A 56,404-nucleotide genomic window follows, 5' to 3' on the forward strand; every position below is an offset into this window, starting at 1 on the left:
GCCCATGATCCACTCGGTCAGCCCCTGCCCGATCACCGGGATTGCACCGAACAGGGAGATGATCACCTTGGCGCCCCAGAAGGACATCTGGCCCCAGGGCAGCACGTAACCCATGAAGGCCTCGGCCATCAGCACCAGGTAGATCAGCATGCCGAGGATCCACACCAGCTCGCGCGGCTTCTGGTAGCTGCCGTACATCAGGCCGCGGAACATGTGCAGGTAGACCACGATGAAGAACAGCGAGGCGCCGGTGCTGTGCATGTACCGGATCAGCCAGCCCCATTCCACATCGCGCATGATGTACTCGACCGAGGCGAAGGCCTCGGCCGCGCTGGTCTTGTAGTTCATCGTCAGGAAGATGCCGGTGACGATCTGGTTGACCAGGACCAGCAGGGCCAGCGAGCCCATGTAGTACCAGAAGTTGAAATTCTTCGGCGCGTAGTACTCGCTCATGTGCTTGCGGTACATGGGCATCAGGCCCGGCGCACGCGCATTGAGCCAATCGAAGGCGCCGGTCGCGGCGCGGGTGATCACGTTCGACATCAGGCAGCCCCTTCCGGATCGACGCCGATGATGATGGTGTTGTCATCCTGGTAATGGTGCGGCGGCACCAGCAGGTTGGTTGGCGCCGGCACGCCCTGGAACACCCGTCCGGACATGTCGAAGCGCGACTTGTGGCAAGGGCAGAAGTAGCCGCCCTTCCACTCCGGATCAAACGGCTCGGGCCGGATCTCGGCGACGATTTCCGGCGAACAGCCCAAGTGCGTGCACAGCCCGACCAGCACCGAGATCTCCGGCTTGATCGAGCGCAGCTCCGGGTTGCCCTTGAGCACGTAGGCCGGCTGCTGGTCCTCGTTCTCGCTGTTGGGGTCGCGCAGGCGGCCATCCAGGCTGGGCAGGGCGTCGAGGATCGCCTTGGAGCGCTTGACCACCCAGATCGGTTGTCCGCGCCATTCCAGCACCAGGCGCTGGCCTTCCTGCAATCCGGTGATGTCCGCAGTGACCGGGGCACCGGCCAGCTTGGCACGGGTGCTGGGATTCCAGGACTTGATGAACGGGACAGCCAGGAAGCCTGCACCCACGGCACCGACAACTGCGGTGGTGGCCGTCAGGAACCGGCGGCGCCCCGCATCCACGGGCATTGTGACCTCGTCATTGGCCATCCGTAACTCCGCTGGGACATCTTGAGGTAGCTGCATGGCTGCCTGGGCGGCCCCTGTAAGCGGGGCTCACCCTTGAGCGCACGGCCGAGTCTAACTGAATAAAATTTTTCACCACAACAATCCCTTTTCGATCAATGGGTTGCAGATCGATGGGAGGGTCGTTTCCGGTATTGCAGTGCAGCATCGGTTCAGCGAGCACCGATTGCCCCGACGCTGGCGCGGTAGCGCTCGGCCAGCACCCCCACGCGCTGCACGTAGCGCTGGGTTTCGGCGTAGGGTGGCACGCCGCCATTGCGGTCCACGGCGCCTTCGCCGGCGTTGTAGCCGGCTGCGGCCAGGGTCAGGTCGCCTTGGTAGCGCTTGAGCAGAAATGCCAGGTACTGCACGCCACCGCGGATGTTCTGGGCCGCGTCATAGGCATCGGCCACGCCGAAGCGGCGCGCGGTGGCCGGCATCAGCTGCATCAGGCCCATCGCCCCGGCGCGGGACAGCGCGACCGGGTTGTACGAGGATTCGGCATGGATGATGGCGCGGACGATGGCTTCCTCGACGCCGAATTCGCGCGCGGCCGCGGCAATTTCGCTTCCGTAGGCCAGCGTGTTCAGGCGCACCGCGCCGAAGTTCAGCTTGGGATTTCCGCACGCGAAGCAGGTCTGGAGATAGCTGTACTTGATGGTGCGCACGCTGGCCACGTCCATGCCGCGCGGCCGTACGCTGGTGTAGTTGCGCACCCCGTCCTTGATGAAGGAATAGACCTGGCCACTGACCACCCGCCGTGGCGGTGATGCGACCGGCCCGGGCGTGGGCAAGGCAACTGCGGCGGCCGGGGAGACCACGCTGGTGGGACGCTTTTCGGCCACCGCCACGGTCTGCGGCGGAGCCGCCGCTGCCGGTGCGAGCGGCGGGTGGGCCGGGCGGCGGCTGGGGGCAGGCCTGTAGCGGCTCACCACCGAACAGCTGGCGCCTGGCAGGCGCTTGCTGACATAGGCGGTGACGGCATCGGCGCCCACGCACTTGTACAGCGTGCCGGCGCTGGCCGGCAGCGCGACCAGCGTTGCGGCGAACATCCCCAGTCGCAGCAGCCCCTTCATTGGCGCCCAGTGTCCCAGCTTGTCAATGGCTTAACAAGCAAGCCCCGGGATGCTCGCGGGTCCGGCAGACCCCGCCCCTGCGCCTGACGGACCGGCTAAACTGGTCGACCCCTTCCCGCCCACCCGACTGGATTAAGCGCCATGACCGGGACGCCAGATACCATCACGCCCGCCCCGGGCGAGCTCCCCGTTGTGCCCCTGCCCGTGGCGGGCCAAGCGCCCGGCCAGGCCCGTGGCAAGCCCGGCGCAGGCTTGCCTGCGCGCGGAAAGCTCTACATCAAGACCCACGGTTGCCAGATGAACGAGTACGACTCGGCCAAGATGGCCGACGTGCTGGCCGCCAGCGACGGGCTGGAGCTGACCGACAACCCCGAAGAGGCCGACGTGGTCCTGGTCAATACCTGCTCGATCCGCGAGAAGGCACAGGAAAAGGTCTTCAGCCAGCTCGGCCGCTGGCGCGTGCTCAAGGAAAGCAGGCTCAAGGGCCAGGGCCGTGAGGTGATCATCGGCGTCGGCGGTTGCGTGGCTTCGCAGGAAGGTGAGGCCATCATCAAGCGCGCCCCGTATGTGGACCTGGTGTTTGGCCCGCAGACCCTGCACCGGCTGCCCGAGCTGATCCGCGCCCGGCGTGAACAGAACAGGCCGCAGGTGGACATCAGCTTCCCGGAGATCGAGAAGTTCGACCGCCTGCCCGAACCGCGTGCCGAAGGCCCGTCTGCGTTCGTGTCGATCATGGAAGGCTGCAGCAAGTACTGCAGCTTCTGCGTGGTGCCCTACACCCGCGGCACCGAGGTCAGCCGGCCGTTCGAGGACGTGCTGGTGGAAGTGGCGCAACTGGCTGCCCAGGGTGTGCGCGAGATCAACCTGCTCGGCCAGAACGTCAACGCCTATCGCGGTCCCATCGCGCCGGCCGAAGCTGCGGATGCGGAAGGCGAGTTCGCCGACCTGGGCATGCTGATCCGCACCATCGCCCAGATCCAGGGCGTGGGCCGGATCCGCTTCACCACCTCGCACCCGCTGGAATTTTCCGACTCGCTGATCGATGCCTACCGCGACGTGCCGCAGCTGGCCCACTACCTGCATCTGCCGGTCCAGTCCGGCAGCGACCGCATCCTCAGCGCGATGAAGCGCGGCTACACCGCGCTGGAGTTCAAGTCCAGGATCCGCAAGCTGCGCAGCGTCCGGCCGGACATCTCGATCAGCTCGGACTTCATCGTCGGCTTCCCCGGCGAGACCGATGCGGACTTTGACAAGACCATGAAGCTGATCCAGGACGTGGGCTTTGACCAGAGCTTTTCCTTCATCTACTCGCGCCGCCCGGGCACGCCGGCGGCAGACCTGCCCGACCACACCCCCGCCGCGGTCAAGCATGCCCGCCTGGAACGCCTGCAGGCCCACATCAACGCCCATGCCGCCGGCATCTCGCAGCGGATGGTCGGCAGCGTGCAGACCGTGCTGGTCGAAGGCCCTTCGCGCAAGAATCCCGACGAGCTGACCGGCAAGACCGAGAACATGCGCTCGGTGAACTTCCCCGGATCCAAACGCATGATCGGTCAGTTCGTGGACGTGCTGATCACCCAGGCCCTGACCAACTCGCTGCGCGGCCGGCTGGCCGTGGCCGGCGATGCGCCCGCCGCATGAGCCTGCGCATCAGCCGCGACACCCGCCTGTGCATGTCGCTGTCGGGGCGGCCGGGCAACTTCGGCACGCGCTTCCAGAATCGCTGCTGGCTGGCAGCGGGCTGGCCACCGACACCGAGGTGGCCCTGCGCAGCAGCGGCGGCATGGCCAAGGCTGATCGCGCGCGCCACCGCCGATGCGCTGGCCTGAATCCCGTTCGGCGCCGACACGGCCCGTTGCCGATCGGCGCGCTACCCTCCAGCGTCTATGACCACCTCCCCCCATCACGATTTCACCCTGGATCCCTACGACACCGAGCAGCTGGCCAATCTGGCTGGGCCGTTCGACGCGCACCTGCGCCAGATCGAACTGAAACTTGGCGTGGAGATCTCCAACCGCGGCAACATCTTCCGCGTCCAAGGCCCCGCCCGGGCCGTGGCGGCCACCGAGCAGCTGCTGCGTGCGCTGTACGAGGAGGCGGCCAGCGAAGTGTTCGATGCCGATGCGATCCACCTGCGCCTGAACGAGGCCAACATCGAGCACCTGGCCGGCGATGGCTATGCGCCGCAGGAGGTGGCGATCAAGGTCAAGCGCGGCACCGTGCGCGGCCGCGGCCCCAACCAGTCCGCGTACCTGCACGCGATCGCCACGCACGACATCAACTTCGGCATCGGCCCGGCCGGGACCGGCAAGACCTTCCTGGCCGTGGCCATGGCCGTGGAAGCGTTGAACGAAGCACGCGTGCAGCGCCTGATCCTGGTGCGCCCGGCAGTGGAAGCAGGCGAAAAACTGGGCTTTCTGCCCGGCGACCTGAGCCAGAAGGTCGACCCGTACCTGCGCCCGCTCTACGACGCGCTCTACGAGATGCTGGGCGTGGAGAAGGTCGCCAAGCTGCTGGAGAAGAACGTCATCGAGATCGCGCCGTTGGCCTACATGCGCGGGCGCACGCTCAACGATGCCTTCGTGATCCTGGACGAGGCGCAGAACACCACCGTGGAGCAGATGAAGATGTTCCTGACCCGGATCGGCTTTGGCAGCACCGCGGTGGTCACCGGCGACATGAGCCAGACCGACCTGCCCAAGCACATCCGCTCGGGCCTGACCGACGCGCTGGAGGTCTTGCGCGGCGTGGACGGGATTTCCTTCAGCTTCTTCGGCGCCCGCGACGTGGTCCGCCATCCGCTGGTGGCGCGCATCGTGCGGGCCTACGATGCGCGCGATGACCAGGCCGCCGATGCCAAGCCGGCGTAAGCTGGGTTCGACATGACCCAGGGTCCCATCCATCTGCAGGTCGCGGTGAGCTATGCGCTGCCGCGGGTCGGGCTGCCGGCGGCGGTGAGTTTCCGCAAGTGGGTGGCGGCCGCGCTCAAGGGCCGGATCCGCGAGGCGGACCTGGCCATCCGCTTGGTCGATGCCAAGGAAGGCCGCGCGCTCAACCGCCATTACCGCGGCAAGGACGATGCGACCAACGTGCTGTCCTTCCCCGGCCAGCTGGACCAGACGATCAAGCTGCCCAGGGGGGTGACCATGCCGCTGCTGGGCGATCTGGTGATCTGCGCGCCGGTGGTCGCGCGCGAGGCCAGGGACCAGGACAAGGCGCTGGCTGCACATTACGCGCACCTGACCGTGCACGGCACCCTGCATCTGCTGGGTTGGGACCACGCCGACGACAAGGAGGCCGAGGCGATGGAACAACTGGAGCGCCAGATCCTTTCCGAGCTGGGCATCGACGATCCCTACGCGGCCGAGCGGCCGGCATGAGGCAGATGTTGCGCGCAGCGGCAGGCATCGCCGCATCGGCCTGCATCGCAACGGCCGCTGCGCAGGCGCCGGCCGAGGCGAACAAGGCCACCGCCAAGGGCGCTGCGCCGAGCGCGCCGCCGGATCTGGCCGCGCTGATCGAATGCCGCAAGGAGGTGCCCGATTTCCTGGCCCTGCAGCCAGCCGTGCGCGACCCGCTCAAGGCCGTGGCCCTGGGCTGGAAGCCGCTGCCGCAGGCCAACCCGTTCATGACCGAATTCGCGCTGCTCGAGCCGATCAGCGTGTTTGGCCACGCCAGCTCGCACATCGCCTTTTCCGGGGACAGCATCATGGCGATCCTGGACCTGCCCGACCCGCGCCCGCTGGCCCACCGGCTGGACCTGGAAACCGGCATCGACACGCCGGCAAAAGCCATCTTCGGCAAGCAGTTGCGCCAGACCGAGCAGACCGATCCGGCCAGCGGCCAGACCCTGATCCAGGCCATCATCCTCAACGTGTCCAACGTGGCCAGCCACCCGGGCAAGACCCTGGTCGGCTGCAGCTACAACCTGGACACCGAAGATCCCGCGCCGGCGCCCACCGCGTCTGCCACCACGGCCGCCACCGCGCCCTGATCCCCTGGCAGAGCCTGCGAAAACGTTCTGCTAGACTGCCGGCCACGCCCGCGATCGCCGGGTGCCGCTCACCGCCCGATGTCAGAAGACGACAGTACAACCGCGTCGGAACTGCCCGAGAAACGCCGCAGCTGGTTGGAACGCCTGAGCCATGCGTTCTCCGGTGAGCCCGAATCGCGCGAAGACCTGCTCGCGCTGCTGCGCGACGCCCAGCACAACGGGCTGCTCGAACCGGACACGCTCAAGATGATGGAAGGAGCCATGTCGGTGGCCGAGCTCACCGTGGGTGATGTCATGATCTCGCGATCGCAGATGGTCTCGCTGCCGGCGGACACCCCGTTCCTGGAGCTGATGCGGCAGGTGGTCGAATCGGGCCATTCGCGCTTTCCGGTGCATGGCGAGAACAAGGACGAGATCCTGGGCATTTTGCTGGCCAAGGACCTGCTGCGCGGGGTGGTCGCTGACCAGGGCCCGGGCACGGTGCGCGAACTGCTGCGTCCGGCGGTGCTGATCCCGGAATCGAAGAAGCTCAACGTCCTGCTCAAGGAGTTCCGTCTCTCGCGCAACCACATGGCGCTGGTGGTGGACGAATATGGCGGCGTGGCCGGCCTTGTCACCATCGAGGACGTGCTGGAGCAGATCGTCGGCGAGATCGACGACGAGCACGACGAGGCCGACGACGAAGCCAACCTGATCGCCGCCCAGGCCGATGGCCAGTACGTGGTCGATGCACTGACGCCGATCGAGGATTTCAACGCGCGTTTCGGCGCCGACTTTCCGGATGACGAATACGACACCGTCGGCGGCCTGGTGACCGATGCGATGGGGCACCTGCCCGAGACCGGCGAGGAGCTGACCCTGGGGCGCTTCGCCTTCCGCGTGGCGCGTGCCGATGGACGCCGGGTGCATGCCTTCCATGTCGGCGTGCTGTCCGACAGCTGATGCCGCGCCTGTCCTGCCTGCTGGCGCGCGCCGGGTGCGCGCTGCTGCTCTCGCTGCTCGCCTGCGCGGCCACCGCCGCGCCGCGCATCGGGGTGATGACCATGCAGCCGGGCCAGGTGTTCTTCGAGCGCTTCGGCCATGACGCGATCGTGGTGGCCGATCCGGACTCCGGCCAGGCGACCTCGTACAACTTCGGCTTCTTCGATCCGGACGAGCCTGATTTCATGGGCCGCTTCATCGACGGCAAGATGCTGTATTACCTGGTCGCCCTGCCCGTGCAACAGGACCTGGAAAGCTATCGCGCCGAAGGCCGCGGCGTGTCGATCCAATGGCTGGACCTGACCGCACCGCAGGCGCAGGCGCTGGCCGATGCGCTGGCCTTGCGCGCGCGCCCGGAAAACGCACGCTATCCCTACGACTACTTCACCAACAACTGCGCCACCCAGGTCCGCGATGCGCTCGACGCGGCATTGGGCGGCACGCTGAAGAAGCAGCTGGCCGGCCGCTCGCGCGGCAACACCTATCGCAGCGAATCGGTGCGCCTGGCCTCGCCGGCGTGGTGGATGTGGATCGGTTTCGATCTGGGCTTCGGCCCGTATGCCGACCAGCAGCTCTCGCGCTGGGAGGAATCCTTCGTGCCGATGCGCCTGGCCGAGGCACTGGCGGAGGTGGACAACACCCAGGGCCGCCCGCTGGTCCAGCAGACCCAGCAACTCTTGCCGCACCGCATCGCACCGGAGCCGCCAGAGACCGCGCGCCGGTGGTGGCCGTGGCTGCTGGCCGGCATGGGGATCGCCCTGGCCCTGGTGTGGATCGGTGCGCGCCGGCGGCGGGTGGTCGCAGCCGTGGCGCTGCTGTTCTGGATCGTGTGCACACTGGCTGGCGCGCTGATGCTGTTCATCTGGTTCGGCACCAGCCACATCGCCGGCTGGGCCAACCGCAACCTGTTGCTGCTCGATCCGCTGTGCGTGCTGCTGCTGCCGGCCGCGGTGCGGGCGCTGCGCGGACGGACGCTGAAGGCCTGGTCACGCTGGCTGCTGCGCGGCGTGGCGGCGCTGGCGCTGCTGGCGTGGATGCTGCACTGGTTCCCGTTCAACGTGCAGGCCAACATGGCCTGGGTCGCGCTGCTGGTGCCGGTGCATCTGGCGCTTGCATACGTATTCACCGTGCAGCGCAGCTTGTCGCGCTGATCATCGCGGGTGAGCATGTCGGTCACTTCCGGCTGGAGCTCTCCCGCATGCTGGGTCTGCTCACTGCTGTCTTCCTGATCTGTACGCCGCTGGCTGCGCGTGCTGCGCCGTTGCGCGTCGATTCGCCAGGTAAGGTGCTGTCGGTGGAGCTGGAGACCGATCCGCACGGGCGCCCGAGCTATCGGGTGTTGCGCAACGCAAGCCGGTCATTGCGTCCTCGCGGCTGGGTTTCATGATGGCCGATGTCACCGACGCGCAGCCACGCACGCTGCAGGCCAGGCTGGATTTCCTGACGCCCGGCAGGCGCTACACCGCGCAGATCTATCGCGATGCCGACGATGCGCACTGGGCCAGCAACCCCGAAGCGGTGACGATCCAGTCGCGCCAGGTCACCAGCGCCGACACGCTGACCCTGAAACTGGCCCCCGGCGGCGGCCAGGCGATCCGCTTCGTCGCGCACTAAACGGTGAACACCGCGCCGGCCCTGACCCAGCCTGCAAGACAACCATCGCTGTTGCGCCCTCCCTTTGCGCAGCAGGGGAAGTTGGGAAGCGTGCTGTTGAGCCCTCCCTTGCGCAGCAGGGGAGGGTTGGGAGGGGTGCTGTTGCTGCTGCTTCGGGCAAGCGCGTACAAGCAACCCCTCCCCCGGCCCTCCCCTTCGCAAAGGCGCGAAAGGGAGGGGGCAAAAGCGGGCGGAAAGTGGTTTGCTGGTCACACGCGCCATTGCCCGCGAGCAGCGCTGCTGGCGCCCCGGGAAACCTGCCCTCAGAATCAAGCGCTCGCTCCTGAATGCCGAGCCCCGCATGCCGACGACCGCGCGCCTGACCCTTGTCCTGCTGTCCGTGTTCGCGGTCGCTGCCGGCGCTGCCCCGCCGGCCGCCGCCGAAAGGCGGCCCTACCGCAGCAGCCAGCAGATCCTGGAGGCCTCGCCGGCCAGCCACTGGCGCATGCTCGACCCGGATCGCACGCTGTACCTGGAATTGGCCAGCGGCCGGGTGGTGATCGAACTGGCGCCGCAGTTCGCGCCCGAGCACGTGGCCAACATCACGACCCTCGCCCGCGAGCATTTCTGGGACGGCACCAGCATCTACCGCGCGCAGGACAACTTCGTGGTCCAGTTCGGCGATGCCGATGGCGAGGACCCGGCCAAGGCCAAGCCGCTGGGCACGGCCAGGACCCACCTGCCGGCCGAGTTTCATCGCAGCGCGAAGGGACTGGATTTCCAGAAGATCCCCGACAGCGACGGCTGGGCCCCGCAGGTCGGCTTCGTCGACGGCTTCCCGGCCGCGCGCGATGGCGCCCATGGCAAGGCCTGGCTGGCTCACTGCTATGGCACGCTGGGCGCGGGCCGCAACAACGCCGATGACAGCAGCATCGGCGCCGAGCTGTACGTGACCATCGGCCAGTCGCCGCGCCAGCTGGACGACAACATCACCGTGGTCGGTCGCGTGGTCAAGGGCATGGAACTGCTGAGCACGATCAGGCGCGGCCCGGACCCGATGGGCTTCTACCCAGATCCTGCGCTGCGCACACCGATCCGCTCGATTCGCCTGGCCAGCGAGCTGCCGGTGGCCGAGCGCACCCCGCTGGAACTGCTGCGGACCGACAGCCAGACCTTCCGCGATGTGGCCGAGTCCAAGCGCAACCGCGTGGATGATTTCTACAAGCGTCCGGCCGGGCACATCGACCTGTGCAACGTGCCGCTGCCGGTGCGCACCCCGACCGCTGGCTGAGCCTGCGGTCGCCTTGCGCCGGCGCCGCTCAGCCAGCAGCATCGTGCAATGCACATCGGCGGCCATACCAATGTGCACGAGCCAAGAACAGGCCAGGCCGGCTCAGCCCGCCTTCAGCACCACCTTCATCGCCTTCTCGCGTGCGGCGTTGCTGAACACCTCGTAGGCCTGGATCACATCGTCGAGCGCGAAGCGGTGGGTCACCAGCTGTTCGGGCTTCACCTTGCCCGAGGCCACCGTCTGCAGCAGCATCGGCGTACTGTGGGTACAGACCAGGCCGGTGGTCAGGGTGATGTTCTTGATCCACAGCTTTTCCAGGTGCAGTTCCACCGGCTTGCCGTGGACGCCGACATTGGCGATGTGCCCGCCCGGGGCGATGATCGACTGGCAGGTGTCGAACGTGGCCGGGATGCCGACCGCCTCGACCGCCACGTCCACGCCCTTGCCGCCGGTCAGGGCCATCACCGCCTCGACGGCCTTGCCGTCACTGGCATCGACGGTGTCGGTGGCACCGAACCTGCGCGAAACCTCCAGCCGCGCCGGGTCGGTATCGACCATGATGATGCGCGAGGGCGAATAGAACTGCGCGGTCAGCAGCACCGCCATGCCGATCGGGCCGGCGCCGACGATGGCCACCGTGTCGCTGGGCTGCACCTGACCGTAGAGCACGCCGATCTCGAAGCCGGTGGGCAGGATGTCGCTGAGCATCACCAGCGCTTCCGGGTCCACGCCTTCGGGCGCCGGATAGAGGCTGTTGTCCGCATGCGGGATGCGCACGTATTCGGCCTGGGTGCCATCGATCAGGTGACCCAGGATCCAGCCGCCGTCGGTGCAGTGCGCGTAGAGCCGTTTCTTGCAGTATTCGCAGCGGCCGCATGAGGTGATGCAGGAGATCAGCACCCGGTCGCCCTTCTTGAAATTGCCCACCGCCTCGCCGACTTCCTCGATCACGCCCACCCCCTCATGGCCGAGGGTGCGTCCGGCTTCGACCTCCGGCACGTCGCCCTTGAGGATATGCAGGTCGGTGCCGCAGATGGTGGTGTGGGTGATGCGGACGATCGCGTCGGTGGACTTGAGCAGCGCAGGCTTTGCCTTTTCGGCCCATTCCTTCTTGCCGGGGCCCCGATAGATCAACGCTTTCATGGACCTTCTCCTATGAATGTCTTATCGAGTATAGCCAGGCCGGTGCAAACGCCATTGACGCAAATCAATGGCCGGCGCCCCACCCGGGGGCCGCGCTACCGGGGCTGTCGCCTCCGACCTTCCATCGCCAGCCCGATCCGCGCCAGCAGCGGCCAGAGCGCACTGCAACGGAGACAATGCACCCTCAACCGGACAACCGATCACGACACCGCTTCGGCGGCGACGAAGCCGCCGGTCTGGCGCTGCCACAGGCGCGCGTACAGGCCGCCGCGGGCGACCAGTTCGGCATGGGTGCCGGTTTCCACGATCCGGCCGGCATCCATCACCACCAGCCGGTCCATGCGCGCGATGGTCGAAAGCCGGTGGGCGATGGCGATCACCGTCTTGCCCTGCATCAAGGTATCCAGGCTGTCCTGGATGGCAGCCTCCACTTCCGAATCCAGCGCCGAGGTGGCCTCGTCCAGCAGCAGGATCGGCGCGTCCTTGAGCAGCACCCGGGCGATGGCGATGCGCTGGCGCTGGCCGCCGGACAGCTTGACCCCGCGTTCGCCCACGTGCGCGTCCAGGCCGGTGCGGCCCTCGCCGTCGACCAGGGTCCGGATGAAATCCTCGGCCCGGGCCTGGGCGATGGCCGCGGCGATCTGCTCGGGCGTGGCGTCGGGGCGGCCGTAGCGCAGGTTGTCCAGGATCGAGCGGTGCAGCAGCGAGGTGTCCTGGGTGACCACGCCGATCTGGCTGCGCAGGCTGGTCTGGGTCACCCCGGCGATGTCCTGGCCGTCGATCAGGATGCGCCCGGCCTCCAGGTCGTACAGCCGCAGCAGCACGTTGACCAGGGTGGACTTGCCGGCGCCGGAGGGGCCGACCAGGCCGATCTTCTCGCCCGGGCGCACCTCCAGATCCAGCCCGGCAATCACCCCGCCGCGCTTGCCGTAATGGAAATGAATGCCTTCGAAGCGCACCGCGCCGCGGGTGACCTGCAGCGGCCTGGCGCCTGGCGCATCGGTCACCGTGTGCGGCCTGGCGACCGTCTGCATGCCGTCCTGGACCGTGCCGATGTCCTCGAACAGGCCGTTGACCACCCACATGATCCAGCCGGACATGTTCTCGATGCGGATCACCAGCCCGGTGGACAGGGCGATGGCGCCGATCGTGATCGAGCCACGCTGCCACAGCCACAGGCCCAGGCCGGCGGTGGCGGCGATCATCAGGCCGTTGAGCACGGCGATGGTGACGTCCATGGACGTGGTCAGGCGGGTCATGCGCCGGACCTTGTCCAGGTTCTCGCGCACCGCCTGGGCCACGTAATCGTCCTCGCGCCGCTCGTGCGGGAACAGTTTGAGCGTGGTGATGTTGGTGTAGCCGTCCACCACCCGGCCCATCAACTGCGACTTGGACTCCGAGGCGCGCCAGGAACGCTCCTTCACCCGCGGCACGAACACCGCCAGGGTGGCGATGTAGGCCAGCAGCCAGCCGGTCAGCGGCAGCATCAGGCGCCAGTCGGCCTGGGCGAACAGGAACAGTGCGCTGCCGGTGTAGACGGCCACGTACCACAGCGCATCGACCAGCTGCACCGCCGATTCGCGCAGCGACGCGCCGGTCTGCATGATCCGGTTGGCGATCCGCCCGGCGTAGTCGTTCTGGAAGAAGGACAGGCTCTGGCGCACCACGTGGCGGTGCTGCTGCCAGCGGATGCGCGCGGTCAGCGCCGGAGTCACGGCCTGGTGCATCAGCAGGTCGCCCAGCGCCATCAGCAGCGGGCGCAGGACGATCGCCACCGCCGCCATCCCCAGCAGCTGCGGGCCGTGCCGGTCGAAGAAGCCGGCCGCCGCCTCGGCCTTGGCCAGGTCCACCAGCTTGCCGAGGAAACCGAACAGCGCCACTTCCACCAGCGCCACCGCAAAGCCGACCACGAACATCGAGGCCAGCACCCAGCGCCCGCGCCGCAGGTAGTGGGCGTAGAAGCGCAGCAGGTTGTCCGGCGGGGTCCTGTGGTCGGGACGATCGAACACATCGATCAGGTTTTCGAACCAGCGGAAGATCATCGGGATGCTGCGTGCGGCGGGCTTGGGCAGTATCTCATTGCCGCGTCGGCGTCCTGTTTCGATGGACCATGACTTGCAGCGCGCCACTGCGGGTGAGATCGGCATTTCATCTGCCCTGGCACGGCAGCGCCGCCAGTACCGTAGCCCGGAGATAACGGAACATGGTGAAAGTGGTGGATTCAAGTCCAGGGCAAGGCGCAAGCCGCCGCCAAGGCTGGCCGCCTTGGCAAGGCTTGCAACGCCGCCCTGGGCTTGAAGACGCGCTTTCACGTTTCGATATCTTCGGGTTGCGGTACTAGGCTGCCACGCCCCCCCAGGACCCCGTCATGGCCCGCACCCGCCCCGCACCGCCCGCCCCGCCTGCCGCGACCGAGCTGTTGGCCGCCAACGCCAGCACGCCGCCGGGCATCCGGGTCGGCATCGGCGGCTGGGTCTACCCGCCGTGGCGCGGCACCTTCTATCCGCCCGGGCTGGCGCAGCGGCTGGAACTGGAATATGCCAGCAGCCACCTCAGCGCGATCGAGATCAACGGCACCTATTACCGCACCCAGCCGCCGGCGACCTATGCCAAATGGCGTGATGCCACGCCGGAGGGCTTCGTGTTCTCGGCCAAGGCACCCAGGCGCATCACCCAGGCGCGCAGGCTGGCCGGCACCGGCGCGCAGGTGGAGGATTTCATCGGCGGCATCGCCACGCTGGGCGACAAGCTGGGGCCGCTGGTGTGGCAATTCGACGCCGGGCGCAGGCTCGATGGCGAGGATTTTGCCGCCTTCCTCGACCTGCTGCCGAAAAAGGCCGGATCACGCCCGCTGCGCCACGTGCTGGACGTGCGCGATGAAGCCTTCATCACCCCCGACTTGCTGGCGCTGGCGCGCAGCCACGGCATGGGCACGGTGTTTTCCGAATCGGAGCGGTATCCCTCGTTCGCCGACATCACCAGCGACTTTGTCTACGCCCGGCTGATGGCCAGCCGCAGCAGCGAGCCCTGCGGCTACCCGGCCGCCGAACTCGACGCCTGGGCCCGACGCGCCAGGATCTGGCAGGCCGGCGGTGATCCGCAGGAACTGCCGCATGTGGACACCACCCCGGCACCGAAACAGCCGCGCGAGGTGTTCGTGTTCTTCATCGCTGCAGCCAAGGAACGCAATCCGGCCGCGGCGATGGCGCTGCTGCAACGCCTGCGAGGCGAGCCCCGGCCCAGCCCGGCGCACGGGGATCTGGCCGCCGTGCAGCGGCGATAATGCGCGCAATGAATGCCCCGGTCCCTGCCAAAGCCCATCTCCAGGTTCATGTCTGCGTGCTGCTGTGGGGCTTCACCGCCATCCTGGGCAAGCTGATCACCCTGCCTGCCCTGCCGCTGGTGTGGTGGCGCATGCTGCTCGTGGTGCTCGCCCTGGCCCTGCTGCCTGCGGTGTGGCGCGGCCTGGGGGCGATGCGCGCACGCCGGCGCTGGGCCTATGCCGGGATCGGCGCGCTGGTGTCCCTGCACTGGCTGACCTTCTACGGCGCGATCAAGCTGGCCAACGCCTCGGTGGCCGCGACCTGCATCGCGCTGTCGCCGGCATTCACCGCCCTGATCGAACCGTGGCTGGCCAGGCGCCCCTTCGACCTGCGCGAGCTGCTGTTCGGCCTGGCCACCCTGCCCGGGGTGGCGCTGGTGGTGGGCGGCGTGCCGCACGCGATGCGCGCCGGGGTCGCGGTCGGCGCGCTGTCGGCACTGCTGGTGGCGGTGTTCGGCTCGCTCAACAAGCGCATGGTCGAAGGCGGCCAGCCGCTGACCGTCACCGCCCTGGAACTGGGCGCCGGCACCGTGCTGCTGACCGCGCTGGCGCCGCTGATGGCGCTGGTCCCCGGCTTCGGCGGCAGCCTGCTGGTGATGCCCGGCCTGCACGACGGTGCGCTGCTGCTGGTGCTGGCGCTGGCCTGCACCCTGCTGCCCTTTGCCATGGCCTTGGCCGCGCTGCGCCATGTCAGCGCCTATGGCATGCAGCTGGCGACCAACCTGGAGCCGGTCTACGCGATCGTGCTGGCGATGCTGCTGCTGGGGGAGCAGCGCCAGCTCACCGGACAGTTCTACCTCGGCGTGGCGATCATCCTGCTGGCGGTGTTCGCCCAACCCCTGTTCGCCCGGCGCAGGCCAGTGGTGCATCCGGAACTGCTGGCCACGTCCGAAGCCAAGGGCGTGGCGGACTGATCCTCCCGACCGGGGCTCGTGGAGCCACCGCGCGGACAACGTGGGCGGCCCTTGGAGCCGCCAGCCCGGCACGGTCGCGATCGCGGATGCATGCAAGGAAGGTGATCGGCAAAGCCAAGCGCGCCGACGCGCAGCCGCCAATGCAAAGCATTCCCTCGCGTGGGGGATTGGCGGGTCAAGACCCGCCCTACGCTGACCCGACGGAAGATGTCCCTGTTACCAGTGCTGCATGTCCGGCAGCAGGCCGCGCAGCTCGGCGTCGGTCAGGTTACGCCAGCGGCCGGGCTTGAGCGGCCCCAGCCGGATGTTGTCAATGCGTACCCGGCGCAGCTGGGTGACGCGGTAGCCGAAAGCCGCCGACATCAGCCGGATCTGCCGGTTCAGGCCCTGGGTCAGGGTGATCCGGAAACCGAACCTGGCCAGGCGCGAGGTGCGGCACGGCAGGGTCATCTGGTCGTGGATGCGCACGCCCCTGGCCATGCCGCGCAGGAACTCCTCGGTGACCGGGCGGTTGACCTCCACCAGGTATTCCTTTTCGTGGCGGTTTTCGGCGCGCAGGATCTGGTTGACGATCTCGCCGTTGCTGGTCAGCAGGATCAACCCTTCCGAGTCCTTGTCCAGCCGGCCAACCGGGAAGATGCGCTGCTCGTGGCCGACGAAGTCGACGATGTTGCCCTTGACCGTGCGCTCGGTGGTGCAGGTGATGCCCACCGGCTTGTTGAGCATGATGTACACGTGGCGCCGGCCGCCGGTCCTGACCGTGGCCCGTGCGCGCAGCGGCTGGCCATCGATCAGGACCACGTCGCCTTCGCCGACCACCGCGCCGGTGCCGGCCGGATGGCCGTTGACGCTGACCCGGCGCTCGCCGATCAGGCGGTCGGCCTCACGGCGCGAACAGAACCCGGTCTGGGCGATGTGCTTGTTGAGGCGGGTGGTTTCGGTCATCACGCCATTATCGGGCAGGCCAAGCGGCGCGCACGAAAGCGCCGCGCCGCGCTTTGGGCCTCTTCTCCCCGCGCGCGCCATGCCGGCAGGTCTGTGCCCAGGAGCGCAACCTCTCCCCCATGCGGCGCCGCTTCACGACGGCTTTGGCGGGCCCTTGCGGTGCGGCTTGGCCGGGGCCTTGGGCGCGGACTTGAAGCTGCGCGGGCGCGCGTCGGTGCGCGCGGCGGCCGGCTTGAACTTGCGCGGCGCCTGCTCGCCGGCATCCTCGCCCAGCTTGTGGATGCGCAGCTGCTGGCCGGACACCCAGACCTTCTTCAGGTGCATCAGCAGCTCGCGCGGCATGCCTTCGGGCAGGTCCAGCACCGAATGGTCCTCCTGGATATCGATGCGGCCGATGTAGCGGCTTTCCAGTCCGGCCTCGTTGGCGATGGCGCCGACGATGTTGGCCGGCTTGACGCCGTGGGCGTGGCCGACCTCGATGCGGTAGCGCTCCATGCCGACCTCGGCCTCGCCGGCCGGCGCGGACGGTGCCCGGCGCGCACGCTCGGCGGCGGCCGGCAACGACGCGTCTGCGGGCTGCGGCGCACTGCGCGGCCCACGCTCGGCGCGCGGGTGCTCGCTGCGCTGGGCACGCGCCGGGGCCGCGCCGAACGGGCCGCTGCGCTCGCCTTCGTAGCGCGCACGGTCGGCACGCGGGTTGCGCTCGCCGAGGGCCTCGGCGCTGCTGCGCGCCTGGCTACGTTCTGCCGACAGCAGCAGCGGCGTATCGCCCTGCAGCAGGCGCGCCAGCGCGGCGGCGATGTCCACCGCCGGCACGTTGTGCTCGCGCTCGTAACCTTCGATCAGCGCGCGGTACTGGCCCGCCTCGCCGCTGGCCAGGGTGTCGGTGATCCGGGCCAGGAACCTGGCCACGCGCCGGTCGTTGACGTCCTCCACGCTGGGCAGCTGCATTTCGGTGATCGGCTGGCGGGTGGCCCGCTCGATCGCGCGCAGCATCGACTTCTCGCGCGGGGTCACGAACAGGATCGCGTCGCCGGCGCGGCCGGCGCGGCCGGTGCGGCCGATGCGGTGCACGTAGCTTTCGGTGTCGTAGGGAATGTCGTAGTTCAGCACGTGGCTCACCCGCTCCACGTCCAGGCCGCGCGCGGCCACGTCGGTGGCCACCAGGATGTCCAGCTTGCCGTCCTTGAGCTGGGCGATGGTCTTTTCGCGCGCGGCCTGCTGCATGTCGCCGTTGATCGCGGCCGCGGCCAGGCCGCGGGCCTGCAGCTTCTGGGCCAGTTCTTCGGTGGCCGCCTTGGTGCGCACGAAGATGATCATGCCGTCGAACGGTTCGGCTTCCAGGATCCGGGTCAGCGCGTCGAGCTTGTGCAGGCCCGAGACGAACCAGTAGCGCTGGGTGATGTTGGCCGAGGTCGTGGTCCTGGCCGCGATGTTCACCTCGACCGGATCCTTCAGGTAGGTCTGGGCGATGCGGCGGATGGCCGGCGGCATGGTCGCCGAGAACAACGCCACCTGGCGCGTTTCCGGGGTCTTCTTCAGCACCGTCTCGACATCGTCGATGAAGCCCATGCGCAGCATTTCGTCGGCTTCGTCCAGGACCAGGGTGGCAAGGCCGGACAGGTCCAGCGAGCCGCGCTCGAGGTGGTCGATCACCCGGCCGGGCGTCCCGACCACCACGTGCACGCCGCGTTTGAGCGCCTGCAGCTGCGGCGCGTAGGCCTGGCCGCCGTAGATCGGCAGCACATGGAACCCGGGGATCGAGGCGGCGTACTTCTGGAAGGCCTCGGCGACCTGGATGGCCAGCTCGCGGGTCGGCGCCAGGACCAGCGCCTGCGGCTTGCCGGCGGCCAGGTCCAGGTTGGAGAGCACCGGCAAGGCGAAGGCCGCGGTCTTGCCGGTCCCGGTCTGCGCGGTGCCCAGCACGTCGCGTCCGGCCAGCAGCGCCGGGATGGTCGCGGCCTGGATCGGCGATGGCGATTCGTAGCCGACGGTGGCCAGGGCGGCCATGACCGGCGCGGACAGGCCAAGGGCGGAGAACGGCACCGCGGCTGCGGCGTTTTCGGAAGACATGATGCAACTCGGACAGCGTCTGTGGCCGCCTATTGTGCGCCCTGGCGGCCTGTCCTGCCCAAAACGGCGCGCAAAAGCGCAGGCCTGGCGCAGCCGGCGGTTCAGTCCGGCGCCACCCCGGTGCCAGGCGCCCTCGGCTGGCAAGGGCGCTCCACGACAGCGTCATCGGCGCCAGTCTGCGCCAGCGCCTGCCGGAGCAGATCGAGCGCTTTGCCTGCGAGCAGGACGCGCGATACTTCCCCCTTTCCAGCTGCGCGACGTTCCATGCAGATCCTCCAATTCGATCTCGACGGCGAGTACGTCGAACTCCACATCCTGCTCAAGCTGTGCGGCCTGGCCGACAGCGGCGGCATGGGCAAGCAGATCGTCGCCAGCGGCGTGGTCCTGGTGGACGGCGCGCAGGAACTGCGCAAGACCGCCAAGATCCGCGCCGGCCAGGTGGTGCGCATCGAGGACCAGATCGAGATCCAGGTGCTGGCGCGTAGGAGCACACCGCAGGGGTGCGATGGGGCTTTGCCGACGAAGCCTCTCGCGGCCATGCCCCCGAAGCGGGAATAAAGGTTTCCCCTACGCCCAGGGCGCGGAAACGTCGATCACCCCGTAGGAGCGGGCGGAGAAGGGCCTGATCGCCCCGCAAGGCAGCCACGGTCCCGGAGGCAGAAGCGAGGGCGCCATGCAGCGGTCATGCCGTTCTGCCAAGCTCTGCGCAGTCCTTCTGCTACCCCATTGACCGCATGCGCCTGCCCACGTTCCGCGCCGCATGGCTGGCCAGCCTGTTGTTGCTGTCCGCCTGCGCCACCGATCACCCCGCTTCCGCCACCGCCTCCAGCACCCATGCCACCGCCGCGCCGGCGCCGGTCCTGCTGATTTCCATCGATGGCATGGGCGCAGGCTATCTCGGTCGCGGCGATACGCCACGCCTGGATGCGCTGGCCGCCGGCGGCGTCCGCGCGCAGTGGATGAATCCGTCCTACCCGGCGGTGACCTTTCCCAACCACTACACGCTGGTGACCGGGCTACGTCCGGACCGTCACGGAATTGTCCACAACTCCATGCGCGACCCGGAACTGGGCCTGTTCAGGCTCTCCGACGCCAAGGCCACCGGTGACAGCCGCTGGTGGGACCAGGCCACGCCGATCTGGGTCACTGCCGAGCAGCATGGGCGCAGGACCGCGATCTGGGCCTGGCCCGGCAGCGGCGCGCCGATCCAGGGCGTGCGCCCCAGCCAGTACCGGCTGTTCGACGGCCAGATCCCCTTCTCCACGCGCGCGGCCGAAGTGGCCGGCTGGCTGACCGGCCCGCTCGCGCAACGCCCGGCCCTGGCCGCGCTGTACGTGGAAGACGTGGACGAACAAGGCCATGGTTTCGGCCCGGGTTCGCCGCAGGTGCGCGCCGCGCTGCAGCAGGTCGACGCGGTGCTCGGCAGCCTGTTCGACACGCTCCAGGCCCACGGCCAGCTGGAACGCACCAACATCGTGATCGTCTCCGACCACGGCATGGCCCAGGTCATGCCCGGGCAGGTGATCGCCGTGGAGGACATGGTCAGCGTGGAGGAAGCGGCGATCGTCTCGGCCGGCCAGGTGATCGGGGTGTCACCCAATCTGGGGTTCGAAGCGGTCCTCGACCAGCGCCTGCCAGGCCGCCACGACCACTACGCCTGCTGGCGCAAGGGCGAGCTGCCGGCCCGCTGGCACTACGGCAGCAACGCGCGGATCCCGCCGATCGTGTGCCAGATGGACGAAGGCTGGGACGCCCTGCCGGCCGCGCACGCGGCGCAGCGGCGCCAGCTGGGCCAGGTCCGCGGCTCGCACGGCTACGATCCGGCGTTGGCCTCGATGCAGGCAAGCTTCATCGCCCACGGCCCGGCCTTCCGGCCCGGCACCGTGTTGCCGGCGTTCGACAACGTGGACGTCTACCCGCTGCTGGCGCACCTGCTGCAGCTGCCGCCGGAGCCGAACCAGGGCACCCTGGCAACGCTGCAGCCAGGCTTGAAGGAACCGGTCGCCGCGCCCTGAGCAGGGGCGGACATCGATGTCCGAAAACGGCTAGTCCGGCCCGCGGCGCGGTGCTAGCCTGCGCCGCATGCCCGCTGCCTGCCTGCCCGACCACCGCACCTGCGAACAGGCCCGCCTGAGCCGCGACGCGCGCTTCGACGGGCTGTTTTTCACCGCGGTGTCCAGCACCGGCATCTACTGCCGCCCGGTCTGCCCGGCGTCCCCAGCCAAAGCGGGCAACGTCACCTACTACGCCGCAGCTGCGGCCGCCGAAGCGGCCGGCTTTCGCCCGTGCCTGCGCTGCCGGCCGGAACTGGCCCCCGACGCTGGCACCTGGCGTCGCGGCGATGAGGTGCTCGCCCGCGCCCTGAAGCTGATCGACACCGGCCTGCTGGCCGAGCAGCCGTTGTCCGCGCTGGCCGGGCGCCTGGCGGTGGGCGAACGCCAGCTGCGGCGCCTGTTCGCCCAGCGCCTGGGCACCTCGCCGATCGGCGTGCATGGCACCCGCCGGCTGCTGTTCGCCAAGCAGCTGCTGACCGAAACCGGCCTGCCGATCACCGAGGTGGCCCTGGCCGCCGGATTCGGCAGCCTGCGTCGCTTCAACACGGTGTTCAAGGACAGCTACCGGATGGCGCCGCGCCAGCTGCGCAAGGCCGAGCCGCGCCAGAGCGCCGGCGACACCCTGGTGCTGCGCCTGGGCTACCGGCCGCCGTACGACTTCGGCGCGATGCTCGACTTCCTGCGCGGGCGGGCACTGCCGGGCGTGGAGCATGTCGATGCGACCTCCTATGCCCGCGTGGTCGGCCCGGCTGCCTCGCCCGGCTGGCTGCGGGTCAGCGCCTGGCCCGGCGGCGAACATGCGCTGCGCCTTCAGCTGCGCAACATCGCCGCGAGCGGGCTGCTGGCCGTGGTCCAGCGCCTGCGCCGGATGTTCGACCTGGATGCCGACCCACGCGCCATCGCCGACGCGCTGAATGACGATCCGCGCCTGCGCCCGCTGCTGGGCAAGCGGCCTGGCCTGCGCATTCCCAGCGGCTGGGACGGCTTTGAAATCGCGATCCGCGCGGTGATCGGCCAGCAGGTCAGCGTGGCCGCCGCGCGCACGCTCACCGCGCGCCTGGCCCGGGCCTTCGGCGAACCGCTCGCCGGCCCGCTGCACAGCCAGATGCACACCCATCTGTTCCCCACCCCGCAGGCGCTGGCCGAGGCCGACCTGGCCGCGATCGGCCTGACCAGGGCGCGCGCGGCCACGCTGCGCACGGTGGCCCGGGCGGTGCTGGAGGGACGGGTCGATTTCGATGCCGGCACTGCCCTGGACACCTTCGTCGAGCGCTGGACCGCCCTGCCCGGCATCGGCCCCTGGACCGCCCACTACCTGGCGCTGCGCGGGCTCGGTCATCCCGATGCCTTTCCCGCCGAAGACCTGGTGTTGCAAAGAGCGCTGGCCAACGACGGCACGCGCCTGCGCGCCGGCCAGCTGCGGCAGCACGCGCAGGCCTGGCGTCCCTGGCGCGGCTACGCCGTGCTGCATCTGTGGAAGGACGCCATGCCGGCCGCCTCATCCCCATCGCCCACCGCCTCCAGGGAGGCCTTGCCATGACCATCTTCGAACGCAGCGTGCCCAGTCCGGTCGGCCCGCTGCGCGTGGCCGCCAGCGACGCCGGCCTGCACGCCATCCAGTTCCCCGGCAACAGCCATCCGGTGAAGCAGCGCACCCCGTGGCAGCCCGGCGAGCATCCGCTGCTGCGCCAGACCCAGGCGCAGCTGGATGCGTATTTTGCCGGACGCCTGCAGGTGTTCGACCTGCCCCTGGCACCGCACGGCACCGCGTTCCAGTGCCAGGTGTGGCAGGCACTGGCGCAGATCCCGTTCGGCCAGACCTGGAGCTACCTGCAGCTGGCCCGGCGCGTGGGCCGCCCGGCCGCCACGCGCGCGGTCGGTGCGGCCAACGGGCGCAATCCGCTGCCGATCGTGCTGCCCTGCCACCGGGTGATCGGCGCCAGCGGCGCGCTGACCGGTTTCGGCGGCGGACTGCCGACCAAGGCCTTCCTGCTGACCCTCGAAGGCGCGCTGCCGCGGCAGGCCGGGGCCGGCGCGCTTTTCGCCCAAGACGCGGCGGCCTGGTCATGATCGCGCGGTGCGAGGTCCTCGCATCCGATTGCCTGCGCGACCCCCCGTCTGTCACCACTGGAGGCGTTCTGCGTCGTGGTTGCGCCGATGGCCGCGGCCACGGCTGCAATTCGGGCGCCCTCCCTGCCAAGTCGCAGGCCGTAAAAAAACGCGGCGCCCGGATGCGGCGCCGCGTTCGGTCGGTCCAGCGTTGGCAGGCAGATCAGCCGGCCTTGGCGACCGTCTTCTTGGCCACGACCTTCTTGGCCGGCGCCTTGGTCACCGACCTGCTGGTCACCGGCGCGGCGACGCCCGCAACCGAAGCGTGCTTGCGCACGTTGCCGTAGCTGGAGTTGTAGCGCTTGCCCTTGGCGGTTTTGCGATCACCCTTGCCCATGTTCGTCATTCCTCGATGTTGGTGGCCCGCCCGTTTTGCGGGTGCGCTGCCGGCAGGTCGCCCGCGCGCAGGACCGCAGAGGCTATCACAGCGGCCCGGCCGGCCGGCAACGGCCGATGCGCGCAGCTGGGGCCGTGCACGTGGCCATGGTTCAGACGCAGGTTCAGCACGTGGGCCAGCCCGACCAGGGTGCCGCCGAAGGTCATCGCCAGCGCATGCGGGACCACGCTGTGGTGCAGCGGCGGATACAGCACCGCCGTCCACAGCACCACCAGCCCGGTCAGCAGCATGCCCAGCGCGCGCAGTGCCCGGTGCCGGCGATAGCTGCTGGCCAGGCTGAACAGGCCAAGCAATGTCGCGAACACCACGAAGGCCTGCTCGACCCCTTCGCCCAGCCAGCCCGACAGGCCCAGCGCCGGCAGCAGCGCGATCAGCAGCGGCAGCACCGCGCAATGCGCCGCGCACACCAGCGAGCCAGTGGCGCCGACGTGGTCGAGCCAGGCGCGCAAGCGGGAGGGAGGCGAGGACGGCATGGGCAACAATGACTTTCGGGAGGGGACTTGACCGTTGTTGGATATATTATAACGTTTTGCGGCAACTGTCTTTCCCCCCCAACGCCGGACGCCCCCACTCATGGAATCCCCCGCTCATCACCTCGCCGGCCCGGCCGTCCGGGCGCGCACGTCGCTTGCCGCCGCCCTGGTCCTGGCCCTGGGCGCCTTCACCGCCCAGGCCCAGGACGCGCCCGCCGCCAACGTTCCTCCGGACAGCGATCCGCGCCATCCCGATCAGGCCGAAGATCCGCACGTCAGGGACCTGGACGCGGTCAGGGTCAGCGCCAGCCTGTTCGGCAGCACCGCCGACCAGCTCAGCCGCCCGGTCGAAGTGCTCTCCGGGGAGAAGCTCGATGAAGTCCGCGCCGCCAGCCTGGGCGAGACCGTGGCCGGCCTGCCCGGCGTGCAGAGCTCCAACTTCGGCCCCGGCGTGGGCCGGCCGATCATCCGCGGCATGGACGGCCCGCGCGTGGCGGTGATGTCCAATGGCCTGTCCAGCGCCGATGTGTCCACCGTCAGCCAGGACCACGCGCCGGCGATCGAGCCGTTCCTGGCCGATCAGATCGAGGTGCTCAAGGGGCCGTCCACCCTGCTCTACGGCAGCGGCGCCATCGGTGGCGCGGTCAACGTGGTCGATGGCCGCATCGCCGAAACCCCGATCGAAGGGGTCACCGGCCGCGCCGAGACCCGGATCGATGTCGGCGACAAGGACGGCCAGACCAGCATGGCGCGCTTGGACGCCGGCAATGGCGGCCTGTCGATCCATGCCGACGGCGTGTACCGCAATGCAAACGACTACGACACACCGCGCGGCAGGCAGCCCAATTCGTTCATCGATACCAAGTCCGGCGCGTTCGGCGCCTCGCTGGCCGGTGACTGGGGCTTCATCGGCGTGTCGGTGGCGCGTTTCAACGACCGCTACGGCAACCCGGGCGAACCGGGCGATCCGGCCGCGGGCGAGCCGGGCGTGCACCTGGAGATGCACCAGGACCGCTTCGAGATGAAGGGCGGCCTGAACGAGCCGTGGGGCCAAGGCAGCGGCCTGCGCTACAGCTTCGGCCACACCCGCTATGACCACACCGAATACGAAGGCAGCCAGGCCGGCACCATGTTCAAGAAGAACGCCAACGAGGGCCGAGTGGAAGCCACCTTCGCCGCCGCCAACGGCTGGAAAACCGCAGTCGGCCTGCAGGGCAACGATTCGACCTTCCAGGCCATCGGCGAGGAAGCCTTCGTGCCGCGCACCGAGACCACATCGGTCGGCGTGTTTGCGGTGGCGCAGAACGCGTGGGGCCGGTTTTCCACCGACCTGGGCGCGCGCGTGGACCGGGTCCGCTACGACACCGACACCGGCCTGTCGCCGGATTTCACGCCACTGAGCCTGTCGACCAGCTTCGGCTTCAGGCTCGACGAGCACTGGCGCCTGACCGCCAACCTGGACCACGCCCAACGCGCTCCGGCCGAAGAGGAGCTGTTCGCCGATGGCCCGCACATCGCCACCCTGGCCTATGAAATCGGCGGCGCCGGGCTGGACAAGGAAAAGGCCAACCAGGCCGAGCTGGGCCTGAGCTACCGCAATGACCGGGTCGATGCGAAGGTCTCGGCGTACTACAACCGCTATGACAAGTTCATCTACCTGGCCGACACCGGCGCGCAGTGGTCTTTCGAGGAGCAAGGCCGGTCCCTGCCGATCCGCCAGTGGACCCAGGGCGATGCGGTCTTCCACGGCTTCGAGGGCGAGGCCACCTGGCACCTGGCCGACAGCGACAGCACCGGCGCCTGGGACCTGCATGTGTTCGGCGACACCGTGCGCGCCCGCCTGAAGGACGGCGGCAACCTGCCGCGCATCGCCCCGGGCCGCTTTGGTGGCGAACTGCGCTGGCAAGCCAGCGCCTGGCGCGCCTCGCTCGGCGCCACCCGCTACATGCGGCAGGACAAGGTGGCGACGGACGAAACCGAGACGGCCGGCTACACGCTGGTCGATGCGCACCTGGCCTATCACCTCGATGCCGGCCCGACCTCGTGGGAGGTGTTCCTGGATGGCAGCAACCTGGCCGACCAGGACGCGCGCGTGCATACCTCCTTCCTCAAGGACAGGGTGATGCTGCCGGGGCGCAGCGCGAGCTTCGGCGTGCGGATGTTCTTCTGATTCAAATCGAAGGTGCGCCCCAGGTTGCGGCGGTGTGCATGCCCCGCGTTCGCCGCTGCACTGGGCGTCAGCCTGCTTGTTCATGTGCGGCCCTTGCTGCAACCAGGCGTTGCCGCCAAGGCGCCTCGGGCCGTGGCGCTGACAAAGGACGCGGCCCTGTGCAGTGTCGAAACCTCACTGGCGCAGGGGCTGGCGCATGACAAAGCGCAATTTTCATGTCGCGATGCATTCGGCCGACAACCTCGAAAGGCAACAGGCATACCCGAACAAACGCGTCCCGGTGTTCACCTCCACGTCAAACCAACAATGGGCGAGCAAAAGCGCTGCGGCACCCTGGCGCATTGGCGGCGCTGGTGGTCCACATGCCAGCGTTCACGCGCCCGGGCTGCATCTGCGCGTTCGCGGCTTCAAGCGCTGGGCTCACATGGCCATCATGTCCTCCTGCCCGCATGGCTTATCCCTTGGCAGGTCTGTGCCAACTGCTGGGCGTGAGGCGCATGGACGACGGTGAACTGCAGGTCCACGGCAACTGGACCGCATCAACCGGGGTCGAGAACCGCGCCACCACGTATTTCGGCAATGCGCACTACCGGCTGCGGCACCTCGACGGTGCATGGCAGATCGCGAAGAAAAAAACTGTCATCCTCAACGACATGATCCATGAAGTCGTCGACTTCTATCACCTCTGACGTCCCTGCCGAAAAAGGTCTTCCAGTGAACAATCAACCAGCGTCCCGCCCGATAGTGGGCATCACCATCGGCGACCCGTGTGGCATCGGCCCGGAAGTGATCGCCAAGGCGTGGGCCGACGAAAAGCTCCACCAGACCTGCAACCCGGTGCTGATCGGCAGCGTGGAGGTGATGGGCGATGCGGTGAGGATCGCAGGCCTGCACGCCCAGGTGCGCGCGGTGCCACGCGCCAGCCAGGTGACCCACAGCCACACGATCGATGTGATCGAACCGGTGGAGTTCGACATGGCCTGGGTTCGCTACGGGCAGGATGTGGAGCGTGCCGGCTGGGCCAGCGGTGCCTGGCTGGACCATGCCGACCGGCTGGCACGGCAGGGAGCGCTGGCCGCATCGGTCATGGGGCCGATCAGTTCGGGCTCGATGAAGATGGCGGGAACGCTCGGCAGCATCGCAACCAACCGTGACGCCGGCGCATATCTTCTGCTGCACTCCGGCCCGCTGACGATCGCCCACCTGAGCGACCACGTGCCGTTGGCGTCGGTGTCCTCGCTCATCACCACCGAGGCCGTTCTGACGTTGCTGCGTTCGCTCGATGACTGGATGAAGCAAGCGGGCTTGCAGTCGCGGCGCATCGCCGTGGCCGGTTTCAATCCCCATGCCGAAGGCCGCGAGGAAAGGGAGCAGATCGACCCGGCCATTGCCATTGCCAGAAGCGAAGGCCTGGATGTGGCCGGGCCGATCAGTCCGGACTCGGTGTTCCGCCACTGCATCGAGGGCCGCTACGACGTGGTGGTGGCCATGTACCACGACCAGGGCCACATCGCCATGAAGACCTGGGGCTTTTCCGGCAACAGTGTTGCCATGATCGGGCCGCCCTACATCCACATGACCGTCGCACACGGGGTGGCGCACGAGATCGCAGGCCTGGGCAAGGCCGATCACACCATGATCCTCAACGCCATCCTCAATGCAGCGACCCTGGCATCGGGCCAGGGTTTCTACGACTGATCCACTGGCAGTTGCAGCGCTTCAATCGAGGCTGCACAGCAGCGCCTTCTCACTGCACCTGCGCGCACCGCGCGCACAGGCCATGCACTTCCAGCGTCTGCGCCTGCGGCTGGAAGCCCAGCGCCTTGGCCCGCGCTTCCAGCTGGCCGACCACGGCGTGGTCTTCCAGCTCGACGGCCGAATGGCAGCGGTCGCAGATCAGGAACGGCACCGAATGGGTGGCGCTGTTGGGGTGGTGGCAGGCCACGAACGCATTGACCGATTCGAGCTTGTGCACAAAGCCATTGGCCATCAGGAAATCCAGCGCGCGGTACACCGTCGGCGGTGCGTCGGCGCCCACGCCCTTGGAAGCACGGACCAGATCCAGCAGCTCGTAGGCCTTGACCGGCTTGCCCGCCTCGGCGATCAGCCTCAGCACGCGCGTGCGGATCGGCGTCAGTCGCAGGCCGCGTTCGGCGCAGGCGTGTTCGACCGCGTGCACGAACGCATCGGCGCCGTGCACGTGGTGGTCAGGCGCGATGCAGGCAAGCTTGCTGGACATGGGCGTGCTCCTGGAATCAGGCCGCGTTGGCGGCCTTGATGAGTGCGGCGTCGATGCGTTTCAAGGCTTGCTCGCGCCCGGCCAGGTACACGGTCTGGGCGATGTCCGGGCTGACCTGGGTGCCGGTGATGGCCACGCGCAGCGGCTGGGCGACCTTGCCCATGCCCAGCTCCAGCGCAGCGGCGGCAGCGTGCAGGGCCTCGGAGACGCTGTCCACGGTCCACTGGCTCGATGCCGCCAGCAGCTCGCGCGCCTTGGCCAGCGGCGCGACCGCGGCCGGCTTGAGATGCTTGGCCACGGCGGCAGCGTCGTACTCGGTCAGCGGCTGGTACCAGACCAGGGCCTTTTCGGCCATTTCCTTCAGGGTCTGCACGCGCTCGCGCAGGGCCAGGACCACCTCGGCCGGCGCCGGGCCGGCGGACAGGTCGGCGCCAAGCCCTTCCAGCTGGTAGACCAGATGCGGGGCGATGGTGGCCGGGTCGTCGGTCTTCAGATAGTGCTGGTTGACCCAGCCCAGCTTGGCCATGTCGATGCGCGCGGCCTTGGAGTTGACGTTCCTGACGTCGAACAGTTCGATCAGTTCGGCGCGCGAAAACAGCTCCTGGTCACCATGCGACCAGCCCAGCCGCGCCAGGTAATTGATCAGCGCATGCGGCAGGTAGCCGGCCTGCCTGTATTGCATGACATCGGCCGCGCCGGTGCGCTTGGACAGCTTGGCGCCGTGCTCGTCCAGGATCATCGGCATGTGCGCGAACTTCGGGACCGGCGCGCCCAGTGCTTCATAGATGTTGATCTGGCGCGGGGTGTTGTTGATGTGGTCGTCGCCGCGGATCACCTCGGTGATGGCCATGTCCCAATCGTCCACCACCACCGCGAAGTTGTAGGTGGGATGACCGTCCGGGCGCAGGATCACCATGTCGTCCAGTTCGCTGTTGGCGATCTCGATCCGGCCCTTGATCAGGTCATCGAACACCACCGTGCCAGCGATCGGATTCTTGAACCGGATCACGCGGTTGGGATCATCGCGATACGGCAGCTGCTGCTCGCGCGCGGCGCCGTTGTAGCGCGGTTTTTCATGCCGGGCCATGGCCGCCTCGCGCATGGCGTCCAGCTCCTGGCGCGTTTCATAGGCGTAGTAGGCCTTGCCGGCGGCCACCAGTTGCGCTGCCACTTCGCGGTAGCGGGCCAGGCGCTGGGTCTGGTAGATCGGGCCTTCGTCGTAGTCCAGGCCCAGCCAGTCCATCGCCGCGATGATCGCGTCGATCGCGCCCTGGGTGCTGCGCTCGCGGTCGGTATCCTCGATCCGCAGCACGAACTGCCCGCCGCGATGACGCGCCTCCAGCCAGCAGTACAGCGCAGTGCGCGCGCCACCGATGTGCAGGTAGCCGGTGGGACTGGGGGCAAAACGGGTACGGCAGGTCATGGATGGCCCGACAAGCAAGAAGATGGAAGCGGCCGATTTTACCCGTTGCGGCCAGGCCGGGCCGCGAGCCGGCCAACCAGCCAGGTCCGCACGACACGCCGGCCACGGCCCCGGCGCCCGCTATCATTTGCCCATGACCACGCTGTTCATCTCCGACCTGCATCTGGACGCCACGCGCCCGGCCATCACCGCCCTGTTCCTGGAATTCCTTCGGCACCAGGCCATCCACGCCCAGGCGCTGTACATCCTGGGTGACCTGTTCGAGGCCTGGGTCGGCGATGACGATCCGTCCGAGCTGGCCGCCGAGGTCGCCGCGGGCATCCGCGCGGTCAGCGATGCCGGCGTGCCGGTGTCGTTCATCCGCGGCAACCGCGACTTCCTGCTGGGCACCGACTATGCCCGGCGCTGCGGCATGCGGACCCTGCCCGACCCGGCCGTGGTGATGCTGTACGGCACCCCGACCCTGATCGGCCACGGCGATGCGCTGTGCACCTCGGATACGGCCTATCAGGCGGTGCGCGCGCAGACCCGCGACCCGGCCTGGCAGGCGCACATGCTGGCCCAGCCGCTGGCTGCGCGCATCGCCTTTGCCGCGCAGGCGCGCGCCGCCAGCGCCGCGCACCAGGGCGGGCTGAAGGCCGACAACGCCAGGTTCGAAACGCTCACCGATGTGACCCCGGCCGAAGTGGAGGCCACCTTCGTGCGCTACGGCATCGACCGCATGATCCACGGCCACACCCATCGCCCGGCGGTGCATGAACTCACCGCCGGCGGGAGGGCCTGCACGCGCATCGTGCTGGGCGACTGGTACGAGCAGGGCTCGGTGTTGCGGGTGACGCCGGAAGGCTTCGAGCTGCAGGCGTTGCCGCTGGCCTGAACACGGAAAGGCGCTGGGTCCCCGCTTACGCGGGGATGACGATAGGAAAATCACGGAGAAGTCTCGAGCAGATCGCACCAGTCCGTCATTCCCGCGCACGCGGGAACCCAGTGCCTCTGGCTTCACCTGCTTGATGCCGCAGCGCCTCCCGCAGAGCAGCCAATCGGCTATTGAAAACCACGGAGATGACGGCTGGAAAGCTAAACCGTCTGCGACCGTGGCGGCGGTTCGAGTTCGGCCAACGCATCCAGTTCTTCCTGCTCGAAGCCGGCGCGCAGCCGCGCTTCGGCATTGAACGGGCCGCGCAGGTACGGGCCGGCATACTCGCCCAGCAGCTGCAGGAATCGGGACCGCGGCTCGATGCCTGCGCGCGCGCAGTACCAGCGGTACCAGCGCGAACCGGCGGCCACGTGAGCCACTTCCTCGCGCAGGATCAGCTCCAGGACCTCCACGGTCTGCACATCGCCCAGCGCGGTGAGCCTGTCGATCATCGCCGGGGTCACATCCAGGCCGCGCGCCTCCAGCACCCGCGGCACCAGCGCCATGCGCGCCAGGCCGTCGTGCGCGGTCCTCTGGCACATGTCCCACAGGCCGTTGTGCGCGTTGAAGTCGCCGTAGTGGTAACCCAGCGCCTGCAGCCGCGTGCGCAGCAGCACGAAGTGGCGCGACTCGTCGTGCGCGCAGCTGATCCAGTCGGCCTGGTACGGCGCCGGTGCATCGCGAAAGCGATAGACCGCATCCCAGGCCAGGTCGATCGCGTTGAGCTCGATGTGGGCGATGGCATGGATGAAGGCCGCGCGCCCTTCCACGCTGCCCAGGCCGCGCTTGGGCAGCGCGCGCGGGTGAACCAGATGCGGCCTGTCCGGGCGGCCGGGCATGCGGATCGGCTCCGGCGGCGGCGCATCTGCCGGCACGGCCAGCTGGCCACGCGCGAACGCGGCCGCGTAGTGCTGGGTCAGGGCGACTTTTTCTGCCGGATCGGTGGCAGCCAGACACTGGCGCGCGGCCTGGTACACCGAGGTCATGGCGTCAGCCTGCGTGCGCGCCGTTCAGACCGCGCGGCGGATGCGCTTGGCCTCGTCCGAGCGCGACTGCTGGATGCGCTCGAAATAGCCCGGGTCGATGCCGGTCACGTAGTGGCCGTCGAAGCAGGAGGAATCGAAATGCTCCAGGTTGCGGTTGCCTTCGCGCACGGCCGCCTTGAGGTCCTCCAGGTCCTGGTAGATCAGCCAGTCCACGCCGAGGAACTGCTCGATCTGCTCCACGCTGCGGCCATGTGCGACCAGCTCGTCCACCGCCGGCATGTCGATGCCGTAGATGTTGGGATGGCGCACCGGCGGCGCGGCACTGGCCAGGTAGACCTTGCGCGCGCCGGCATCGCGGGCCATCTGCACGATCTGCTGGCTGGTGGTGCCGCGCACGATCGAGTCGTCCACCAGCAGCACCACGCGGTTGCGGAACTCCAGGTTGATCGGATTGAGCTTGCGGCGCACCGATTTCACCCGCTCGCCCTGGCCGGGCATGATGAAGGTGCGGCCGACGTAGCGGTTCTTGATGAAGCCTTCGCGGTACTTCACGCCCAGGGTGTTGGAGATCTCCAGCGCCGCATCGCGCGAGGTGTCCGGGATCGGGATGATCGTGTCGATGTCGTGGTCCGGACGCAGGCGCAGGATCTTCTCGCCCAGCTTGATGCCCATGCGCATGCGCGCCTTGTGCACCGAGACGTTGTCGATCATCGAGTCGGGACGGGCAAAGTACACGTATTCGAAGATGCACGGCGCGTGCTGCTGCGGCTCGGCGCAGGCCTGGGCGAACAGCTCGCCGCGGGCGGTGATCACGATGCCCTCGCCCGGGGCCACGTCGCGCAGGCGGGTGAAGCCCAGGATGTCCAGCGCCGCCGATTCGGAGGCCACGATGTATTCGGTGCCTTCGTTGTGCTCGCGCTTGCCCAGCACCAGCGGACGGATCCCGTGCGGGTCGCGGAAGGCCACCAGGCCCAGCCCCAGGACCACGCTGACCACCGCGTAGCCGCCCTTGCAGCGGCGGTGGACGCCGGCCACCGCGCGCAGCGCGGTCTCTGGCGAGAGCGTGCGCTGGGTGTCCAGCTCGTGGGCGAAGATGTTGAGCAGGACCTCGCTGTCCGAGTCGGTGTTGATGTTGCGCCGGTCCTGGGCGAACACGTCCTGGCGCAGCGCCTCGGCATTGATCAGGTTGCCGTTGTGGGCCAGGGCGATGCCGTAAGGGGAGTTGACGTAGAACGGCTGGGCCTCGTCCATGCCTTCCGAACCGGCGGTCGGATAGCGGCAGTGGGCGATGCCCACGCGCCCTTCCAGCACGCTCATGGCCTTGGGGCTGAACACATCGCGGACCAGGCCGTTGTCCTTGTGCAGGCGCAGGCGGGTGCCGTCGGCGGTGGCAATGCCCGCGGCATCCTGGCCCCGGTGCTGCAGGACCGTCAGGCCGTCATAGAGCTGGCCGGCGACATTCTGGTTGCCGACGATTCCGACGATGCCGCACATGGCGTTTCTCCGCTGTTTTGCTGGGTGTTACGTGGCTTCAGAGCGGTCGCTCCTGGCCTGATGGGGTTGCCACGACCCGCGCCGGGTCGCTTTCATCGGGGTGCACCCTGGCCGGGTCGCCCTGTGGCGCGGCCGGGTCGCTCAGGGGCTTGGGCAGACCGCTGGAGGTCTGTCCGCGTGCCCTGCCCAGTGCCTCGGACACCGTCTGTCCGAGTTGCGGCAGCTGCGCGGCTACCTGCTGGAAATCGTCGCTTAGGGCGCCATTATCGCCTGACAAGGGCAGCTTGTTGAGCTCCATGTTGCGCAGCCGGTCCATGTTCATGTCCGGCATCTGCGGCATGGACGGCACCTGCGGCATGGAGACCTCAGGCAGCTGGGCCCGCATCCAGGCTGCGCCGGGTTCCAGCACCGGCAGCACGCGCGAGGTGTGCCAGCTGCTTTCTCCGGTCAGCGGGGTGAAGGACATCAGCAATACCAGCACGCAGGCGAAGAACCCGCCGCGCACCAGCCCCAGGCCGCCGCCGGCCAGCCGGTCCACGCCGGACAGGCGCGTGTTGCGCACCGAGGCCTTGATGACCATGCCGATCAGCGCCACCACCAGCATCACCCCGACGAAGGTCAGCGCGTAGCCGCCCAGGTAGTCGGTCATGCCGGGGCGGCCGTTACCGGCGAACCTGGCCGCCGCATCGCCGCCGAACATGAAGGCCGCCCAGCCGGCCAGCAGCCAGGACAGGGTGCCAACGAGGATCCCAACGAAGCCGCGCAGCAGCCCCAGCAGGGTGGACACCACGATCACCGTGCCCAGGACCAGGTCGATCATGCGCGGCTCCGCGCGCGGTGCCGGGCGGGTGCGGGATTGACTTCAGGCATCGTGGACATGGGTGTTCTCCTTTCCCTGGACGAACGCTCGGTTTACGGATGCGGGCGCACGATCCCGGTCAGGCCATTGCGCGCGGCCACCTGGGCCTTGAGCTGGTCGGCCTCGGCGCGGGTGGACACCGGCCCTACCCGGACCCGGAACAGGCGGCCACTGTCGGTGTTCACCGGCTCGACGAACGAACTGAAGCCGTTGCCGCGCAGCTTGTCGCGCAGCGCGTTGGCGTCGGTTTCCTTGCCGAACGCGCCCACCTGCAGGGCAAAGCCCACCCCGGTCGCAGCCGGCTCGGGCACCGCCGCCACCGGCGGCCTGGCCGGTTCGGCGGCCGGCTTGGGCGCAGCCGGGGTCGAAGGGGGCGCGGCACCTTCAGGCTTGGCCGGCGCCGGCGCGGCCGGCGGCGCCTGCGAGGCCAGTTGCGCAGCGTCGGGATTGGGCGCGCTGGCCGCAGGCGCGGCCGGGGTCGGCGTGGCGGCGCTGGCCGGCGCCTCGGCCGTGGCGTCCAGGGAAATCACCTCGGCCTTCACGTCGCTGCGCACCTTGAGCGCGGCGATGCGGGCGATCTCGGCCTGCGACCGGGCGGCATACGGCCCCACGCGCACCCGCCAGGCCGGCTTGCCACCGATGGTCGCCTCCTGGCGGAAGGCATCCAGTCCGGACTGGCGCAGGCGGTCGATCACGATGTCGGCATCAGCCGCACTGGCATAGGCACCAAAGGTCACCGCGTAGTCGCCGCCGGCGGTGGCCAGCGGCAGGCCCTGGGCGTTGGTTTGCGGCTTGGCCGCCTCGGCCGGGGTCAGGGTTTCGGTGGCCGGCTTGGGCTGGCCTGGCTGGGCCGGCTGGCTGGGCATGCCGGTGGCGCCGTTGGCGCCGGGCTGGCCGGGCGTGACCAGCGGCAGTTCGCGGGTCTCGAACTGGCCCGCAGGCGCATCCGGCACGTCGGTGGACACGTCGGTGACACCGCTATCGCTGGCCGGGCCCTTGACCAGCATCGGCAGGAAGATGACGGCCAGCGCCAGAAGGACGATGGCGCCGATGATGCGGTTTCTCAAAGCGGTATCCATCGTCGTGGGCGACGGTGTGAGATGAAGAAGTTGCAAATTATAAGCGCGGCCGCCGCCCTGCTCTCCTCATCGGGCTGAATCCAGCACCGCCAGCGCCTGGGCCGCGGTGTGGAAGGAGCCGAACACCAGCACCCGCTCGCCGGCCGCGGCTTGCGCCAGCGCCGCCGCCAACGCCTCGGCCACCGTCTCGAACCTGGCCCCCTGCGCCGCTTCGGTCCCGGCCAGTGCAGCCGCCAGGGTGGCCGCGTCCTGGCCGCGCGGCGCGCCCGGCTCCAGCCCGGCCAGCGACCAGCGGACGATCCTTCCAGCCAGCGCCTGGACCACCCCAGTCACGTCCTTGTCCGCCAGCGCGGCGAAGACCGCGTGGGTCGGCCGCGGCTGGCGATCGAGGAAGGCCGCCAGCTCGCGCGCGGCCTGCGGGTTGTGGGCCACGTCCACGCGGATCTCCACGCCGCCGCGTTGGAAACGCTGCAAGCGCCCGGGCAACCGGGCGTTGGCGATGCCGGTGGCGAAGGCGGACTGCGGCAGTTCCTCCGGCAGCGCGCGCAGCGCGGCCACGGCGGTGGCGGCATTGGCGCGTTGGGCGGGCGCATCCAGCGCTGGCGCGGGCAGGACCAGCTCGGTGCCGACCTCGCGCCAGCGCCAGCGGCCGTGCTGGTCTTCGATGGAATCGTGGAAGAAGTCATTGCCCAGCTGGATCACCCCGGCGCCGATCGCGTAGGCATGGGCCAGCACGCTGGACGGCGCGGCCACCTCGCCCAGCACCAGCGGCTTCCAGGCCCGGGCGATGCCGGCCTTCTCCCTGCCGATGGTCTGGCGGTCGGGGCCGAGCCAGTCGGTGTGGTCGATATCCACGGTGGTGATCACCGCCACGTCCGGATCGACCAGGTTGACCGCGTCCAGGCGCCCACCCAGGCCGACTTCCAGGATCGCCAGGTCCAGCCCGGCGCGCTGGAACAGCCACAGCGCGGCCAGCGTGCCGTATTCGAAATAGGTCAGCGGCGTGTCGCCGCGCGCGGCCTCCACCGCCGCCAATCCCGCCACCAGCGCCGCGTCGTGCGCATCGACGCCATCGATGCGCACCCGCTCGTTGTAGCGCAGCAGGTGCGGTGAGGTGTAGGCGCCCACTTTCCAGCCGCCGGCCCGGGCGATGGCCTCGATGAACGCCACCGTGGAGCCCTTGCCGTTGGTCCCGCCGACGGTGATCACCTGCCGCGCCGGCCGTTCCAGCCCCAGCGCAGCGGCGACGGCGCGCACGCGCTCCAGGCCCAGTTCGATGGCATGGGGGTGCTGGGCCTGGATGAAGTCCAGCCAGGCGGACAAGCTGTCGGGACGGGACATCGACGGGACTGCGCTGCAGCGGTGTGCCTATTGTGCAGGCAGCACCTGCCGGGCGACATCCCCGACGCGGACCTTGCTCAGCCCTGCGCGCGCCCGATCGCCGGATCGCTGCGACTGGGACGGCCGGTTTCCAGATGGCCGGCCAGGCGGCGGCGGAAAGGGGAGCCGGGCAGCTCCACCTGCAGGTCGTACCAGTGGTCACAGGCCTCCAGTGCCAACACCATGCGCTCGCTCTGGCCCGCACCCAGGGTCACCACGCGCGGGCTGGGATCGCCGTAATCCAGCGCGCGCACCTGCACGATCACCGCCTCCACGCCGGGATTGCGCAGCTGCAGAAGCAACTGGCCACCCGCCGCCGATGCCGATACCTCAGGGGCGCCTTCGCCGGCCACCGTGGTGCCTTCGAATTCGCGCAGGAAGCCATTGGGCCCGTGCACCGCCAGCGCATAATCGCCCGCAGGCAATCCATGCGGCGCATCGATGAGCTGGCTGCGCGGCAGCACGGTGTAGTACCAGGGGCCGGCGTCGCTGCCGTAGGCGTAGACGTTGAACACCACCGCCGCATCGCCGTCGTTGACGAAGGTCAGCCGCAGGCCGTCTTCGGCATGTTGGGCATGCACCTGCAGCGCGTATGGCAAGGCGCGTGCGGGACGCTGGCCAGGCTCCTGCTTCGGCTGCTGCGGATGTACCGGCACCACCGGTGCAGGCAGCCTGGCGCTGGCCGCCATGCGCGCCAGGTAATCGGCCGTGGACGGCAGCGCCAGCAGCGCCGAGTCATCGGGCGTGCGGAAGTCGAACACCGTGCTCAGGTCGCCGGTGACCGCGCGGCGCCACGGGCTGATGTTCGGCTCGGCCACGCCGAAGCGCTGCTCCAGCAGGCGCAGCACCGAGGTGTGGTCGAACACCTGCGAGTTCACCCAGCCGCCGCGCGTCCACGGCGACACCACGAGCAGCGGCACGCGCACCCCCAGCCCGACCGGCACGCCGTGGTAGTCCTCGCCGCGCACGTCCACCTGGCTGCTGCCCATGCTGGCATCCAGTGCCGGCAGCGGCGCGGGCATATGGTCGAAGAAGCCGTCGTTCTCGTCGTAGTTGATGATCACGCACGACTTGCCCCAGACCTCGGGGTTGGCGGTCAGCGCATCGATCAGGCGCGCGATCAGCGACTCGCCGTGCGCGGGCGTGGCTTCGGGATGTTCGCTGTAGGCATAGGGCGCCACGATCCACGACACCTGCGGCAAGCTGCCGGCCTGCACATCGGCGGCGAAGGCATCCACCAGATGCTGGGCGGTGCTCTGCCTGGCGTTGTCCGCCGTGGAACCGGCGACGATCGAGCGTGCGCGCTTGTAGAGTTCGCTGGCGGTGTCCATGTTGCGGAAGCGCGCGAACGAGGACAGCGGGTTGTCGCCGTAGTTGTCGAACTCCTGGTACACCCGCCAGCTGATGCCGGCCTGCTGCAGGCGCTCGGCGTAGGTGGTCCATTGCATGCCGACAAAGCCGGGCTTGTCGCGCGCCATGTCCGCAGTCCAGTTGCCGTCGTCGGCGTTGTCGATCGACTGCGCGCCGAAGTTGCCCACGCTCATGCCGCTGGTGCCGCTGAAAAAGAACATGCGGTTGGGATTGGTCGGCCCGTGCAGCGAGCAGTAATAGCCATCGCAGATGGTGAAGGCATCGGCCAGCGCGTGGTAATACGGGATGTCGGCGCGGCTGAAGTGGCCCATCGCCAGTTCGCTCTTGTACGGCACCCAGACATCGTAGTCCTGCCAGCGTTTGGGGTCCTGGCCATGGCCGCCTTTCCATGAATGGTCCAGGCTGGCCATCATCGGCGCGTTGCTGGTTTTCGAGTCCAGCGCAAACGGCAGGCGCGTGCTGCCATCGCCCGCCGGCTGCTGCCATACCGGGTTGCCGTCGCGCAATTTCAATGGACGCGGATCGTCGAACCCGCGCACCCCGCGCAGCGTGCCGAAGTAGTGATCGAACGAGCGGTTTTCCTGCATCACGATGACGAAATGCTCCACGTCCCGTAGCGTGCCGCTGCGCGCGGTGGCCGGCAGCGCCAGCGCGCGGGCGATGGACGCCGGCATCACCCCGGCAGCGGAGAGCGCGGCCACCCGCGCAAGGAAGTCTCGACGGGACAGCGTGGGCATGCGGGGAGCAATCCTGATGTGGGCGATGACCGGCGACGCATCGTTATAGAAGGCCGGCGCTGCAGCTTGAAGACAACCACGCGCATGATCGTGCTGTCATCGCAACTTCATCTGCCGTTGCCAGCCTGTGCGCCGAAGCGGCGCTTTGCGTCCCGTCTCTCCCTCCCCTGCATCAGGCTGTCATCCCCATGCTGAAATCCCTGCCCTGCCTGCGCCCGACGGCGCTTGCGATCGCCCTTGCCTGCGCCTTCCCCACGATGGCCGCAGCGCTTGAGCCCGCCGCCGAAAACGATGCCGCTCCCGCCGACAGCACCGCCAAGCAGCTCGATGCAGTGTCGGTGGTGGCCCGCGGCGCCACCCGCCAGGTGCAGCGCATCAACCAGCAGGACATCGAACGACTGCCTGCCGGCAGCAGCCCGCTGAAAGCCATCGAGAAGCTGCCCGGCGTGCAGTTCCAGTCGGCCGATGCCACCGGCGCCTACGAATGGTCGACCGCGGTCTACCTGCACGGCTTTGACCAGAGCCGCCTGGGCTTCACCCTGGATGGCGTGCCGCTGGGCAACATGGCCTACGGGGTGACCAATGGCCTGTCGATCACCCGCGCGATCCTGTCCGAGAACATCGCCTCGACCGAGCTGGCCCAGGGCGCCGGCGCACTCGGCACCGCCTCCAACAGCAACCTGGGCGGCACCCTGCAGTTCTATTCGGCCGACCCGGAGATGGACTTCGGTGCGCGCCTGGCCCAGACCTTCGGTTCGGACAGCGCCCAGCGCACCTTCGTGCGCGTGGACAGCGGCGACCATGGCGGCTTCTCCGCCTACGGGGCCTATGCCGCCTCGGACATGGACAAGTGGAAGGGCGATGGCCCGCAGAAGTACGAGCAGTTCAACGCCAAGGCGCTCTATAGCTGGGGCGAGGGCAACCGGATCAGCCTGTTCGTGGACAAGTCGCGGCGCAAGGAACAGGACTACATGGACCTGTCGCTGACCAGCCAGAAGGCGCTGGGCTGGGACTTCGACTACCTGGCCCCGGACTGGGCCACTGCCGCGCAGATGGCGCGCGCCTACCAGTCCACCGGCGCCTACGCCGGGGTGGCCAACGGCTACCCGGCCTCGCTGGCGGCGCTGCCGGCCGACTATGACTGGCTGGATTCCACCTACTACTGGGGCTCGGGCCTGCGCAACGACACCCTGTCCGCGCTGGCCGGCAGCTTCAACCTGGGCGGTGTGGCCACCCTGGACCTGACCGGCTACTACCACTACAACCGCGGTGAAGGCCAGTGGGTCACCCCGTACGTGCCGTCCTCGGCGCAGGTCCCGCTGTCGATGCGCACCACCGACTACGGTCTGGACCGTTTTGGTGGTACCGGCGCGCTGAAGTTCACCCTCGGCATGCACGAGATCGAACTCGGCGGCTGGGCCGAGAACAGCCAGAACACGCAGGAGCGCAACTACTTCCTGCTGGATGCGCCGCTGACCACGCTCTACAACTTCTACGAGGTGAGCGATCCGTTTTTCCGCCAGTTCCTGCAGAAGTACCACACCCAGACGCGCATGGCCTACGCGCAGGACACCGTGCGCCTGATGGACCAGCGCCTGACCCTGAACTTCGGGGCCAAGGCGGTCAGCACGAAGACCAACGCGCGTTCGCTGGTGGCCAGCAGCTCCTACGCCCAGGGCAGCATCGAGGCCGACGACAGCTTCCTGCCGCAGGTCGGCGCCAGCTACGCGCTGGATGAACACCAGGACCTCTACCTGTCCTACAGCAAGAACATCGCCGCCTTCGACTACAGCCCCTTCGCCACCGGCCAGGCCACCTTCGACAGCATCCGCGACACGCTCGAGCCGGAGCAATCGCAGACCGTGCAGCTGGGCTACCGCACCAGCGGCGAGGGCTACCAGGCTTCGGTCGGCGCCTACTACACCAAGTTCAAGAACCGCCTGCTGGTCACCTCGCCGTGCAGTGCCATCCAGACCTGCTCGGCGATCCTGAGCAACGTCGGCGATGTGGAAAGCACCGGCCTGGACCTGGCGCTGATCGTCAAGCCGGTCCAGGGCCTGGACTGGCTCAACACCGTCTCCCTGGACCGTTCCAAGTACCAGGACGACTACCTCAACAACGGCGTGGTCGAAACCGGCGGCAAGTACGTGGTCGGCGTGCCCTCGCTGATGTTCACCTCCAGCCTGAACTACCACAGGGATGGCTGGAGGGTGTCGCTGGACGGCAAGTACACCGGCCGCCGCTACATCAGCTACCTCAACGACTCCCAGGTGCCCGAGTACTGGGTGTTCAACGCCGGCGCCGGCTACGACTTCGGCAAGGTCGGCGTGTTCTCCAACATCGGCCTGTCGCTCAACGTCACCAACCTGGCCGACAAGCGCTATTTCGCCACCACCGGCACCGGCGGCTATGTCGCCTCCGACCGGCAGGGCTACAACCAGACCCTGATGGCCGGCGCGCCGCGCCAGGCGTTCTTCACCCTCGACGCCCGCTTCTGAGCCAGGTCCTGTGGGAGCCGCCACGGCGGCGATGAGGCCTTGCCGACAAAGCCTTAGCGCCGCTATAGCGGCTCCCACACAGGGGAGCCCTCCACGCCCCATGAAGGCGGCCTCCGGGCCCGCCTGCTGCACCGCCGCACACGGTGGCTGCATCGGAAACTCTATACTCGGCGCCCTTATGGGCTTGGGTTTTTCGCACCATGGCGGACACGATGAAGGCGCTGGTCAAGCGCCAGGCCGGCAAGGGCATCTGGATGGAACAGGTGCCCAGGCCGGCGCCGGGGCCCAACGAGGTGCTGGTCAAGCTGGAGAAGACCGCCATCTGCGGCACCGACCTGCACATCTACCTGTGGGATGAGTGGAGCCAGCGCACCATCCGCCCGGGCCTGATCATTGGCCACGAGTTCGTCGGCCGCATCGCCCAGCTCGGCGCGGCCGTCACCGGCTATGAGGTCGGCCAGCGGGTCTCGGCCGAGGGCCACATCGTCTGCGGCCACTGTCGCAACTGTCGCGGCGGCCGTCCGCACCTGTGTCCCAACACGGTGGGCATCGGCGTGAACGTCAATGGCGCCTTCGCCCAATACCTGGTGATCCCCGCCAGCAACCTGTGGCCGATTCCGGACCAGATCCCGTCCGAGCTGGCGGCGTTCTTCGACCCCTACGGCAACGCCGCGCACTGCGCGCTGGAGTTCGACGTGACCGGCGAGGACGTGCTGATCACCGGCGCCGGCCCGATCGGCATCATCGCCGCCGGCATCTGCAAGTACATCGGCGCGCGCAACGTGGTGGTCACCGATGTCAACGACTTCCGCCTCAAGCTGGCCGCCGACATGGGCGCCACCCGCGTGGTGAATGTGGCCAACACCTCGCTCAAGGCGGTGATGGCCGACCTGCACATGGAGGGCTTCGATGTGGGCCTGGAGATGAGCGGCAACCCGCGCGCCTTCAACGACATGCTCCAGTGCATGTACCACGGCGGCAAGATCGCGATGCTGGGCATCATGCCCAGGGGCGCCGGCTGCGACTGGGACAGGATCATCTTCAAGGGCCTGACCGTGCAGGGCATCTACGGGCGCAGGATGTACGAGACCTGGTACAAGATGACCCAGCTGGTGCTGAGCGGCTTTCCGCTGGGCAAGGTGCTGACCCACCAGCTGCCGATCGACGACTTCCAGAAGGGCTTTGACCTGATGGAACAAGGCAGGGCCGGCAAGGTGGTGCTGAGCTGGAATTGAAGACGCCATTGCCGGCCCGGTGCCTGTGCGCAAGGAGGGCCTGTCGGCTAAAACCCGTGGAAGCGCCACTTTTCCAGAGTCCGGAAACACACAAGGCGCCTTGCGGCGCCCTGTGTCGGACCAGCAGCTCTGCGCTTAGTTGGCGACCGTGACGCTGACCACCAGGCGACTGTCGGCGATGTCGCCGTAGGCGTCGCGGCCATCGCCGTCGGTGCCGATGTAGGCCGCGGTCAGTGTGGCCGGGCCGAAGGCCTTGGACAGACTGACCGACCAGTCCTTGTAGTCGCGGCCGACGGTGCCGTCCTCGAATTCGGTCACGCCGCCGGTGGCCGCGACGCTGAAATCCTGCGGCAGGTCCCAGCTGATGCCGCCCTGGTAGTACCAGCTGTCGGTGTCGGACTTGAACACATCGTTGGTGTAGCCCACCAGCACGGTGAAGTGCTCGGCCATGGTCGCCTTGCCGATGTATTCGTTGTAGTTGCCCGAACCGGCATCAGGGTAGTTGTATCGGTTGACCATGAAATCCAGGTTGAGCCAGTCGTTGGCGTCGATGTTGTAGCCAACGAAGGTATCCACTTCGTAATCCGGATCGCCTTCGCCGAAGTCCACGTTGGAGGCCCACACGCCGGCATAGATGCCGATCGGAGTGGTGTAGGTCAGGCCGGGCTGGAAAGCCGGACCGACATCGGTCTGCGACAGGCCACGGAAACGGTAGTCGGTGGTGGCCGTCAGCGACCAGGCCCAGGGCGACTCGGCTTCTTCCTCGGCGACAGCCTCTTGGGCGGACGATGCAAACGGCAAGGCGGCCAGGGCAACAATCAGGGCATAGCGCAATTTCTTTGACATCCTCGGACTCTCCTGCAGGGTGGGGGGGGCGGAGCCTGCCATGGCGCGCTGGAGAAGCATGCTGCGACGCGCTTTGCAGTTTTACTTTTTTTTAACTGCCCCCAATATTGCGGTGCGGTGACGGCCGCCGTCAATCCCATGTTTTCATTGCTTTTGTAACGGTCAGCCCGTCTGGAACACCCCAAACCGCGACGCCTGCACATGCACCTGCGAACCGACCGGCGGCACCTGCGTGGCGGCCGGAAGTTCCAGCTCCAGCGGCGTGCCATCGGCCAGCTGCGCGTGCAGGCGCACATGCGGCCCGCTGCGCGGCACGTCGACCACCGTGGCCATCCAGCCCGGCTGGTCCGCTTCCACCAGGCGCAGGTCCTGTGGCCGCACGAACAACTCCACCGGCCCGTCCGATAGGCTGACGCCGGCCGGGAGCGGCAGCCACTGGCCATGCACCTGCAGCTGTGTGCCGACCTTGGTGCCGGCCAGCCGATTGGCCTGGCCGACAAAGCCATACACGAACGGCGAGGCCGGCTGGTCATAGACCTGTGCCGGGGTGCCGAGCTGTTCGATCCGGCCCTTGTTGAGGATGGCCACCCGATCGGCCAGCTCCAGCGCCTCTTCCTGATCGTGGGTGACGAAGACCGTGGTCACACCGGTGGCCTGATGCACCTGGCGCAGCCAGCGGCGCAGGTCGCGGCGCACCTGGGCATCGAGCGCGCCGAAGGGTTCGTCCAGCAGCAGCAGCTTGGGTTCGATCGCCAGCGCGCGGGCCAGCGCCACACGCTGGCGCTGGCCGCCGGACAACTGCGCCGGGTAGCGCTTTTCCAGGCCTTCCAGCTGTACCAGCGAGAGCAGCTCGCGCACCCGCGCATCGATCCTGGCCCTGGGCCAGCGCGCCTTGCCGCGGCGCACCTTGAGGCCGAAGGCGATGTTTTGGTCCACCCGCATGTGCTTGAACAACGCATAGTGCTGAAACACGAATCCCACCCCGCGCTGCTGCACCGGCAGCGCGGTGGCGTCGCCGCCTTCGAACAGCACCCGGCCGCCATCGGCATGCTCCAGGCCGGCGATCACCCGCAGCAGCGTGGTCTTGCCCGACCCGGACGGGCCCAGCAGCGCCAGCAGCTCGCCCTGGCGGATCTCCAGGGTGATGTCATCCAGCGCGGTGAACGCGCCGAAGCGCTTGTACAGGTGTTCGACGGTGATGCCCATGGGTGCTGCGAACCTTCGTCAGTATCGGTGGCTGGCGGCCAGCGCTTCGCCGTGGCGCCATTCCAGCCAGGTCTTGAGCACCAGGGTGACCAGCGCGCTCAGCGCCAGCAGCGAGGCCGCCGCGAAGGCCGCGCCGTAGGCGTATTCGTTGTAGAGGATTTCCACGTGCAACGGCAGGGTGTTGGTGCGCCCGCGGATATGGCCGGAAACCACCGACACCGCGCCGAACTCGCCCATCGCCCGCGCACTGCACAGCAGCACCCCATACAGCAGCGCCCAGCGGATGTTGGGGACGGTCACCCGCCAGAAGGTCTGCCAGCCATTGGCACCCAGGCTCAGCGCAGCCAGCTCCTCCTCGCTGCCCTGCTGCTCCATCAGCGGCATCAGCTCGCGGGCGATGAAGGGAAAGGTCACGAAGGTCGTGGCCAGCACGATGCCCGGCAACGCAAACACGATCCTGGGCAGCTGGACCAGGATCTCGCCCAGCAGGGGCAGGTGCACGCGCCAGCCTGGGTCGATCAACGGCCAGGCCCAGCCCTGGCGGCCGAAGATCAGCACGAACACCAGCCCGGCCACCACCGGCGAGACCGCAAACGGCAGGTCCACCAGGCTCACCAGGATGCGCTTGCCGGGGAACGCGTGCTTGCTCACCGCCCAGGCCGCGGCCACGCCGAAGACCAGGTTCAGCGGCACCACGATCGCGGTGACCACGAAGGTCAGGCGGATCGCGGCCAGCGCATCGGGGTCGCTGATCGCGGCCAGGAATGCAGCCACCCCGCCGCGCAGCGCCTCGGCAAACACCAGCACCAACGGCAACAGCAGGAAGGACAGCAGGAACAGCAACGCCAGCACCACCAGCGACCACTTCACCCAGGCCGGTTCGGCGGTGGGTGCACGCAGGCGCGTGGCGCGCGGCAGCCAGGCAACGGCCATCAGACCAGCACCTTCATGCCGCGCCGCGCCAGGTGCGCCTGCAGCGTATTGATGACCAGCAGCAGCGCGAAGGACAGCAGTAGCATGGCCGCGGCGATCGCGGTGGCGCCGGCGTAATCGAATTCTTCCAGCTTGATGGTGATCAGCAGCGGCGCGATTTCCGATACGCCCGGCAGGTTGCCGGCGATGAAGATCACCGAGCCGTATTCGCCCACCCCGCGCGCGAACGCCAGCGCGAACCCGGACAGCACCGCCGGCCACACTGCCGGCAGCACCACCGAGGCCACCGTGCGCAGGCGGCCGGCGCCCAGGCTGGCGGCGGCTTCTTCCAGCTCGGCTTCCGATTCGGCCAGCACCGGCTGGACCATGCGCACCACGAACGGCAGGCCGATGAAGACCAGTGCCACGGTAATGCCCAGCGGCGTGTAGGCGACCTTGATGCCGCCGGCCTCCAGCCAGCGCCCGATCCAGCCGGTCGGCCCATAGAGCTGGGTCAGGGCGATGCCGGCCACCGCGGTCGGCAGGGCAAAGGGCAGGTCGATCATCGCGTCGAACAGCCGCTTGCCGGGGAAGTCGTAGCGCACCAGCACCCATGCCACCAGCGTGCCGGCCAGCGCATTGAACGCCGCCGCCGCCAGCGCAGTGCCAAAGCTGATCCGCAGCGCGGCCAGCACGCGCGGATCGGCCCACACCGCCCACAGGCCGTGCCAGCCCAGCCCGGCCGATTTGATGAACAGGCCGGCCAGCGGCAGCAACACGATCAGCCCCAGCCACAGCAACGTGATGCCCAGGCTGAGACCGAAACCGGGAATCACCCGTCTTCGGCGCTGCCGCGGCGCGGCGACGCTGGAGGTGCTCAACGCTTCTTGCCCGCCAGCATCTTGTCGAACTCGCCGCCGTCGGCGAAGTGCGTGGCCTGGGCCTTGGCCCAGCCGCCGAAGGCCTGGTCGATGGTCACCAGCTTCACCTTCGGGAAGCGGGCGATGTCGGCCGGCTCGGCGAACTCGGGATGGCGCGGGCGGTAGTAGTGCTGGGCGATGATCTTCTGCGCCTGCGGGGTGTAGAGGAATTCCAGATAGGCCTGGGCCTCGGCCCGGGTGCCGTGCTTGTCCACGTTTTTGTCCACCAGCGCCACCGGCGGCTCGGCCAGGATCGACAGCCTGGGCACCACGATGTCGAACTTGTCCGGGCCCAGCTCTTCCTGCGACAGGAAGGCCTCGTTCTCCCAGGCCAGAAGCGCATCGCCGATGCCGCGCTGGACGAAGGTGGTGGTCGCGCCGCGGGCGCCGGTATCGAGCACCGGCACGTTGTTGTACAGCGCGGTGACCATGCGCCGGGTCTTGGCCTCATCGCCCTTGAAGATGTACTGGCCGTAGGCCCAGGCGGCCAGGTAGTTCCAGCGCGCGCCGCCGGAAGTCTTCGGATTGGGCGTGATCACCTGCACACCGGACTTGAGCAGGTCCGGCCAGTCCCTGATCTGCTTCGGGTTGCCCTTGCGCACCAGGAATACGATGGTCGAGGTGTAGGGCGTGCTGTTGTCGGGCAGACGCTTCTGCCAGTCGGTGGGCAGCAACTTGGCCTTCTCGGCGATGGAGTCGATGTCGTAGGCCAGGGCCAGGGTCACCACGTCGGCCTCCAGGCCATCGATCACCGCGCGCGCCTGCTTGCCCGAACCGCCGTGCGAGGTTTCCACCTGGATCGGCGTGCCGTGTTCGGCCTGCCATTGCCTGGAGAAGGCGGCATTGAGGTTGCGGTAGAGCTCGCGGGTGGGGTCGTAGGAGACATTCAGCAGCCGCTTCTGCTGGGCCATGGCGCCGGCGGCCAGGGTCAGCACGCAGGCGGCCATGGCCACGGCAAGGACACGGCGCAGGCGGCTGGTTCGAAAGAGGGACATGACACACCTCGGGGGCAGGGGCGGCCAGGCCGCGTTCAGTCAATCTCATGCTGCACAGGCATGAGTGTGCCGCGAAATAATGAAAGCGCGCATGCTCATCTCCAACGGCAATCAGCATGATGCCATGGCAGGTTCGATCCACCCGGCCGGGTAACATGGCCGCCCCCGTCCAGCCGCACAGGCCTTCGTCCGATGACCGACGCCCGCCCCGCTCTGACCCATCGCTATGCCGAGGAACTGGAGGACATCCGCGAAGCCGGCCTGTTCAAGTCCGAGCGCATCATCACCGGCCCGCAGTCGGCGCAAATCACGCTCGAAGACGGCCGCACGGTGCTGAATTTCTGCGCCAACAACTACCTGGGCCTGGCCGACCACCCGGACATCATCCAGGCTGCCAAACAGGCACTGGACACGCACGGTTTCGGCATGGCCTCGGTGCGCTTCATCTGCGGCACCCAGGACCTGCACAAGCGGCTGGAAGCCAGGATCGCCCGCTTTTTCGGCAAGCAGGACACGATCCTCTACGCGGCCTGTTTCGATGCCAACGGCGGGCTGTTCGAGCCACTGCTGGGCGAGGATGATGCGGTCATCTCCGACAGCCTCAACCATGCCTCGATCATCGACGGCATCCGCCTGTGCAAGGCCAGGCGCCTGCGCTACGCCAACTGCGACATGGCCGACCTGGAAGCGCAGCTGCAGGCCGCCGATGCTGCCGGCTGCAGAACCAAGCTGATCACCACCGACGGGGTGTTCTCGATGGACGGCTTCATCGCCCCGCTGGATGAAATCACCACACTGGCCGCACGATACGGCGCGCTGGTCCACATCGACGAATGCCACGCCACCGGGTTCCTCGGCGAAACGGGGCGCGGCTCGGCCGAAGTGAAAGGCGTGCTGGACAGGATCGACATCATCACCGGCACCCTGGGCAAGGCCATGGGCGGCGCGGTGGGGGGCTTCACCACTGCCAGCGCCGAAGTGATCGAACTGCTGCGCCAGCGCTCGCGCCCGTACCTGTTCTCCAATTCGCTGCCGCCACACGTGGTGGCTTCCGGCATCACCGCCTTCGACATGCTCGATGCCGCAGGCGAGCTGCGCGCGCAGCTGCAGGAAAACACCACGTACTTCCGCGGGCAGATGACCGCCGCCGGGTTCGACCTGAAGCCGGGCGTGCATCCGATTACCCCGGTGATGCTTTACGACGCGCCGCTGGCCCAGCGCTTTGCCCAGCGCCTGCTGGAAGAAGGCATCTATGCGATCGGCTTCTTCTTTCCGGTCGTGCCCAAGGGCCAGGCGCGCATCCGCGTCCAGATCAGCGCCGCGCATACGCGCACGCACCTGGACATGGCAATCGACGCCTTCACCCGGATCGGCCACGAGCTGGGCGTGCTGAAAGGCTGATCGGCAGCGCGCCAGGTGCAAGGCACGCCGCCATCGAAGTGCTGAGCGCGCTGCCTGCAGTGCACCTGCCGCGTTGCCACGCCGCCTAATCGCTGATCGCTGGCGGCGCCAGCGCGCGGACTTCCTCTGGTGTCAGTTCGCGCCAGGCACCCTTGGCCAGAGCGCCCAGCGCAAGCGGACCGATCGCCACGCGCACCAGCCGCAGTGTTGCCAGGTCGAAGGCCTGCAGCAGCCGGCGGATCTGCCGGTTGCGGCCTTCATCCAGGATGATCTCCAGCCACGCATTGCGCGTACCGGTGCGCAACAGCCGCGCCGACGCCGCGCGCAGCGCCTGGCCATCGAGCTGCCGGCCCTGCTCCAGGGCCGACAGCAGCGCCGCATCGGGAATCGCATCGACCTGCACGTGGTAGGTCTTGTCCGGGCCGCTCGCCGGAGCGGTGATCGCCGCGGCCCAGGCCGGGTCATTGCTCATCAGCAGCAGGCCTTCGCTGGCCTTGTCCAGCCGCCCGACCGGTGCCAGCCAAGGCAGCCCCGCGTCCTGCAGGCAGCGGTAGATGGTGTCCCGCCCGCGTTCGTCGGCGGTGCTGGTCACCAGCCCGCGCGGCTTGTTGAGCATCACGTAGCGGCGCGCGGCGGCGGCTTCGGCCAACCCGGCCACCTCGATATGCGAACGCCCGGCGATGGTCGGAAACTCCGGATCTCGCACGATCCGCCCATCCACGCGCACGCGGCCGGCCGCGACCCAGCGCGCGGCCTCGGTGCGCGAGCACAGGCCGAGCCTGGACAGCGCGCGCGCCAACCCATGCCGGGGCGCCGAATCGCGAACCGGTCCGCGGGCCGGCATCTATCCTGGACGTTGCGGAGCAGGCCGGCGGGTGCCGGCCGTGCTCACTTCTGCATGACCGGCACGACGGCGGCCGCCGGCTCGGCCAGGGCCGGCGCGGACGCGGCCGGCCTGGCCTTGACCACGCGCACGCCACGCGACTTCATCCACGCGTCGAACTCGTCGGCGGTCATGCGCTTGCCGCCCTGGTTCATGTCGAACCGCCACGGCGAATTGTCGAACTGGGTCTTTGGCTTGTAGGCCGCCGGATCGTTGGCCTTGACCGCAGGCGTGGCCAGGGCCAGTTCGCGGCAGCCATCCGCCTTCAGGCGCAGCAGCACCCGGTCCACGGACCGGGTCTCGTCGTAGGACTGGGCCAGCACGCCACTGGGCGCACCGAGCTGGGTGGTGTTGGCGAACAATTCTGCCGCAACTGGCGGCAGGATCGTGGCGCGCTGCGGCAGCGGCTGGGGGCTGAACCCGTTGCAGCTCTGCGGCTGCAGGGCGTGTGCGAACGGAGCGGCGGCAAGCAGCGACAGGAACGCGAGAGGGCGCACACGCATGGGCGGGTCCTGATGACGGAAGGAGTGTGGCGAGTGTAGGCAAGCAGGTGGAGCGCATCAACCGTTTTACGCGATGTTTTGTCGGTAAACAGTTGAAATAAAAGAGTGAATACGAGCCAGTGACGCCCAGAAACAGAAAACCCGGCGCAAGGCCGGGTTTTCCTGGTGCCAGGCAAGCGCGGCCGGGCCGCGACTTGCCAGGAGTGCCGCCAGATCAGTTCTGGACGTTCAGCTCGGTGCGACGGTTCTTCGCACGGCCTTCGGCAGTCTCGTTGGTGTCGATCGGACGGCTCTCGCCGTAACCGACCGGGCCCTGCAGACGCGATGCGTCAACGCCGTTGCTGGTCAGGTAGTCATACACGGCCTTGGCGCGACGCTCGGACAGCCCCTGATTGTAGGCATCGGTACCGACCGAGTCGGTGTGGCCGGCGACTTCAACCTTCAGGTCCGGGTAGCGCTGCAGGATCTGCACGGCTTCGGACAGGATAGACACGGCGTCAGGACGCAGGGTCGCCTTGTCGAAGTCGAAGTTCACACCCTTCAGGTCGATGGTGACCGGAGCCGGGCAGCCGTCCGGACCAATGGTCTGGCCAGCCTGCGAGCCGGGGCACTTGTCATCGCAATTGTTGACACCGTCACCGTCGTCATCCAGGTCGGCGCAGGTCTGAGCCGGCGGCGGCGGCGGCGGCGGTGCAACCGGCTCGGCCTTGGTGCCCAGCGGGATCACCACGCCGACCGAAGCCAGCACGTCGCCGAAATAGTCCTCGTCCGGAGCACGGGTGCTTTCGTCGTTGAAGTCGGCGCGATAGGCGACTTCAGCGCGCACGGCGACCCGCTTGTCAAAGGTGGTCTGCAGACCGAGGCCGACCTTGGCGGCGAAGTAACCTTCATCGTTGTCGCCCGGGGAATCCGGGTTCGGGAAGGCGTCGTACTCTTCTTCGGACTGCTGGTAGCCCAGGCCCATCAGCACGTACGGATTCCAGCCGCGGCCTTCCTGGATGAAGTGGCGACGCAGGTCGAACGAAATGCCGTACTGGCTCCAGTTCAGGTTGTCTTCCGGATCAAGGCTGGGGTTCTGGTAGTTGAGTTCGCCATCCAGCGACCAGTTCGGGCTGATGAACTTGCCCAGGCCGATCGAGGCGAACGGCGCGTCGTCGGTCTCGCGCGAGCTGTCCTGGAAGTTGTAACCAACTGCACCGGTCAGGTACCAACGGTCATCAAATTCCTGAGCCGAAGCGGCCTGCGCCACGCCCAGTCCGGCCAACATCGCGGCACAGAGAAGTTTCTTGTTCATTTGCGACTCCTTGAGAATCAGGTTTTTTGAAAAACCGTTTGCATGGGAGCGGGAGACATCCCCGAGCCTAACTGCATCCAGTCGAAGGTTTGAACAGCGTTCAGCCGTCAACACCGGCGCAGATTATGCAGGGACTCGTGAAGATCGCGTTAACGACAGGCTAACAAGTCGCCCGACGTCCTGCTCGGCGCCGGGCTCTTTATACGGGCGCAAAAGCGCACGTCGTGTGAAAGCGATGCAGGCAAAACGTATCCGAATCGTTGACTGGCAAACATTGCACTCACCTGGATCCAACAAGCGCCGGTGGCATCGCTTGCCGGCCACAGCGCTTTGCGGCAAGGTGCGCGCAACTTTTCCGTACGCACGCGTATTGAGATGCCCAGCCCCGTCCTGCACCAAGCCCCGATGGATCCCCAGACGCCCTACCCGCACCTGCTGCAACCACTGGATCTGGGATTTACCCGGCTGCGCAACCGGGTCCTGATGGGCTCGATGCATACCGGCCTGGAGGACCGTGCCGCGGACTTTCCCAGGCTGGCGGCCTACGTGGCCGAACGGGCCGAAGGCGAGGTCGGGCTGATCGTCACTGGCGGCTTCGCGCCCAACCTGGTCGGCTGGCTCAAGCCGTTCGGCGGCAAGCTGTCATGGCCGTGGGAAGCGCGCCCGCACCGGCTGGTGACCGAGGCCGCGCACGCGCACGGCGCCAGGATCTGCGCGCAACTGCTGCACGCCGGGCGTTACGCCTATCACCCGCTGTCGGTGGCGCCGTCGAAGCTGAAGGCGCCGATCAACCCGTTCACCCCGCGCGCGTTGAGCGCACGCGGGGTCGAACGCCAGATCGATGCCTATGCGCACGCCGCGCGCATGGCGCGCGAGGCCGGCTACGACGGCGTGGAAGTGATGGGCTCGGAGGGGTACCTGATCAACCAGTTCACCGCCGCGCGCACCAACCACCGCAGCGATGCCTGGGGCGGCGATGCGCAGCGACGCATGCGCTTTGCGGTGGAGATCGTGCGCCGCGTGCGCGAAGCCTGCGGCCAGGACTTCATCGTGATCTATCGCCTCTCGCTGGTGGACCTGGTCGAACAGGGCAATGCCTGGCCGGAGATCGCCGCGCAGGCGCGCGCGGTGCAAGCCGCTGGCGCGACCCTGATCAACTCCGGCATCGGCTGGCACGAGGCGCGCATTCCCACCATCGTGAGCTCGGTGCCGCGCGCGGCCTTCGTCGATGTCACGGCCAAGTTGAAGGCGGAAGTCGAGGTGCCGGTGATCGCCACCAACCGCATCAACATGCCGCAGGTGGCCGAACAGATCCTCGCGTCGGGCAAGGCGGACATGGTGTCGCTGGCGCGACCGCTGCTGGCCGATCCGCAATGGGTGCGCAAGGCGCGCCTGGGCCGGGCCGAACGCATCAATACCTGCATCGCCTGCAACCAGGCGTGCCTGGACCACGTGTTCCAGAACAAGCGTGCCAGCTGCCTGGTCAATCCGCGCGCGTGCGCCGAGACCGAGCTGCTCTATGCCAGGACGCGTACCTCCAGGCGCATCGCCGTGGTCGGCGCCGGTCCTGCAGGGCTTGCCTGCGCGACGGTGGCGGCAGAACGGGGCCATGCGGTGACGCTGTTCGAAGGCAGCGACGAGATCGGCGGTCAGTTCAACTACGCCAAGCGCATCCCAGGCAAGGAGGAATTCCACGAGACGCTGCGCTACTTCCGCACGCGCCTGGAAGACACCGGTGTGACCTTGCGGCTGTCCACGCCGGCCGATCCGATGGCGTTGCGAGGCTTCGATGAAGTCGTACTGGCCACTGGCATCACGCCACGCGCAGTGGATTTGCCTGGCGCGGACCATGCCAAGGTCGTGGGGTACATCGATGTGCTGTCCGGTCGGGTGGTGCCGGGCAAGCGGGTGGCGTTGATCGGCGCCGGCGGCATCGGCTTCGATGTCGCCGAGTTCCTCGTGCAGGAAGGCGCATCACCCAGCCTGGACCGCCATCGCTGGATGGCCGAATGGGGCGTGGATCCGCACTTCGACACCTGCGGCAGCCTGGTGCCCGCGCAGCCCGAACCACCGGCACGCGAAGTGTGGCTGCTGCAGCGCTCGCCCGGCCGTCCAGGCACAAGGCTCGGCAAGACCTCCGGCTGGGTACACCGGGCCGCGTTGAAGGCCAAGGGCGTGCACATGCTCGGCAGCGTGGAATATCTCGGCGTGGACGAAGAAGGCCTGCACATCCGCGTCGAAGGCCACACCCAGACCCTGCCGGTGGACACGATCGTGATCTGCGCAGGGCAGGAGCCGCGACGCGACCTGCTGAAGCCATTGCAGGATGCAGGCATCACCCCGCACCTGATTGGCGGTGCCGATGTCGCTGCCGAACTGGATGCAAAGCGCGCGATCGACCAGGCCAGCAGGCTCGCCGCAGCGTTGTGAATCACGCCTCTGGATGTTGCAAAGCGCCATCGCCGAGCGCCTGAAAACAAAGCCTGCCTAGCGGGTCAGCGGGGTGAATGCAAGCGGTGATATTCAGGTGAGGTTTTGAATTTGGCCCATACCTTGCGCCGACTTTCCGACCCCGCCACCCAGTCCAGGCGGGTTCTTCTGGCCGACCTTTGGTTCAGGCCAGACCCGGGCAGCCCGCCAGACGGCTGCCTCCCCATGACGCTCAACTGCAGGGCTCGGCCGTCTTCCCACGCAACATGGGGGGACGACCAGGAACCTGCGGCCAAACGGAGCAAGGAGTCCCATGAAACTGGCCTGGATTTTATGGCTGTCGCAGAACATGTTGCCGCAGCCGGCCGCAGATTCGCTGTGCCTGTCGGCCACCGTCTACCTGGAAGCCCGCGATCAGAGCGTGCGTGGACAGGAAGCAGTCGCTGAGGTGGCGCTACGTCGTCGCGACAGTGGCCTGTGGGGCGATTCGCTGTGCGATGTGGTGACTGCGCGCCACCAGTTCGCCCCCGGCATCATGCCCGCCTCCACCCGTCTGCGGAACGGCGACGCCTGGGCCAAGTCGGTGTCGGTGGCGCTGGATGCGGAGCGCAACTGGTCGCTGCCGCGCGGCGCGCGGCGCGAGATCGTGCCCGGCGCCAGCCACTTCGCCGCCCATGCGATCGCCACGCCGACCTGGAGCAATGCCTACACGGTGGCCACCATTGGCGACCACACCTTTTACCGCGTGCAGTCGCTCAAGCCGGCGCCGCGCTCCTGATTGCCATTGATGTGATGCATAACAAGAAGGGCCGGCTTGATCGCCGGCCCTTCTTGGGTCCACGCGATGCGCATCGCGCAGCGATGGATCACACGCGTTTTTTCAGCGGCACGAACTCCAGGTCTTCCGGGCCGGTGTAGTTCGCGCTGGGGCGGATGATCTTGCCGTCGATGCGCTGCTCGATGACGTGCGCGCTCCAGCCTGCGGTGCGGGCGATGACGAACAGCGGCGTGAACATCGCCGTGGGTACGCCCATCATGTGGTAGCTGACCGCGCTGAACCAGTCCAGGTTGGGGAACATCTTCTTGATGTCCCACATCACCTGTTCCAGGCGCTCGGCGATGTCGTACATCTTGGTGCTGCCCTGGGCCTTGGACAGGTCGTGGGCGACCTGCTTGATGATCTTGTTGCGCGGGTCGCTGACGGTATAGACCGGGTGGCCGAAGCCGATCACCACTTCCTTGCGCTCCACGCGCGCCTTGATGTCGGCTTCGGCTTCATCGGGGCTGTCGTAGCGCTTCTGGATCTCGAAGGCCACTTCATTGGCGCCGCCGTGCTTGGGGCCGCGCAGCGCGCCGATGCCGCCGACGATGGCGCTGTACATGTCGCTGCCGGTGCCGGCGATCACCCGGCAAGTGAAGGTCGAGGCATTGAACTCGTGCTCGGCATACAGCACCAGCGAGGTATGCATCGCCTTGACCCAGGCAGCACTGGGTTTCTCGCCATGCAACAAGTGCAGGAAGTGGCCGCCGATCGAATCGTCGTCGGTTTCCACCTCGATGCGCTTGCCGTTGAAGGCGAAGTGGTACCAGTACAGCAGCATCGAACCCAGCGAGGCCATCAGCCTGTCGGCGATGTCGCGTGCGCCGGGATGGTTGTGGTCATCCTTCTCCGGCAGCACGCAGCCCAGGACCGATACGCCGGTACGCATGACGTCCATCGGATGGGTGCCCGGCGGCAGCTGTTCCAGCGCGGCCTTCAAAGGGGCCGGCAGGCCGCGCAGCATCTTCAGCCTGGCCTTGTAGCCGCGCAGCTCCGCTTCGTTCGGCAGCTTGCCGTGCACCAGCAGGTAGGCAATCTCCTCGAACTCGCTGTTGGCCAGGTCCATGATGTCGTAGCCGCGGTAATGCAGGTCGTTGCCGGTGCGGCCGACGGTACACAGCGCGGTGTTGCCCGCAGGCGTGCCCGAAAGCGCGACGGATTTCTTGGGCTTGAAGCCCGGTGTGGCGGGGGCCGATTCGCTCATGTGATTACTCGCTCTTCTGCTCTGGGAATATCGATCTGGATGGAAGATGCCGCTGCTGCTGGCGCGGCGCCGCTGGACTGGCCCGATTGCCGCTGCGGCATCTGAAGGTGCAGGCCAACCGCGCGGTTTCAGCCGGCCTTGTTCCTGGAGAACAATGCATCGAGCTTGTTCTCGAAGGCGTGATAACCGATGCGGTCATACAGCTCCTCGCGGGTCTGCATGGTGTCGAGCACCGCTTTTTGATGGCCGTCGCGGCGGATGGCGGTATAGACGTTTTCCGCGGCCTTGTTCATGGCGCGGAACGCCGACAGCGGATAGAGCTGGATGGCCACCCCGACGCTGGCCAGCTCGTCGCGGGTGAACAGCGGCGTGGCGCCGAACTCGGTGATGTTGGCCAGCACCGGCACCTTGACCGCCTCGACGAAGCGCTTGTAGGTGCCCAGGTCGTAGGAGGCCTCGGCGAAGATGCCGTCGGCACCGGCCTCGACGCAGGCGATGGCGCGTTCGATCGCCCTGTCCACACCCTCGACCTGGATCGCATCGGTGCGCGCAATCAGGAAGAAGTCCGCATCGGTCTTGGCGTCGGCGGCGGCCTTGACCCGGTCGGCCATCTCGCTCTGCGAGACGATTTCCTTGCCCGGCCGATGACCGCAGCGCTTGGCGCCGACCTGGTCCTCGATGTGGCACGCCGCCGCGCCAGCCTTGATCAGCGACTTGATGGTGCGCTCGATATTGAAGGCGCTGGCGCCAAAGCCGGTATCGATGTCCACCAGCAGCGGCAGGTCGCACACGTCGGTGATGCGGCGGGTATCGACCAGCACGTCTTCCAGCGTGTTGATGCCCAGGTCCGGCATGCCCAGCGAGCCGGCCGCCACGCCGCCGCCGGACAGGTACACCGCCCGGTAGCCGGCGCGCTTGGCCAGCAGGGCGTGGTTGGCGTTGATCGCGCCGATCACCTGCAGCGGGGATTCGGCGGCCAGGGCCGCGCGGAAGCGGGCGCCGGGGGTCGATGAGGGCATGGTCGGACTCCTTGGGTAGGTAGGGCATGTGCCAGGCGGTG

General features: G+C 68.1%; 50 protein-coding genes and 2 pseudogenes (1 of these 52 only partly in view). 25 read left to right on the top strand and 27 right to left on the bottom strand.

Going from position 1 to position 56,404, the window contains the following annotated elements; all coding sequences use genetic code 11:
- The 3 genes from DSC_RS11290 to DSC_RS11300 form a co-directional block, all read right to left on the bottom strand.
- A protein-coding gene (locus tag DSC_RS11290) for a cytochrome b (protein ID WP_014161296.1) crosses the window boundary here: on the bottom strand, window positions 1-543 show its 5' end (the start). The gene continues 723 nt to the left of window position 1, outside the view; the window shows 543 of its 1,266 coding nt (coding positions 1-543); its start codon is at window positions 541-543; its stop codon lies off the left edge, out of view.
- Window positions 543-1,163 carry a ubiquinol-cytochrome c reductase iron-sulfur subunit gene (gene petA, locus DSC_RS11295; RefSeq protein WP_043290583.1) on the bottom strand — a complete coding sequence of 207 codons (621 nt, stop codon included), beginning with the start codon at window positions 1,161-1,163 and terminating at the stop codon, window positions 543-545. The genes DSC_RS11290 and petA overlap by 1 nt, the downstream gene beginning before the upstream one ends.
- Window positions 1,164-1,351: 188 nt before the next feature.
- The gene (locus DSC_RS11300; protein WP_014161298.1) at window positions 1,352-2,254 is read right to left on the bottom strand and encodes a lytic transglycosylase domain-containing protein; all 903 of its coding nucleotides are present in this window, start codon (window positions 2,252-2,254) and stop codon (window positions 1,352-1,354) included.
- Window positions 2,255-2,395: 141 nt separating this feature from the next.
- Here DSC_RS11300 and miaB point away from each other — a divergent pair, with 141 nt between their 5' ends.
- The 10 genes and pseudogenes from miaB to DSC_RS11345 all read left to right on the top strand — a co-directional run bounded on the left by miaB (window position 2,396) and on the right by DSC_RS11345 (window position 10,113).
- A complete protein-coding gene (miaB, locus tag DSC_RS11305; protein ID WP_043290585.1) occupies window positions 2,396-3,895 on the top strand; it encodes a tRNA (N6-isopentenyl adenosine(37)-C2)-methylthiotransferase MiaB in 1,500 nt (499 codons plus the stop codon).
- Window positions 3,892-4,083 (top strand): hypothetical protein, encoded by a 192-nt coding sequence (locus tag DSC_RS17100; RefSeq protein ID WP_014161300.1) that lies wholly within the window; start codon window positions 3,892-3,894, stop codon window positions 4,081-4,083. The genes miaB and DSC_RS17100 overlap by 4 nt, the downstream gene beginning before the upstream one ends.
- A gap of 57 nt (window positions 4,084-4,140) precedes the next feature.
- The gene (locus tag DSC_RS11315; protein ID WP_014161301.1) at window positions 4,141-5,124 is read left to right on the top strand and encodes a PhoH family protein; all 984 of its coding nucleotides are present in this window, start codon (window positions 4,141-4,143) and stop codon (window positions 5,122-5,124) included.
- 12 nt (window positions 5,125-5,136) lie between these two features.
- Window positions 5,137-5,634, top strand: coding sequence for an rRNA maturation RNase YbeY (gene ybeY, locus DSC_RS11320; RefSeq protein WP_014161302.1), 498 nt, complete (start codon window positions 5,137-5,139; stop codon window positions 5,632-5,634).
- 5 nt (window positions 5,635-5,639) lie between these two features.
- Complete coding sequence (locus DSC_RS11325; RefSeq protein WP_014161303.1) at window positions 5,640-6,248, top strand: hypothetical protein; 609 nt, start codon at window positions 5,640-5,642, stop codon at window positions 6,246-6,248.
- A gap of 78 nt (window positions 6,249-6,326) precedes the next feature.
- Entirely contained in the window at window positions 6,327-7,190 is an 864-nt protein-coding gene (locus DSC_RS11330; protein WP_043290587.1) for a CorC family transporter, read from the top strand.
- Complete coding sequence (locus DSC_RS11335; RefSeq protein WP_014161305.1) at window positions 7,190-8,380, top strand: lipoprotein N-acyltransferase Lnb domain-containing protein; 1,191 nt, start codon at window positions 7,190-7,192, stop codon at window positions 8,378-8,380. The genes DSC_RS11330 and DSC_RS11335 overlap by 1 nt, the downstream gene beginning before the upstream one ends.
- A gap of 47 nt (window positions 8,381-8,427) precedes the next feature.
- Window positions 8,428-8,616, top strand: a complete 189-nt coding sequence (locus DSC_RS16685; protein ID WP_148268135.1) for a hypothetical protein — start codon at window positions 8,428-8,430, stop codon at window positions 8,614-8,616.
- A gap of 11 nt (window positions 8,617-8,627) precedes the next feature.
- Window positions 8,628-8,834, top strand: a pseudogene (locus DSC_RS11340) (glycoside hydrolase family 97 C-terminal domain-containing protein); the annotation flags it as partial.
- A gap of 349 nt (window positions 8,835-9,183) precedes the next feature.
- Complete coding sequence (locus DSC_RS11345; protein WP_014161307.1) at window positions 9,184-10,113, top strand: peptidylprolyl isomerase; 930 nt, start codon at window positions 9,184-9,186, stop codon at window positions 10,111-10,113.
- Between the two features lie 102 nt (window positions 10,114-10,215).
- Here DSC_RS11345 and DSC_RS11350 read toward each other — a convergent pair whose 3' ends face one another.
- The gene (locus DSC_RS11350) at window positions 10,216-11,256 is read right to left on the bottom strand and encodes a zinc-dependent alcohol dehydrogenase family protein (protein WP_014161308.1); all 1,041 of its coding nucleotides are present in this window, start codon (window positions 11,254-11,256) and stop codon (window positions 10,216-10,218) included.
- 200 nt (window positions 11,257-11,456) lie between these two features.
- Window positions 11,457-13,298, bottom strand: coding sequence for an ABC transporter ATP-binding protein (locus DSC_RS11355; protein ID WP_014161309.1), 1,842 nt, complete (start codon window positions 13,296-13,298; stop codon window positions 11,457-11,459).
- A 326-nt stretch (window positions 13,299-13,624) separates the two neighbouring features.
- Here DSC_RS11355 and DSC_RS11360 point away from each other — a divergent pair, with 326 nt between their 5' ends.
- Together DSC_RS11360 and DSC_RS11365 are read left to right on the top strand one after the other, a co-directional pair.
- Complete coding sequence (locus tag DSC_RS11360; RefSeq protein ID WP_014161310.1) at window positions 13,625-14,539, top strand: DUF72 domain-containing protein; 915 nt, start codon at window positions 13,625-13,627, stop codon at window positions 14,537-14,539.
- Between the two features lie 8 nt (window positions 14,540-14,547).
- Window positions 14,548-15,492, top strand: a complete 945-nt coding sequence (locus tag DSC_RS11365) for a DMT family transporter (RefSeq protein WP_014161311.1) — start codon at window positions 14,548-14,550, stop codon at window positions 15,490-15,492.
- A 216-nt stretch (window positions 15,493-15,708) separates the two neighbouring features.
- Here the strand turns inward: DSC_RS11365 and DSC_RS11370 are convergent, their stop codons facing one another.
- Both DSC_RS11370 and DSC_RS11375 read right to left on the bottom strand, forming a co-directional pair.
- Window positions 15,709-16,437, bottom strand: a complete 729-nt coding sequence (locus tag DSC_RS11370; protein WP_014161312.1) for a pseudouridine synthase — start codon at window positions 16,435-16,437, stop codon at window positions 15,709-15,711.
- A gap of 132 nt (window positions 16,438-16,569) precedes the next feature.
- On the bottom strand, window positions 16,570-18,510 hold the full coding sequence (locus DSC_RS11375) for a DEAD/DEAH box helicase (RefSeq protein ID WP_014161313.1): 1,941 nt from the start codon (window positions 18,508-18,510) through the stop codon (window positions 16,570-16,572).
- A 264-nt stretch (window positions 18,511-18,774) separates the two neighbouring features.
- On the opposite strand from DSC_RS11375, the gene DSC_RS11380 reads away from it, so the two are divergent.
- The 4 genes from DSC_RS11380 (at window position 18,775) to DSC_RS11395 (ending at window position 22,634) form a co-directional block, all read left to right on the top strand.
- Complete coding sequence (locus DSC_RS11380; protein WP_014161314.1) at window positions 18,775-19,068, top strand: RNA-binding S4 domain-containing protein; 294 nt, start codon at window positions 18,775-18,777, stop codon at window positions 19,066-19,068.
- A gap of 176 nt (window positions 19,069-19,244) precedes the next feature.
- Window positions 19,245-20,525 (top strand): alkaline phosphatase family protein, encoded by a 1,281-nt coding sequence (locus DSC_RS11385; protein ID WP_014161315.1) that lies wholly within the window; start codon window positions 19,245-19,247, stop codon window positions 20,523-20,525.
- Window positions 20,526-20,592: 67 nt separating this feature from the next.
- A complete protein-coding gene (locus tag DSC_RS11390; protein ID WP_014161316.1) occupies window positions 20,593-22,104 on the top strand; it encodes a DNA-3-methyladenine glycosylase 2 family protein in 1,512 nt (503 codons plus the stop codon).
- Window positions 22,101-22,634, top strand: a complete 534-nt coding sequence (locus tag DSC_RS11395; protein WP_014161317.1) for a methylated-DNA--[protein]-cysteine S-methyltransferase — start codon at window positions 22,101-22,103, stop codon at window positions 22,632-22,634. The genes DSC_RS11390 and DSC_RS11395 overlap by 4 nt, the downstream gene beginning before the upstream one ends.
- A 202-nt stretch (window positions 22,635-22,836) precedes the next feature.
- Here the strand turns inward: DSC_RS11395 and DSC_RS11400 are convergent, their stop codons facing one another.
- A complete protein-coding gene (locus tag DSC_RS11400) occupies window positions 22,837-23,010 on the bottom strand; it encodes a 30S ribosomal protein THX (protein ID WP_014161318.1) in 174 nt (57 codons plus the stop codon).
- Between the two features lie 116 nt (window positions 23,011-23,126).
- Window positions 23,127-23,543: pseudogene (locus DSC_RS11405) on the bottom strand (MerC domain-containing protein); the annotation flags it as partial.
- Between the two features lie 100 nt (window positions 23,544-23,643).
- On the opposite strand from DSC_RS11405, the gene DSC_RS11410 reads away from it, so the two are divergent.
- The 3 genes from DSC_RS11410 (at window position 23,644) to DSC_RS11420 (ending at window position 27,411) form a co-directional block, all read left to right on the top strand.
- Window positions 23,644-25,713: a TonB-dependent receptor gene (locus tag DSC_RS11410; protein ID WP_014161320.1), complete on the top strand. Its 2,070-nt coding sequence runs from the start codon at window positions 23,644-23,646 to the stop codon at window positions 25,711-25,713.
- Window positions 25,714-26,075: 362 nt separating this feature from the next.
- On the top strand, window positions 26,076-26,402 hold the full coding sequence (locus DSC_RS16895; protein ID WP_425476621.1) for an aromatic-ring-hydroxylating dioxygenase subunit beta: 327 nt from the start codon (window positions 26,076-26,078) through the stop codon (window positions 26,400-26,402).
- A 55-nt stretch (window positions 26,403-26,457) separates the two neighbouring features.
- On the top strand, window positions 26,458-27,411 hold the full coding sequence (locus DSC_RS11420; RefSeq protein ID WP_014161322.1) for a PdxA family dehydrogenase: 954 nt from the start codon (window positions 26,458-26,460) through the stop codon (window positions 27,409-27,411).
- A 49-nt stretch (window positions 27,412-27,460) separates the two neighbouring features.
- Here DSC_RS11420 and DSC_RS11425 read toward each other — a convergent pair whose 3' ends face one another.
- Both DSC_RS11425 and gltX read right to left on the bottom strand, forming a co-directional pair.
- Window positions 27,461-27,952 (bottom strand): transcriptional repressor, encoded by a 492-nt coding sequence (locus DSC_RS11425; protein ID WP_014161323.1) that lies wholly within the window; start codon window positions 27,950-27,952, stop codon window positions 27,461-27,463.
- A 16-nt stretch (window positions 27,953-27,968) separates the two neighbouring features.
- A complete protein-coding gene (gene gltX, locus DSC_RS11430) occupies window positions 27,969-29,375 on the bottom strand; it encodes a glutamate--tRNA ligase (protein WP_014161324.1) in 1,407 nt (468 codons plus the stop codon).
- A 133-nt stretch (window positions 29,376-29,508) separates the two neighbouring features.
- Here gltX and lpxH point away from each other — a divergent pair, with 133 nt between their 5' ends.
- A complete protein-coding gene (gene lpxH, locus DSC_RS11435) occupies window positions 29,509-30,252 on the top strand; it encodes a UDP-2,3-diacylglucosamine diphosphatase (protein ID WP_014161325.1) in 744 nt (247 codons plus the stop codon).
- 200 nt (window positions 30,253-30,452) lie between these two features.
- On the opposite strand, the gene DSC_RS11440 is transcribed toward lpxH, so the two are convergent.
- From DSC_RS11440 to DSC_RS11465, 6 genes are all read right to left on the bottom strand, one after another.
- The gene (locus DSC_RS11440; protein ID WP_014161326.1) at window positions 30,453-31,277 is read right to left on the bottom strand and encodes a ferritin-like domain-containing protein; all 825 of its coding nucleotides are present in this window, start codon (window positions 31,275-31,277) and stop codon (window positions 30,453-30,455) included.
- 24 nt (window positions 31,278-31,301) lie between these two features.
- A complete protein-coding gene (purF, locus tag DSC_RS11445) occupies window positions 31,302-32,771 on the bottom strand; it encodes an amidophosphoribosyltransferase (protein ID WP_014161327.1) in 1,470 nt (489 codons plus the stop codon).
- 37 nt (window positions 32,772-32,808) lie between these two features.
- Complete coding sequence (locus tag DSC_RS11450) at window positions 32,809-33,591, bottom strand: CvpA family protein (protein ID WP_014161328.1); 783 nt, start codon at window positions 33,589-33,591, stop codon at window positions 32,809-32,811.
- A gap of 92 nt (window positions 33,592-33,683) precedes the next feature.
- A complete protein-coding gene (locus tag DSC_RS11455) occupies window positions 33,684-34,709 on the bottom strand; it encodes an SPOR domain-containing protein (protein ID WP_043290592.1) in 1,026 nt (341 codons plus the stop codon).
- A gap of 66 nt (window positions 34,710-34,775) precedes the next feature.
- Window positions 34,776-36,050 (bottom strand): bifunctional tetrahydrofolate synthase/dihydrofolate synthase, encoded by a 1,275-nt coding sequence (gene folC / locus DSC_RS11460; RefSeq protein WP_014161330.1) that lies wholly within the window; start codon window positions 36,048-36,050, stop codon window positions 34,776-34,778.
- A 77-nt stretch (window positions 36,051-36,127) separates the two neighbouring features.
- Entirely contained in the window at window positions 36,128-38,197 is a 2,070-nt protein-coding gene (locus tag DSC_RS11465) for a phosphocholine-specific phospholipase C (protein WP_014161331.1), read from the bottom strand.
- A 188-nt stretch (window positions 38,198-38,385) separates the two neighbouring features.
- Between DSC_RS11465 and DSC_RS11470 the strand changes: the two genes are divergently transcribed.
- Window positions 38,386-40,695, top strand: a complete 2,310-nt coding sequence (locus DSC_RS11470) for a TonB-dependent receptor family protein (protein WP_014161332.1) — start codon at window positions 38,386-38,388, stop codon at window positions 40,693-40,695.
- 200 nt (window positions 40,696-40,895) lie between these two features.
- Window positions 40,896-41,930 carry an L-threonine 3-dehydrogenase gene (gene tdh / locus DSC_RS11475; protein WP_043290593.1) on the top strand — a complete coding sequence of 345 codons (1,035 nt, stop codon included), beginning with the start codon at window positions 40,896-40,898 and terminating at the stop codon, window positions 41,928-41,930.
- 135 nt (window positions 41,931-42,065) lie between these two features.
- Here the strand turns inward: tdh and DSC_RS11480 are convergent, their stop codons facing one another.
- From DSC_RS11480 to DSC_RS11500, 5 genes are all read right to left on the bottom strand, one after another.
- Window positions 42,066-42,776 (bottom strand): TorF family putative porin, encoded by a 711-nt coding sequence (locus DSC_RS11480; RefSeq protein ID WP_014161334.1) that lies wholly within the window; start codon window positions 42,774-42,776, stop codon window positions 42,066-42,068.
- 162 nt (window positions 42,777-42,938) lie between these two features.
- Entirely contained in the window at window positions 42,939-43,982 is a 1,044-nt protein-coding gene (locus tag DSC_RS11485; RefSeq protein WP_014161335.1) for a sulfate/molybdate ABC transporter ATP-binding protein, read from the bottom strand.
- Window positions 43,983-44,000: 18 nt separating this feature from the next.
- Window positions 44,001-44,915, bottom strand: coding sequence for a sulfate ABC transporter permease subunit CysW (cysW, locus tag DSC_RS11490; protein ID WP_014161336.1), 915 nt, complete (start codon window positions 44,913-44,915; stop codon window positions 44,001-44,003).
- The gene (gene cysT / locus DSC_RS11495) at window positions 44,915-45,775 is read right to left on the bottom strand and encodes a sulfate ABC transporter permease subunit CysT (protein ID WP_083833551.1); all 861 of its coding nucleotides are present in this window, start codon (window positions 45,773-45,775) and stop codon (window positions 44,915-44,917) included. The genes cysW and cysT overlap by 1 nt, the downstream gene beginning before the upstream one ends.
- Complete coding sequence (locus tag DSC_RS11500) at window positions 45,772-46,761, bottom strand: sulfate ABC transporter substrate-binding protein (protein ID WP_238527739.1); 990 nt, start codon at window positions 46,759-46,761, stop codon at window positions 45,772-45,774. Before DSC_RS11500 ends, cysT begins: the two co-directional genes overlap by 4 nt.
- A gap of 240 nt (window positions 46,762-47,001) precedes the next feature.
- Between DSC_RS11500 and kbl the strand changes: the two genes are divergently transcribed.
- Complete coding sequence (gene kbl, locus DSC_RS11505; protein ID WP_014161339.1) at window positions 47,002-48,210, top strand: glycine C-acetyltransferase; 1,209 nt, start codon at window positions 47,002-47,004, stop codon at window positions 48,208-48,210.
- Window positions 48,211-48,295: 85 nt separating this feature from the next.
- On the opposite strand, the gene DSC_RS11510 is transcribed toward kbl, so the two are convergent.
- The 3 genes from DSC_RS11510 to DSC_RS11520 all read right to left on the bottom strand — a co-directional run bounded on the left by DSC_RS11510 (window position 48,296) and on the right by DSC_RS11520 (window position 50,890).
- Window positions 48,296-49,054, bottom strand: coding sequence for a pseudouridine synthase (locus DSC_RS11510; protein ID WP_014161340.1), 759 nt, complete (start codon window positions 49,052-49,054; stop codon window positions 48,296-48,298).
- 44 nt (window positions 49,055-49,098) lie between these two features.
- The gene (locus DSC_RS11515; RefSeq protein WP_014161341.1) at window positions 49,099-49,596 is read right to left on the bottom strand and encodes a hypothetical protein; all 498 of its coding nucleotides are present in this window, start codon (window positions 49,594-49,596) and stop codon (window positions 49,099-49,101) included.
- Between the two features lie 214 nt (window positions 49,597-49,810).
- Complete coding sequence (locus DSC_RS11520; protein WP_014161342.1) at window positions 49,811-50,890, bottom strand: OmpA family protein; 1,080 nt, start codon at window positions 50,888-50,890, stop codon at window positions 49,811-49,813.
- A 405-nt stretch (window positions 50,891-51,295) separates the two neighbouring features.
- Between DSC_RS11520 and DSC_RS11525 the strand changes: the two genes are divergently transcribed.
- A complete protein-coding gene (locus DSC_RS11525) occupies window positions 51,296-53,320 on the top strand; it encodes an NADPH-dependent 2,4-dienoyl-CoA reductase (RefSeq protein ID WP_014161343.1) in 2,025 nt (674 codons plus the stop codon).
- A 313-nt stretch (window positions 53,321-53,633) separates the two neighbouring features.
- Window positions 53,634-54,098, top strand: coding sequence for a cell wall hydrolase (locus DSC_RS11530; RefSeq protein WP_014161344.1), 465 nt, complete (start codon window positions 53,634-53,636; stop codon window positions 54,096-54,098).
- 88 nt (window positions 54,099-54,186) lie between these two features.
- Here DSC_RS11530 and prpC read toward each other — a convergent pair whose 3' ends face one another.
- On the bottom strand, window positions 54,187-55,344 hold the full coding sequence (gene prpC / locus DSC_RS11535; RefSeq protein ID WP_014161345.1) for a bifunctional 2-methylcitrate synthase/citrate synthase: 1,158 nt from the start codon (window positions 55,342-55,344) through the stop codon (window positions 54,187-54,189).
- A gap of 128 nt (window positions 55,345-55,472) precedes the next feature.
- On the bottom strand, window positions 55,473-56,363 hold the full coding sequence (prpB, locus tag DSC_RS11540; protein WP_014161346.1) for a methylisocitrate lyase: 891 nt from the start codon (window positions 56,361-56,363) through the stop codon (window positions 55,473-55,475).
- Window positions 56,364-56,404 lie beyond the last annotated feature (41 nt).

It is taken from the genome of Pseudoxanthomonas spadix BD-a59 (assembly GCF_000233915.3).
In the GTDB taxonomy this organism is placed as follows: domain Bacteria; phylum Pseudomonadota; class Gammaproteobacteria; order Xanthomonadales; family Xanthomonadaceae; genus Pseudoxanthomonas_A; species Pseudoxanthomonas_A spadix.

Coding starts and splice junctions, on each gene's coding strand:
- petA (WP_043290583.1), bottom strand. CDS start 1,163: ATGGCCAATGACGAGGTCACAATGCCCGTGGATGCGGGGCGCCGCCGG.
- DSC_RS11300 (WP_014161298.1), bottom strand. CDS start 2,254: ATGAAGGGGCTGCTGCGACTGGGGATGTTCGCCGCAACGCTGGTCGCG.
- miaB (WP_043290585.1), top strand. CDS start 2,396: ATGACCGGGACGCCAGATACCATCACGCCCGCCCCGGGCGAGCTCCCC.
- DSC_RS17100 (WP_014161300.1), top strand. CDS start 3,892: ATGAGCCTGCGCATCAGCCGCGACACCCGCCTGTGCATGTCGCTGTCG.
- DSC_RS11315 (WP_014161301.1), top strand. CDS start 4,141: ATGACCACCTCCCCCCATCACGATTTCACCCTGGATCCCTACGACACC.
- ybeY (WP_014161302.1), top strand. CDS start 5,137: ATGACCCAGGGTCCCATCCATCTGCAGGTCGCGGTGAGCTATGCGCTG.
- DSC_RS11325 (WP_014161303.1), top strand. CDS start 5,640: ATGTTGCGCGCAGCGGCAGGCATCGCCGCATCGGCCTGCATCGCAACG.
- DSC_RS11330 (WP_043290587.1), top strand. CDS start 6,327: ATGTCAGAAGACGACAGTACAACCGCGTCGGAACTGCCCGAGAAACGC.
- DSC_RS11335 (WP_014161305.1), top strand. CDS start 7,190: ATGCCGCGCCTGTCCTGCCTGCTGGCGCGCGCCGGGTGCGCGCTGCTG.
- DSC_RS16685 (WP_148268135.1), top strand. CDS start 8,428: ATGCTGGGTCTGCTCACTGCTGTCTTCCTGATCTGTACGCCGCTGGCT.
- DSC_RS11345 (WP_014161307.1), top strand. CDS start 9,184: ATGCCGACGACCGCGCGCCTGACCCTTGTCCTGCTGTCCGTGTTCGCG.
- DSC_RS11350 (WP_014161308.1), bottom strand. CDS start 11,256: ATGAAAGCGTTGATCTATCGGGGCCCCGGCAAGAAGGAATGGGCCGAA.
- DSC_RS11355 (WP_014161309.1), bottom strand. CDS start 13,298: ATGATCTTCCGCTGGTTCGAAAACCTGATCGATGTGTTCGATCGTCCC.
- DSC_RS11360 (WP_014161310.1), top strand. CDS start 13,625: ATGGCCCGCACCCGCCCCGCACCGCCCGCCCCGCCTGCCGCGACCGAG.
- DSC_RS11365 (WP_014161311.1), top strand. CDS start 14,548: ATGAATGCCCCGGTCCCTGCCAAAGCCCATCTCCAGGTTCATGTCTGC.
- DSC_RS11370 (WP_014161312.1), bottom strand. CDS start 16,437: ATGACCGAAACCACCCGCCTCAACAAGCACATCGCCCAGACCGGGTTC.
- DSC_RS11375 (WP_014161313.1), bottom strand. CDS start 18,510: ATGTCTTCCGAAAACGCCGCAGCCGCGGTGCCGTTCTCCGCCCTTGGC.
- DSC_RS11380 (WP_014161314.1), top strand. CDS start 18,775: ATGCAGATCCTCCAATTCGATCTCGACGGCGAGTACGTCGAACTCCAC.
- DSC_RS11385 (WP_014161315.1), top strand. CDS start 19,245: ATGCGCCTGCCCACGTTCCGCGCCGCATGGCTGGCCAGCCTGTTGTTG.
- DSC_RS11390 (WP_014161316.1), top strand. CDS start 20,593: ATGCCCGCTGCCTGCCTGCCCGACCACCGCACCTGCGAACAGGCCCGC.
- DSC_RS11395 (WP_014161317.1), top strand. CDS start 22,101: ATGACCATCTTCGAACGCAGCGTGCCCAGTCCGGTCGGCCCGCTGCGC.
- DSC_RS11400 (WP_014161318.1), bottom strand. CDS start 23,010: ATGGGCAAGGGTGATCGCAAAACCGCCAAGGGCAAGCGCTACAACTCC.
- DSC_RS11410 (WP_014161320.1), top strand. CDS start 23,644: ATGGAATCCCCCGCTCATCACCTCGCCGGCCCGGCCGTCCGGGCGCGC.
- DSC_RS16895 (WP_425476621.1), top strand. CDS start 26,076: ATGCCAGCGTTCACGCGCCCGGGCTGCATCTGCGCGTTCGCGGCTTCA.
- DSC_RS11425 (WP_014161323.1), bottom strand. CDS start 27,952: ATGTCCAGCAAGCTTGCCTGCATCGCGCCTGACCACCACGTGCACGGC.
- gltX (WP_014161324.1), bottom strand. CDS start 29,375: ATGACCTGCCGTACCCGTTTTGCCCCCAGTCCCACCGGCTACCTGCAC.
- lpxH (WP_014161325.1), top strand. CDS start 29,509: ATGACCACGCTGTTCATCTCCGACCTGCATCTGGACGCCACGCGCCCG.
- DSC_RS11440 (WP_014161326.1), bottom strand. CDS start 31,277: ATGACCTCGGTGTACCAGGCCGCGCGCCAGTGTCTGGCTGCCACCGAT.
- purF (WP_014161327.1), bottom strand. CDS start 32,771: ATGTGCGGCATCGTCGGAATCGTCGGCAACCAGAATGTCGCCGGCCAG.
- DSC_RS11450 (WP_014161328.1), bottom strand. CDS start 33,591: ATGATCGACCTGGTCCTGGGCACGGTGATCGTGGTGTCCACCCTGCTG.
- DSC_RS11455 (WP_043290592.1), bottom strand. CDS start 34,709: ATGGATACCGCTTTGAGAAACCGCATCATCGGCGCCATCGTCCTTCTG.
- folC (WP_014161330.1), bottom strand. CDS start 36,050: ATGTCCCGTCCCGACAGCTTGTCCGCCTGGCTGGACTTCATCCAGGCC.
- DSC_RS11465 (WP_014161331.1), bottom strand. CDS start 38,197: ATGCCCACGCTGTCCCGTCGAGACTTCCTTGCGCGGGTGGCCGCGCTC.
- DSC_RS11470 (WP_014161332.1), top strand. CDS start 38,386: ATGCTGAAATCCCTGCCCTGCCTGCGCCCGACGGCGCTTGCGATCGCC.
- tdh (WP_043290593.1), top strand. CDS start 40,896: ATGGCGGACACGATGAAGGCGCTGGTCAAGCGCCAGGCCGGCAAGGGC.
- DSC_RS11480 (WP_014161334.1), bottom strand. CDS start 42,776: ATGTCAAAGAAATTGCGCTATGCCCTGATTGTTGCCCTGGCCGCCTTG.
- DSC_RS11485 (WP_014161335.1), bottom strand. CDS start 43,982: ATGGGCATCACCGTCGAACACCTGTACAAGCGCTTCGGCGCGTTCACC.
- cysW (WP_014161336.1), bottom strand. CDS start 44,915: ATGGCCGTTGCCTGGCTGCCGCGCGCCACGCGCCTGCGTGCACCCACC.
- DSC_RS11500 (WP_238527739.1), bottom strand. CDS start 46,761: ATGGCCGCCTGCGTGCTGACCCTGGCCGCCGGCGCCATGGCCCAGCAG.
- kbl (WP_014161339.1), top strand. CDS start 47,002: ATGACCGACGCCCGCCCCGCTCTGACCCATCGCTATGCCGAGGAACTG.
- DSC_RS11510 (WP_014161340.1), bottom strand. CDS start 49,054: ATGCCGGCCCGCGGACCGGTTCGCGATTCGGCGCCCCGGCATGGGTTG.
- DSC_RS11515 (WP_014161341.1), bottom strand. CDS start 49,596: ATGCGTGTGCGCCCTCTCGCGTTCCTGTCGCTGCTTGCCGCCGCTCCG.
- DSC_RS11520 (WP_014161342.1), bottom strand. CDS start 50,890: ATGAACAAGAAACTTCTCTGTGCCGCGATGTTGGCCGGACTGGGCGTG.
- DSC_RS11525 (WP_014161343.1), top strand. CDS start 51,296: ATGGATCCCCAGACGCCCTACCCGCACCTGCTGCAACCACTGGATCTG.
- DSC_RS11530 (WP_014161344.1), top strand. CDS start 53,634: ATGAAACTGGCCTGGATTTTATGGCTGTCGCAGAACATGTTGCCGCAG.
- prpC (WP_014161345.1), bottom strand. CDS start 55,344: ATGAGCGAATCGGCCCCCGCCACACCGGGCTTCAAGCCCAAGAAATCC.
- prpB (WP_014161346.1), bottom strand. CDS start 56,363: ATGCCCTCATCGACCCCCGGCGCCCGCTTCCGCGCGGCCCTGGCCGCC.